The 40874-nt window shown below is 35.2% G+C and carries 47 protein-coding genes, 4 pseudogenes and 1 riboswitch (1 of these 52 running past the window's edge); of the genes and pseudogenes, 41 read left to right on the top strand and 10 right to left on the bottom strand.

Annotated features, from left to right (window positions below; translation table 11 throughout):
- A partial coding sequence (locus K5Q12_RS02620) for a hypothetical protein (RefSeq protein ID WP_373306130.1) occupies positions 1-508 on the top strand: 508 nt, incomplete at its 5' end.
- Positions 509-819: 311 nt separating this feature from the next.
- A complete protein-coding gene (locus K5Q12_RS02615; protein WP_220742164.1) occupies positions 820-1623 on the top strand; it encodes a class A sortase in 804 nt (267 codons plus the stop codon).
- Positions 1624-1651: 28 nt separating this feature from the next.
- Here K5Q12_RS02615 and mvk read toward each other — a convergent pair whose 3' ends face one another.
- A complete protein-coding gene (mvk, locus tag K5Q12_RS02610) occupies positions 1652-2584 on the bottom strand; it encodes a mevalonate kinase (protein WP_220742163.1) in 933 nt (310 codons plus the stop codon).
- 148 nt (positions 2585-2732) lie between these two features.
- Between mvk and K5Q12_RS02605 the strand changes: the two genes are divergently transcribed.
- From K5Q12_RS02605 to K5Q12_RS02580, 6 genes are all read left to right on the top strand, one after another.
- Positions 2733-5135, top strand: a complete 2403-nt coding sequence (locus tag K5Q12_RS02605; protein ID WP_220742162.1) for an exonuclease domain-containing protein — start codon at positions 2733-2735, stop codon at positions 5133-5135.
- A gap of 36 nt (positions 5136-5171) precedes the next feature.
- Positions 5172-5705, top strand: coding sequence for a PepSY domain-containing protein (locus K5Q12_RS02600; RefSeq protein ID WP_220742161.1), 534 nt, complete (start codon positions 5172-5174; stop codon positions 5703-5705).
- A gap of 10 nt (positions 5706-5715) precedes the next feature.
- Positions 5716-6897 carry a pyridoxal phosphate-dependent aminotransferase gene (locus K5Q12_RS02595; RefSeq protein ID WP_220742160.1) on the top strand — a complete coding sequence of 394 codons (1182 nt, stop codon included), beginning with the start codon at positions 5716-5718 and terminating at the stop codon, positions 6895-6897.
- A gap of 56 nt (positions 6898-6953) precedes the next feature.
- Positions 6954-8261, top strand: a complete 1308-nt coding sequence (gene asnS, locus K5Q12_RS02590) for an asparagine--tRNA ligase (RefSeq protein ID WP_220742159.1) — start codon at positions 6954-6956, stop codon at positions 8259-8261.
- A 129-nt stretch (positions 8262-8390) separates the two neighbouring features.
- Complete coding sequence (locus K5Q12_RS02585) at positions 8391-9029, top strand: DnaD domain-containing protein (protein ID WP_220742158.1); 639 nt, start codon at positions 8391-8393, stop codon at positions 9027-9029.
- Between the two features lie 341 nt (positions 9030-9370).
- The gene (locus K5Q12_RS02580) at positions 9371-10504 is read left to right on the top strand and encodes a THUMP domain-containing class I SAM-dependent RNA methyltransferase (RefSeq protein ID WP_220742157.1); all 1134 of its coding nucleotides are present in this window, start codon (positions 9371-9373) and stop codon (positions 10502-10504) included.
- A 25-nt stretch (positions 10505-10529) separates the two neighbouring features.
- Here K5Q12_RS02580 and K5Q12_RS07190 read toward each other — a convergent pair whose 3' ends face one another.
- Positions 10530-10664 carry a hypothetical protein gene (locus tag K5Q12_RS07190; protein WP_281418935.1) on the bottom strand — a complete coding sequence of 45 codons (135 nt, stop codon included), beginning with the start codon at positions 10662-10664 and terminating at the stop codon, positions 10530-10532.
- Between the two features lie 72 nt (positions 10665-10736).
- A pseudogene (locus tag K5Q12_RS02575) lies at positions 10737-11126 on the bottom strand (substrate-binding domain-containing protein); the annotation flags it as partial.
- 80 nt (positions 11127-11206) lie between these two features.
- On the opposite strand from K5Q12_RS02575, the gene K5Q12_RS02570 reads away from it, so the two are divergent.
- From K5Q12_RS02570 to K5Q12_RS02545, 6 genes and pseudogenes are all read left to right on the top strand, one after another.
- A complete protein-coding gene (locus K5Q12_RS02570; protein ID WP_220742155.1) occupies positions 11207-11449 on the top strand; it encodes a transposase in 243 nt (80 codons plus the stop codon).
- A gap of 38 nt (positions 11450-11487) precedes the next feature.
- Positions 11488-11748, top strand: a complete 261-nt coding sequence (locus K5Q12_RS02565; RefSeq protein WP_220742154.1) for a DDE-type integrase/transposase/recombinase — start codon at positions 11488-11490, stop codon at positions 11746-11748.
- Positions 11749-11760: 12 nt separating this feature from the next.
- Positions 11761-11880: pseudogene (locus tag K5Q12_RS07245) on the top strand (IS3 family transposase); the annotation flags it as partial.
- A 530-nt stretch (positions 11881-12410) separates the two neighbouring features.
- On the top strand, positions 12411-13709 hold the full coding sequence (gene hisS, locus K5Q12_RS02555; protein WP_220742152.1) for a histidine--tRNA ligase: 1299 nt from the start codon (positions 12411-12413) through the stop codon (positions 13707-13709).
- Between the two features lie 2 nt (positions 13710-13711).
- Positions 13712-15481 (top strand): aspartate--tRNA ligase, encoded by a 1770-nt coding sequence (gene aspS / locus K5Q12_RS02550; RefSeq protein WP_220742151.1) that lies wholly within the window; start codon positions 13712-13714, stop codon positions 15479-15481.
- A 78-nt stretch (positions 15482-15559) separates the two neighbouring features.
- Entirely contained in the window at positions 15560-16426 is an 867-nt protein-coding gene (locus tag K5Q12_RS02545; protein WP_220742150.1) for a YitT family protein, read from the top strand.
- 37 nt (positions 16427-16463) lie between these two features.
- Here the strand turns inward: K5Q12_RS02545 and K5Q12_RS02540 are convergent.
- A pseudogene (locus K5Q12_RS02540) lies at positions 16464-17711 on the bottom strand (amino acid permease); the annotation flags it as partial.
- A 178-nt stretch (positions 17712-17889) separates the two neighbouring features.
- Between K5Q12_RS02540 and K5Q12_RS02535 the strand changes: the two are divergent.
- The 15 genes from K5Q12_RS02535 to hbs all read left to right on the top strand — a co-directional run bounded on the left by K5Q12_RS02535 (position 17890) and on the right by hbs (position 29645).
- Complete coding sequence (locus K5Q12_RS02535; protein ID WP_220742173.1) at positions 17890-19164, top strand: MFS transporter; 1275 nt, start codon at positions 17890-17892, stop codon at positions 19162-19164.
- A 100-nt stretch (positions 19165-19264) separates the two neighbouring features.
- Positions 19265-19450, top strand: coding sequence for a 30S ribosomal protein S21 (rpsU, locus tag K5Q12_RS02530; RefSeq protein ID WP_004899901.1), 186 nt, complete (start codon positions 19265-19267; stop codon positions 19448-19450).
- 89 nt (positions 19451-19539) lie between these two features.
- Positions 19540-19983: a GatB/YqeY domain-containing protein gene (locus K5Q12_RS02525; protein ID WP_220742149.1), complete on the top strand. Its 444-nt coding sequence runs from the start codon at positions 19540-19542 to the stop codon at positions 19981-19983.
- Positions 19984-20074: 91 nt separating this feature from the next.
- The gene (locus tag K5Q12_RS02520) at positions 20075-20956 is read left to right on the top strand and encodes a CvfB family protein (RefSeq protein ID WP_220742148.1); all 882 of its coding nucleotides are present in this window, start codon (positions 20075-20077) and stop codon (positions 20954-20956) included.
- Positions 20940-21836, top strand: coding sequence for a site-specific tyrosine recombinase XerD (gene xerD, locus K5Q12_RS02515; RefSeq protein ID WP_220742147.1), 897 nt, complete (start codon positions 20940-20942; stop codon positions 21834-21836). The genes K5Q12_RS02520 and xerD overlap by 17 nt, the downstream gene beginning before the upstream one ends.
- Before the next feature lie 32 nt (positions 21837-21868).
- Positions 21869-22222: a riboflavin biosynthesis protein RibT gene (locus K5Q12_RS02510; protein ID WP_220742146.1), complete on the top strand. Its 354-nt coding sequence runs from the start codon at positions 21869-21871 to the stop codon at positions 22220-22222.
- Positions 22204-22980: a segregation and condensation protein A gene (locus K5Q12_RS02505; protein WP_220742145.1), complete on the top strand. Its 777-nt coding sequence runs from the start codon at positions 22204-22206 to the stop codon at positions 22978-22980. The genes K5Q12_RS02510 and K5Q12_RS02505 overlap by 19 nt, the downstream gene beginning before the upstream one ends.
- Entirely contained in the window at positions 22973-23572 is a 600-nt protein-coding gene (gene scpB, locus K5Q12_RS02500) for an SMC-Scp complex subunit ScpB (RefSeq protein ID WP_220742144.1), read from the top strand. The genes K5Q12_RS02505 and scpB overlap by 8 nt, the downstream gene beginning before the upstream one ends.
- Positions 23565-24314: a pseudouridine synthase gene (locus K5Q12_RS02495; protein WP_220742143.1), complete on the top strand. Its 750-nt coding sequence runs from the start codon at positions 23565-23567 to the stop codon at positions 24312-24314. The genes scpB and K5Q12_RS02495 overlap by 8 nt, the downstream gene beginning before the upstream one ends.
- 49 nt (positions 24315-24363) lie before the next feature.
- A riboswitch (FMN riboswitch) is annotated at positions 24364-24500 on the top strand.
- A gap of 67 nt (positions 24501-24567) precedes the next feature.
- On the top strand, positions 24568-25152 hold the full coding sequence (locus tag K5Q12_RS02490) for an ECF transporter S component (protein WP_220742142.1): 585 nt from the start codon (positions 24568-24570) through the stop codon (positions 25150-25152).
- A 76-nt stretch (positions 25153-25228) separates the two neighbouring features.
- Positions 25229-25813: a peptidoglycan-binding protein LysM gene (locus K5Q12_RS02485; RefSeq protein ID WP_220742141.1), complete on the top strand. Its 585-nt coding sequence runs from the start codon at positions 25229-25231 to the stop codon at positions 25811-25813.
- Positions 25814-25829: 16 nt separating this feature from the next.
- Positions 25830-26501: a (d)CMP kinase gene (gene cmk, locus K5Q12_RS02480; RefSeq protein ID WP_220742140.1), complete on the top strand. Its 672-nt coding sequence runs from the start codon at positions 25830-25832 to the stop codon at positions 26499-26501.
- Between the two features lie 102 nt (positions 26502-26603).
- The gene (gene rpsA, locus K5Q12_RS02475; RefSeq protein WP_220742139.1) at positions 26604-27794 is read left to right on the top strand and encodes a 30S ribosomal protein S1; all 1191 of its coding nucleotides are present in this window, start codon (positions 26604-26606) and stop codon (positions 27792-27794) included.
- A gap of 100 nt (positions 27795-27894) precedes the next feature.
- Positions 27895-29208, top strand: coding sequence for a ribosome biogenesis GTPase Der (der, locus tag K5Q12_RS02470; RefSeq protein WP_220742138.1), 1314 nt, complete (start codon positions 27895-27897; stop codon positions 29206-29208).
- A 161-nt stretch (positions 29209-29369) separates the two neighbouring features.
- Positions 29370-29645, top strand: coding sequence for a non-specific DNA-binding protein Hbs (gene hbs / locus K5Q12_RS02465; protein WP_004899865.1), 276 nt, complete (start codon positions 29370-29372; stop codon positions 29643-29645).
- A gap of 62 nt (positions 29646-29707) precedes the next feature.
- Here hbs and K5Q12_RS02460 read toward each other — a convergent pair whose 3' ends face one another.
- A complete protein-coding gene (locus K5Q12_RS02460) occupies positions 29708-30151 on the bottom strand; it encodes a tyrosine-type recombinase/integrase (protein ID WP_220742137.1) in 444 nt (147 codons plus the stop codon).
- 116 nt (positions 30152-30267) lie between these two features.
- Positions 30268-31047, bottom strand: coding sequence for a hypothetical protein (locus tag K5Q12_RS02455; protein ID WP_220742136.1), 780 nt, complete (start codon positions 31045-31047; stop codon positions 30268-30270).
- Positions 31048-31071: 24 nt separating this feature from the next.
- Between K5Q12_RS02455 and K5Q12_RS02450 the strand changes: the two genes are divergently transcribed.
- Positions 31072-31305 carry a hypothetical protein gene (locus K5Q12_RS02450; RefSeq protein WP_220742135.1) on the top strand — a complete coding sequence of 78 codons (234 nt, stop codon included), beginning with the start codon at positions 31072-31074 and terminating at the stop codon, positions 31303-31305.
- A gap of 67 nt (positions 31306-31372) precedes the next feature.
- Here K5Q12_RS02450 and K5Q12_RS02445 read toward each other — a convergent pair whose 3' ends face one another.
- From K5Q12_RS02445 to K5Q12_RS02430, 4 genes are all read right to left on the bottom strand, one after another.
- Positions 31373-31855 (bottom strand): hypothetical protein, encoded by a 483-nt coding sequence (locus K5Q12_RS02445; protein WP_220742134.1) that lies wholly within the window; start codon positions 31853-31855, stop codon positions 31373-31375.
- Positions 31856-32104: 249 nt separating this feature from the next.
- Positions 32105-32704 carry a hypothetical protein gene (locus tag K5Q12_RS02440; RefSeq protein WP_246570463.1) on the bottom strand — a complete coding sequence of 200 codons (600 nt, stop codon included), beginning with the start codon at positions 32702-32704 and terminating at the stop codon, positions 32105-32107.
- A 96-nt stretch (positions 32705-32800) separates the two neighbouring features.
- Complete coding sequence (locus tag K5Q12_RS02435) at positions 32801-33487, bottom strand: XRE family transcriptional regulator (protein ID WP_246570460.1); 687 nt, start codon at positions 33485-33487, stop codon at positions 32801-32803.
- 376 nt (positions 33488-33863) lie between these two features.
- Positions 33864-34364: a hypothetical protein gene (locus tag K5Q12_RS02430; RefSeq protein WP_220742133.1), complete on the bottom strand. Its 501-nt coding sequence runs from the start codon at positions 34362-34364 to the stop codon at positions 33864-33866.
- 172 nt (positions 34365-34536) lie between these two features.
- Between K5Q12_RS02430 and K5Q12_RS02425 the strand changes: the two genes are divergently transcribed.
- From K5Q12_RS02425 to K5Q12_RS02375, 11 genes and pseudogenes are all read left to right on the top strand, one after another.
- A complete protein-coding gene (locus tag K5Q12_RS02425) occupies positions 34537-35136 on the top strand; it encodes a phage antirepressor (RefSeq protein ID WP_246570458.1) in 600 nt (199 codons plus the stop codon).
- A 260-nt stretch (positions 35137-35396) separates the two neighbouring features.
- On the top strand, positions 35397-35594 hold the full coding sequence (locus K5Q12_RS02420) for a hypothetical protein (RefSeq protein ID WP_220742132.1): 198 nt from the start codon (positions 35397-35399) through the stop codon (positions 35592-35594).
- 4 nt (positions 35595-35598) lie between these two features.
- Entirely contained in the window at positions 35599-35757 is a 159-nt protein-coding gene (locus K5Q12_RS02415) for a hypothetical protein (RefSeq protein WP_220742131.1), read from the top strand.
- A gap of 54 nt (positions 35758-35811) precedes the next feature.
- Positions 35812-36450, top strand: a complete 639-nt coding sequence (locus K5Q12_RS02410) for a chloride channel protein (RefSeq protein ID WP_220742130.1) — start codon at positions 35812-35814, stop codon at positions 36448-36450.
- Between the two features lie 43 nt (positions 36451-36493).
- Positions 36494-36820: a hypothetical protein gene (locus K5Q12_RS02405; RefSeq protein ID WP_220742129.1), complete on the top strand. Its 327-nt coding sequence runs from the start codon at positions 36494-36496 to the stop codon at positions 36818-36820.
- Positions 36798-37277: pseudogene (locus tag K5Q12_RS02400) on the top strand (HNH endonuclease); the annotation flags it as partial. The gene K5Q12_RS02405 and the pseudogene K5Q12_RS02400, both read left to right, overlap by 23 nt.
- Entirely contained in the window at positions 37257-37925 is a 669-nt protein-coding gene (locus tag K5Q12_RS02395) for a DUF1643 domain-containing protein (RefSeq protein ID WP_220742170.1), read from the top strand. The pseudogene K5Q12_RS02400 and the gene K5Q12_RS02395, both read left to right, overlap by 21 nt.
- Before the next feature lie 65 nt (positions 37926-37990).
- Entirely contained in the window at positions 37991-38491 is a 501-nt protein-coding gene (locus K5Q12_RS02390; RefSeq protein WP_220742128.1) for a terminase small subunit, read from the top strand.
- Positions 38478-39146 (top strand): PBSX family phage terminase large subunit, encoded by a 669-nt coding sequence (locus K5Q12_RS02385; RefSeq protein WP_246570456.1) that lies wholly within the window; start codon positions 38478-38480, stop codon positions 39144-39146. Before K5Q12_RS02390 ends, K5Q12_RS02385 begins: the two co-directional genes overlap by 14 nt.
- A gap of 187 nt (positions 39147-39333) precedes the next feature.
- Positions 39334-40602: a tetratricopeptide repeat protein gene (locus tag K5Q12_RS02380; RefSeq protein ID WP_220742127.1), complete on the top strand. Its 1269-nt coding sequence runs from the start codon at positions 39334-39336 to the stop codon at positions 40600-40602.
- A 63-nt stretch (positions 40603-40665) separates the two neighbouring features.
- A protein-coding gene (locus K5Q12_RS02375; RefSeq protein WP_220742126.1) for a CCA tRNA nucleotidyltransferase crosses the window boundary here: on the top strand, positions 40666-40874 show its 5' end (the start). 1003 nt of this gene lie beyond the right edge of the window; only the first 209 of its 1212 coding nucleotides appear in the window; its start codon is at positions 40666-40668; its stop codon lies off the right edge, out of view.

The raw sequence follows: 40874 nt of genomic DNA, 5'->3' as shown, positions 1-40874 counted from the left end.
AAGCACAAGCAATTCAGCAAGTACTGCAAGTGACAGTGCTTCAATCAGTGCAAGTACAAGTACTTCAACAAGTACTGTAAGTGCAAGCACCTCAGCAAGTACTGCAAGTGCAAGCAATTCAGCAAGTACAAGCACCTCAGCAAGTACTGCAAGTGACAGTGCTTCAATCAGTGCAAGTACAAGTACTTCAACAAGTACTGCAAGTGACAGTGCTTCAACAAGTACAAGCACCTCAGCAAGTACTGTAAGTGCAAGCAATTCAGCAAGTACTGCAAGTGACAGTGCTTCAGCAAGCGCCTCAACAAGTACAAGTACGAATCAGAGTTCTTCAATGAACACGAACACAAGTGCGGCAGCAACATTAGGTAAAAACGATGACAAGCAGTCAGGAAAGTTACCGAATACAGAAGCTACATCAACTGATGTTGAGAATACAGGCGCAATGATAGCCACAATGGTAACATTGTTGGTAGCAATAATTGCTAAGAAACGAAAAAATAAGCAGTAAAAAAACTTACTCATTGAGTAAGTTTGAAAAAAAGACAGTTTAAGTGAGAACTTAGGCTGTCTTTTAAAATAGATGAATGATGGTCAGTAGATGAGAGTGCGCAATACTGTAAATAATAGTGATAATGTTGTGTATTATTTGTTATTAGTTTATGCTTAATGAGTAACTATACAATAAAGAATCCTGTTGTTATGAGAGAGAAAAATTATGAACAGTTCAGTTATTTTAACTATATTATTCGCAATTTCAATTTTTTTATTAGTAATTTGGAAAGTGAATTCAAAAAAAATTGATAACTTGATTATGTTTTTATGTTGTATTGTTTTTATATTTTTTTAGCTCAATACATTTTAGATCAAAATATATTAAATTTAGGTGATAAATCTAATAAGATTATTAATAATATAAAAAAAGACGACGCTAGAAAACAAACAAGTACGTTATCAGTTAATAGTATTAAACAGATGGTTATGAGACAGGCACAACAAGGTTTGGAAAAACAAGGTTTTGTTGCCATACCCAGTCGATACATTTTGTTGCCAATTTACAATGATGCTTATCATGATAAGGGATTGAATGCTGGTGCAAATTATGCTAATCAATCTGCAGATGATCCAGAAGGAAAGAATATTCCTATAATGGGACAAGGGAATTATGGGTTAGCCGCTCATAATTTTAATGACGGAAAAACAGGTTTCAGTGCATTGCAGGAATCAACTAATCATGATACACCATACTTAGATAATGGTAAATTAAAAGGATCTTCTTGGTTAAATGGCAATGAAGTTATATTGGCTAATGATAAGGGAATTTATCGATATGTGATAAACAATCAGAAAACAGTGCAAGAATCAGAAGTTTCTGTTCTAGACAAAACTAATCAGCCACAGTTAACAATAATTAGCTGTTTGTTCCCTTCAACTAATTATCGTATTATTACCACAGCCAAATTAACAGATCAATATACTTGGGAGAAAGCACCTAAAAAATTAGTAGCACTATTTAATTTAAAAATACAAGATACAAATGCGCATGCTAGTTGGTGGAATCCAGGTACAGAAGAAGGAGCCAATGGTGATGCTGGTGGAACAAAAGATAATTCAAAAAATAAGTAAAAAGCCAGGCATTTTGTCTGGCTTTTTTTTATAGTGGTTGGATCCAAGTATTTTGCGCCCCTGCTTTGGTTAGAGCATTAGCAATTGTGATGGCATTATCATTATTTTTTGCAAGAGCAAACATGACACCCCCGATTCCCGCACCAGTTAGTTTAGCGCCTAAAGCTCCAGCATGTAGTGCTGCATTTACTAAATTGTCGAGTTTGGGATGAGAAATTCCCAATGACTGAAGTTCGTGGTGTGCTGCCGTAAAGAGTAAGCCAGCATGTGTTGCCGCATTCTTTGTGAGGTCAACTCGTAATTTTTCTGCAATGTGACCAAGGTGTTCAATTTTTTGCCAAGTTAGATCATAATGTTCTTCCAAATTATTTTTGACAATATTCACTGCATGCATTGTTTGACCATGAATACCTGTATCAGCTACAACTAAAGTTCCCGTTAATGACATTTTAAATGGTGTCATCTCAATATTTTTAATGAACCAAATGGGATCATCAGAATTAACCGTTGCAGCATCTAATCCTGAGGCTGATCCGTGAGAAATACTTTCTTCAATGTCTGTAAAGTATTTTAACTTTTCTTCTGTTAGGGGTTTGTTTGCAAAACTATAAAATGCTTTAGTAATCGACGTAGCAAAAGCAGCAGAAGCACCAAATCCGCGTTCTTGTGGTATGTTTGTATCAATTTCTAAGCTAAATGGGGTGTTTTGCATGTTAAATTCAATTAGTAATTGCAAAATGAGTTGCCTTAACCCTTCAACGTTTGCACCGAGTTCATTGAGGTCACCATGAAAAGAATTACTTTCTATGATTTGCCCTTGAAATGAGGGACGTATTGTTGTAGTAACTGTTAAGTTAGTCAGCGGAATCGCAATAGCTGGCTGTTTATAGACGACAGCATGTTCGCCAATTAAAATTATTTTAGCATGAGCAATACCCACGCCAATTATTTGATCAATCATTTGTTTTCTCCAAATATCCTATACTATTGTACCGCAACTTATCAAATAGTGTAAAATGGTAAGAGAATTGCGTTGTTAAGTTGCATATAATGCGCATTATATGCAACTTAACAACGCAATTATCAAAAATGACAGAAAGGTGTTGTATATGAACGCCAACAAAACATTTGTTGTTGTTGATCTGGAAACAACCGGACAAAGCGTATCCAAGGGTGGTAGAATTATTCAAATTGGTATGACTTTTATAAAAAATCGACGTGTGTTCGATCATTTTGATACTTTTGTTAATCCGGGACAAAGTATTGATCGTAATATTCAACAATTAACTCATATCTCGCAAAAAGATGTTAGAGATGCACCATATTTTGAAGAAGTAGTACCTGTTATTCAAAGTATTTTACAAGATACTATTATCGTAGCCCACAACATTAATTTTGATTTTCCATACCTAAATGATGAATTAAGGAGAACAGGGTTTAGCGAGCTACCAAATGCGGCTATTGATACAGTACAATTAGCTCAAATTTTATTACCTACAGCACCAGGTTATCGACTTCTAGATTTAACCAACTACTTGAATATTACTCTTAATCATGCCCATAGAGCCAATGCTGATGCGCATGCCACAGCATTGCTCTTTTTGAAATTATGGGATACTGCTGAACAATTACCCATTAAAATATTAAAACAATTGCAATTTGGACCATTTCCTCTGTTACGACAAACACAAGATTTTTTAAAATTAATTAAAATAAAAAAATCAGATGAGCTATTTGAAAATAATGATTTGGTTGTCATAAAAAAGTTAGAATCCAGCCGAGTTGGCACTAAAAAGGTATTAGCATACCCATCAAGTGTTCAGGACAAGCACAAGCAGTTTGGACAATGGCTGACACTCAGTGATGCGCAAAATCATTTGATGAATCGGATTCATCTATTTATTTCCAAACGTAGTAATGGGGTATTAACCTTGCTAACGACACCCAAAATTGGTAAGACTTTGGGATATATAATGCCTCTAATATATCAAAATAATTCAAGACCTATTATTTTACTAACAAATGATGATAGTTTACAAAAACAGCAAGAGTTATTAATTAAAAAATTATCGAAATTTCTTGATGTCAAAATGAATACGGCTATTTTATATAATCCTCAATCCTATATTGATATTTCTAAATTTAATGAAGAGTTGTCTAAAATTGATTCTTCTTCTGAAATTCAGCTGTTAAAAGCAAGAATTCTTGTTTGGTTAGCTCAGACGGAAACTGGATTAATACAAGAAATTCAAGTTGGCGCGCAAAACACAGATTTCTTAGAAAAAGTTCATGGAGAGGAACATAGTTTGTTTGTCGAGCGAGCACACAAAATTGCGATGCGAGCTGACATTTTGATTATGAATTTTGAAAGTTTCTTTGATCAATCAACAACTTTGTTACATAACAAAGGAATCACTACATGGCCGGTTGTTGTTATGGAAACACCCAGTCAATTTCAACAAGATTTACAGGATTATTATCATGTAGATGTTAACATTACTGAAGCACAAAATAGCTTAAAAGGGCTATTGCACCAAGAAATTTCGGGACTATCTCATAAACAACGTCTATTTATAAGACAAAGTATTAATGATGCATTAAAACTAATTAAGCAAATTCAGCAATCTGACAGTGAACATAATGTTTTGAAAAAAATAGAACGATTATGTATGATTTTTGCTTGTTTGTCAGATGTTTTAATTATCGCAAATGCTAATCTGATACCGATTAATTGGAAATATTTGAATTTTAAACGAGATAAGTTAGAAAGATTAATGAAGCAAGATATTGTTTGCGAACACATAGAAAATAAAAGTGTTAATGGACAAGATCAAAAAGTATATCATTTTTCGACGCCAGCTGAACATGTCTATCAAGTTTCATTTATTAAAAAAGTGGCTAAATTATTAGTGGTCAGTGAATATCTTGATAGTAATGTGAGTCAGTTTATAAGAGATGTACCGACTGGAATCACGGTTGAAAAGGAGTTTATACGAGATGATCGTGCTCCAGTAGAATTAATTCAGTTAAATAAAATATCTCCGATTGTTCATATACAGGCAATAACGCAAACTTATCAAGATGAAATATTAATTATTGTGCCAACAAATGATCGAGTGAATCACTGGTATCAAAAAATGAAACATGCAATCACAACTGACTATCAGATTGTAGCCGAAGGAATAACGGGTTCTTTAGAAAAAATTCAGAGACAAAGTTTCATTGAGCAACAGAATATTATTATTGCGACGCCAAAAATATTTTCAACAATATGGTTACGTGAGAGAGGATTGCCTCGAATTGTTATCGTACCCGAAAAACAACTTTGGCAGCCTGTTTCACGACTGGCAATGATACTTGTTGAATTACAACGTCATACTTCTTCTATGTTAATTACCCAACTCAATGCTATGCAACGCAATCGTTTCAAATCTCAATTACATGTTGTTAAAAACTTTGACAAAAAAAATAATTTGATTGAATCGTATAATCAAATTTTAAAGAAAATTTGATATAATAAACCTAGTTGTGCGTTGGAGGAAAAGTGAATGATGCAATTTAGAGACGATATAAGAATTCGCCAACGTAGAAGGAGTTCTAGGATTCACTGGAGTCGCATCTGGTTCATCGTAATTGGTATTTTAATTCTGGTATCTTGCTGTACCTTATCTTATTTTTACATTTCGTTAACACCAATGCGAAAAGACGAAGATCGTATTCAAAAATTAGTTCAAAACCAAACAGATATTAAAACTGTTGAACAAGTTAATGTTGATTATAGAACTAGCACAACATATTCAGCAGTTGGAAAAACAGCATCTGGAATAGAGAAAGTTGCGATTATTAAAGGTAAATCTTCTAAGGTTGCAACATATGATCGTAGTGATGGTTTATCAAACGAACAATTGAGAACTATTGTTCTAAAAAAATACAATCCCAGTAAGATATATTCAGCTAACATTAGTGAATATAAAGGCGCATTGGTTTGGGAAGTCAGTTATAAAGATCAGAAAGGCACACTTAGTTTTGCCACACTAGATTTTAAAACAGGAAATCCATATCGTACAATTAATGGTTTGTGAGGAAATAGTAATGCTTTCAAAACGTGTACAACAAGTTCAACCTGCAGCAACACTAGCCATGAGTAAGATGGCAAAAGACATGCAATCGCAAGGAATTGATGTCATTAACTTAGGTGTTGGAGAATCTGATTTTGAAACACCAGAAAACATCAAGAATGCAGCAATTGCAGCAATTAATCAGAACAAGACCAGTTTTTACACACCATCAAGTGGGCTGGTAGCTTTAAAAACTGCAATTGTTGATAATGTATTTAACCGGTATGGTGCTAAAATCAATGAAAAAAATGTCTCTGTCACAACTGGAGCAAAATTATCATTGTATGCGCTGATGCAAACCCTATTAAATGAAGGCGACTGTGTTGTTTCCTCTGCACCTTTATGGGTAAGTTATGTTGAACAAATTAATTTAGCTGGTGGTATTTTACAGACTGTGTTACCCCAAAACGATCAACTGAAATTGACAGTTGAGGATTTAAATGCAATTAATGAACCAGTCAAGTTAATTATTGTGAATTCACCTAATAATCCTACCGGGCAAATATATGATCAAGAAGAAATTAAAGCCATTTTGAATTGGGCTGATGAACATGGTGCTTACGTTATTCTTGATGAGATTTACGGTCAGTTAATTTATAACGATGCTCATTTTACGTCTGGGTTAACATTAAAGCCATTAGAACACAATCGAATGATTATTGTTGATGGGGTATCAAAAGCATATGCCATGACTGGCTGGCGTATTGGCTGGACGATTGCTTCTTCTGAAATCATTATCGCAATGAATAAGTTATTGGATCATATGACTTCAAATCCAACGGTAGTTGCGCAATATGCAGCTATTGAGGCTCTCAATGGGCCTCAAGATACAGTTGAGACTATGCGATTAGCTTTTGAACAACGATTAAATACCACCTTCGAACTTTTAAAAAAAGTACCGGGTGTTACGCTAACTTCAAAACCGCAGGGCGCTTTTTATTTGTTTCTTAGGATAAATGATGATATGCTCAGAGCAGTTGGCGTTGAAAATACAAATGAGTTATCTATGAAATTGTTACAAGAAGCTCATGTCGCATTGCCAGCGGGAGAAGCATTTGGTATGCCTGGTTATTTACGGATGGGCTATGCAAAAGACCAAAAAACATTGAATGAAGCTGTTAGGAGATTGACAGAATTCTTTCAACAATACAACTAATTTATAAATAGGAGTAGTGAATCAACTGAAAGGCATAGTTGATTTACATTATTAAAATGTCACAGGAAATACCAACGATTCAAATTATTGATGCAAAAAATTATGTCGGTCAAACCGTTAAAATTGGTGCGTGGTTAAGACAAAAGAGAGGGTCTGGTAAGATCGCTTTTCTTCAACTCAGAGATGGTACAGCCTTTTTCCAAGCAGTTGTTGTTAAAGCCGATGTTTCAGAAGAAGTGTTTGAAACAGCTAAAGGTTTAAAACAAGAAACTAGCATGTACGTTACAGGAGAAATTCATGAAGATACAAGGTCTTCGTTTGGTTACGAAATGGCCGTATCTGGGATTGAGATAATTGGTGAGAGTCATGATTATCCGATTACACCTAAAGAACATGGAACAGAATTTCTATTTGATGAAAGACACCTTTATCTACGTCATTTGAAACCATTTGCAACCTTAAAAATACGTAACACATTAATTGCAGCAACTTACGAATTTTTTAATAATGAAGGATTTACAAAGCTCGATTCACCTCTATTGACTGGATCAGCTCCAGAAGGCACTACTGAGTTGTTTGAGACAGAATATTTTGGTGAACCTGCATTTTTGTCACAAACAGGTCAATTATATGCCGAAGCTGGTGCCATGGCACTTGGTAAAGTGTTTACATTTGGCCCCACTTTCCGTGCCGAAAAATCTAAGACACGTCGTCATTTGACAGAGTTTTGGATGGTAGAACCTGAAATGGCGTTTATGCATCAAGAAGAAAGTCTTGAAATTCAAGAGAAATATATCTCATTTTTGATTTCAAAAGTACTGGAAAAAAATGATCAAGAACTAGATATCTTGGGACGTGATAAAACATTGCTTGAATCATATACTAAGTTACCTTATCCAAGAGTCAGTTATGATGAGGCAATTAAGTTACTTCAAAATAATGGATTTGATGTTGAATGGGGTGTTGATTTTGGTTCACCGGAAGAAACATTTTTAGCAAATCATTTTGCGAAACCTGTATTTATTATTAATTTTCCAAAAGCAATCAAGGCATTTTATATGAAGCGTCACTCAACAAGAGATGATGTTGTGGTTTCAGCTGATTTATTAGCACCTGAGGGTTACGGTGAAATTATTGGTGGCTCTGAACGTGACACAGATTATGACTACCTTAAAGCACGTATTGAAGAAGAAGGACTAAATCTAGAAGAGTACCAGTGGTATTTAGATTTGCGTAAATATGGTTCTGTTCCACATTCTGGATTCGGTTTGGGTCTAGAGCGTATGGTAACTTTTGTGACGGGAGAAGAACATATTCGTGAAGCAATTCCGTTTCCAAGAATGACGAACCGTCTGCGTCCATAAAGAGTAGGTAAGTTTTTCAGAAACATTACGTTAAAAATGTTAAACTATACTTAACAATATAAAAACGTCCAAGTTAGGCTTGGACGTTTTTATAACGTTTGCAAATGCAAAGTTAACGGGTAGTGAAATATGACATTAGACATTAAATTACAACAGTATCTTAAAGCTGGAAACAGTAGCATTAGTAATTATTTATTGGTTCATTATCAAGAAATTGGGTTAGACAATGATGATTTAGTTTTGTATTTACAAGTAACGCGTATTCAAGATCAAGGAAATCAAGCGACACCACAACTTTTATCACAAGTTTTACATGTTACTGAATCCGTGGTTATCTCTCGGTTAAAGAGTTTGATTGCACGAAATTTAATGGTGATTTCAACGGCAACGAAGCAATTAGAAACCTATGATTTCACACCATTGATAGAAAAGTTGTTAGCAGGCAAAACAGTTAGTAATCAGCCAGTAATGTCAGATGGTAAATCGACACGTCGAGAAATTTTTCAAACTGTAGAATCAGAATTTGGACGTCCGCTAACACCAATGGAAATGCAAACGATAGGTCAATGGTTTGATCAAGATCATTTTGAACCTGATTTAATACTATTAGCTATTCAAGAGGCTGTCGCAAATAATGCACGTAGTTTACGCTATATTGAAGCAATCTTGGTTAATTGGCAAAAAAATAATGTTAGAAACCCGGCTCAGGCGCAGATAGCAAAACAAAAAAGGCGTGGCATTACTTATACGTACGATAATCTATTTTAAAATAATATAAGGAATTGTATGCTCTAAGTTTAAATGAAACCCATAAATTGGCTTTAGGTCATGAGTAAATAGCTCTGTTGCTGTACTTAGATGAAGAATTCTTGTTTCTAATTGCGATAAAGAGAGCGGCTTACTACCGACTATAAGTTTAATATTAGGAGAGTTATCAATATAGTCAACATCTGAAATAGGTATCATTGTGGCATTATGATTTACAAATATAAGACTTTTGGTAGACATGAATTGTGTTAAATTTTTAAAATCGTCCAATCGCATTATACAGACCTCAATAATTATTAATGTACAAGAATCGTATTCGTATCTAGTATAAAGGAAAAACAATGGAAAAAGAATATCAAATAATGGTCACAGCTGCAGCTGGACTAGAAGCCTTGGTGGGTAAAGAATTAGAAAGATTAGGTTATAATCATCAGGTAGAAAATTATCGTGTTAGATTTCAAGGAACAGCTGAAGACATTCTGAAAGCTAATGTTTGGCTTAGAACAGCGGATCGTGTAAAAATCATTGTCGGTGAATTTGATGCTAGAACTTTTGATGAGTTATTCGAAGGTGTTAAAGCATTACCTTGGGAAGACTATTTGAATTATGATTCGGAATTTCCAGTTGCTGGACGATCAAAAAAATCTGAATTATTCAGTGTACCAGATGTTCAAGCTATCACTAAAAAAGCAATAGTTAATAGATTACAAGAAGCCTATCATATTCGCACAAGATTACCTGAAAATGGTTATTTTGCACAATTAGAAGTGATGATAGACAAAAATCATGTAATGGTAACTTTAGATACAACTGGGCCTTCATTATTTAAGCGAGGGTACCGAGTTAATAAAGGTGGTGCACCATTAAAAGAAAACTTTGCTGCTGCGCTAGTACTATTAACTAATTGGCATCCGGATCGTCCATTTGTAGATCCAACTACAGGATCAGGAACATTGGCTATCGAAGCAGCATTAATTGGTCGAAATATTGCTCCCGGTCTGATTAGAGATTTTGACATTGAACAAATGGATTGGTTTGATAAATCATTATCTGAATCCGTTCGTGATCAGGCAGAATCTCAAGCAGATTATGATAGAACCTTAGATATAGAAGCATTTGATATTGATCAGAATATGGTCGATATTGCTATTGAGAATGCTAAGCATGCAGGGTTGGGCCAAGATATTAAATTTAAGCAATTAGCTGCCAAAGATTGGCAAACAGAGAAAATAAACGGTGTGATTGTTGCAAATCCTCCTTATGGGGAGCGACTTGGTGAATTAGAAGCAGCACGTGAATTATATGAACAAATGGGAAGTATCTACCGTCATTTACCGAGTTGGAGTAAATATATTTTAACAAGTGATTTAGAGTTTGAAACGTCATATGGTGAAAAAGCAACCAAAAAACGAAAACTATATAATGGTGCTATGCGAGTTGATTATTTCCAATATTGGGGGAAACGAGCCAAATAAAAAAAACAGGTAACCTATTGTGAGGTTACTTGTTTTTATTTTGTAAAAAAGTAGCTTTAATCATTTTTAATTTTTCTGATTTTGTTGATTGAGTTTGTTGATTAGATTTGTATTTGGCGTCAGCTTGTTTTTGTTTGAAATCGATTTGATATCTTCCCATGTAATCTATACCTCCTTACTGATATATAACCTAGTATACGATATTTTTGTAGTTGAATGGTTTATCTTTTTTTCAAAAGGATAACTTTCGCACAGTATCGCCTGCTATTAATTCGATTTTGGTATGGAAAATACCACCAGAAGTTAATTTTTGAGCGTCTAATAATTCTAAAGACAATTGACCCATTTTTTGAAAATCTTGTTTAATAGCTGTAATTTGTGGTCTTGTAAATTTAATTAATTCCGTACCATCAATCGATACAATTGAAAGGTCTTTTGGTATTTTAAGATTAGCATCACTTAAACCGTTAAGTATGCCTACACTAATAATATCAGCAGAACTTATTGCCGCAGTAAACGGAAGCGGATAACCAAAATGTTTAATAACATTTAACCCGGTTTGGTATTCATTAGTCATTCCCCAAACAAATTCAGGTTGATAAAGCAAACCTCTTTTTTCAAGTGCCTCCTTAAAATGCTCTTATACTAAAAAAATGGACTATTTCTATTCAGTCCGTAAAATGAAAGTATAGGAGTATTTTTATGTCAATTCGTTATTCACAAGATTTTAAAGATTCACTGGTTAAACTTCACCAAGAAGGACGTTCACTTAAGTCATTAGCAGAAGAATTTGGACCATCAAAAGATTCTATTGCTATTTGGGTCAAACAAGCTACCCCAGTCATGATTCATGGTCAGTCAAAGACGTTAAAAGATGTCAAGCAACTAGAGAAGCGCCTCGCTATTTTGGAGGAAGAAAACGAAATTTTATCACGCATAGCCTGACAGGCATTGAGCAGCCATCTTACTAGCCAAAAACTGTGGTGACTGTTGATCAAAAACCCAATCTGATTAGACACTTGCATGATTTGAGCGGTGTTTGGCAAACAGATATCACTTATATTCAGTTGACTAACCACAGATGGGTCTATTTAGCGACCGTTTTGGATCCTGAGAAGAGCAAGGTATTGGGCTATAAAATTGGCGATACAATGACAGCCGAGCTAGCCACAAGTGTCTTACAGATGGCGTTAGATAAGCATCGAAAGCCATTAATTATTCATTCAGATATGGGGTCACAATAGGAAGCGTTTCATGCAATATTGAAGCGTGAAGAGGTGTATTTGAAGGCATACCAAACATTAACTGAAGTCCAAGCAGCCATTGGTTGGTATATCAATTTTTATAATTGCAATCGTATCTCAAATGTCGCCTAATTAACTGAATAAAAATAGTCCAATTTATTGACTTCTGAGCATTTACAGATAAACACTTAAAAAGAGACTATCATATCCCTAAATCAGCAAAAATAATAATTAGCAATTATGAAAATGATCAACAAGAAGAATTAAGACCTTATGAGTCAAAAGTTTATTGGTTTGAAAATGACGATAATGTGTAACGAATGGTTGACTTTAATCATATAGCAAGCTATGATTAAGTATATATATAAACCGATGAATTGGAAAAGTCATGGTCTGGTTTTAAGAAATTTTGCGTTTGATGAAAGCAAAACGACGACATGAGTTTGCGACACCTTGGAGGCTACTATTGACAAAGATAGTACGTGATTACGCGTTAAGTAATTTGAGCGATGTGTAATAACATCAGTTAATAAGGTGGTACCGCGCTGAGAAGCGCCCTTAGTGACAATTAATTTTGTTGCTAAGGGCGCTTTTTTCGGTTAATGAACAAATAAAGGAGAACTATTGCACAATTAAAGCACTAAGCAATAGTAAAGTTTAAAATGGCAAAAGCAACATTTCAAAAACCAAAAGGCACAGCTGATTTATTACCAGAACAAACAGCACAATGGCAACATATAGAAAATATTGCTCGGTTATTATTCCGAGATTATAATTTTAAAGAAATTAGAACCCCTATGTTTGAGAATTTTGAAGTGTTTTCAAGATCTGCTGGTGATACTTCAGATGTTGTGACTAAAGAAATGTATGATTTTCATGATAAGGGAGATCGTCACATTGCATTACGTCCGGAAGGTACAGCTGGGGTTGTTCGTGCTTTTGTAGAAAATAAATTATATGGACCAGAATTTGATAAACCATATAAGGCATTTTACATAGGACCAATGTTTCGTTATGAAAGACCACAAGCTGGGCGTTTTCGACAATTTCACCAAATTGGGGTTGAAGCCTTTGGTTCTGAATCTCCAGCGCTAGATGTTGAAGTTATTGCAATGGCAATCGATTTCTTTAAAACATTAGGATTAGAAAATTTGAGAGTAGCAATTAACACGTTAGGCGATCAATTATCAAGAGATCAGTACCGACAAGCACTTATTGATTATTTAAGACCACATGCTACAGAATTATCACAAGATTCTCAAGAAAGATTAGATAAAAATCCTTTACGTGTTTTGGATTCAAAAGATCCTAAAGATCAGAAATTTGTTGCTAATGCACCGTCTATCTTAGATTACTTATCAGATGAGGCCACGCAACATTGGCAAACGGTTAAAGAAATGCTAACCGCTTTGAATATTGATTTTGTGATCGACGCAACAATGGTTCGTGGACTAGACTATTACAATGATACGATTTTTGAGATTATGACAGTTGATGACAGCTTAAAAGGCGCTGCTACAATTGCAGGTGGTGGTCGATATTCTGGGTTAGTCAAAGAATTTGGTGGGCCAGAAACACCTGGTGTTGGCTTTGGAATTGGCATGGAGCGATTAATTAGTTTATTAATTGCTCAAAATGTTGCACCAACTATCGACAATACTTTAGATTTTTACGTGGTTAATATTGGTAAGCAAACTGATGTTGTGGCCACCCAAATTGTTCAGGCTGTTCGATCATTTGGGTATGCGGCTGAGCGTGATTATCTTTCGAGATCTGCCAAAGCACAATTTAAAACTGCTGATCGCCATAAAAGTCAGTATGTTATCACAATAGGTGAGACAGAATTATATAATCATGTAGCCAATATTAAAAATATGTCTACTGGTCAGCAACAAACAATTAAATTGGCTGATTTATATACTGATTTGCCAACAATCATTGATTCAGAAGGAGATAACTAATTATGAAACGAACAAATTATGCGGGATTAATTGATGAACAATATCTTGGGCAGTCAGTTACACTAACTGGTTGGGTACAAAAACGACGTGATTTTGGTGATTTAATATTTGTTGATTTGCGAGATCGTGAAGGACTCGTACAATTAACTTTTAATGCAACACATCAAGAAGCCCTTAATGTGGCTGAAAAAATGCGTAATGAGTATGTTATTGCGATTAAAGGAACTGTTATTAATCGTGATAAAAGTCAAATAAATAATAAAATACGTTCTGGAAAAATAGAGATTGATGTTATTGATGCTGAAATTTTAGCTACGTCTAAAACACCACCTTTTTATATTGAAAATGGTGTTAATGCTAATGAAGAATTAAAATTGCAGTATCGTTACCTAGATCTTCGACGTCCAGAAATGCAAAAAAACTTGCGTATTCGTTCTAAAATTATGTCAAGTGCAATGCAATTTATGGATGAACATGATTTTATTAATATTGAAACACCAATTCTTGCAAAATCTACGCCAGAAGGTGCACGCGATTATCTTGTGCCATCACGTATTTTTCCTGGATCGTTCTATGCATTGCCACAATCGCCTCAGTTGTTTAAACAATTATTAATGGGCGCTGGTTTTGACCGCTACTTCCAGATTGCACGAGCTTTCCGTGATGAAGATTTACGTGGTGATCGTCAGCCTGAGTTTACTCAAATGGATGTCGAAACATCATTTATGTCAGCAGATGAAATTCGTGATCTTGTTAACCAATGGGTTAAATGCATGATGCATGATGTTGTTGGGTTTGATCTTGATATATCAAATATTCCGACATTAACTTGGCAAGAGTCGATGGACAAGTTTGGGACCGATAAACCAGATTTGCGTATTCAATATGAATTAAAAGATCTATCAAAAATAGTTGATAAATCTGAATTTGGTGTGTTTACAGGTGCTATAAAAAATGGTGGTGTCGTTAAGGCAATTGCTGTTCCCGGTGGAGCAGAACATTATTCGCGTAAAGACATTGACAAAATGGCACAGTATATTGAACGTTTTGGTGCTAAAGGTTTGGCATGGTTAAAAGTAACAGATGATGGGATTTCAGGACCAATTGCTAAGTTCTTTGATGATTCGAGTGAGTTACTATCAGCTGTAGAAGCGCATTCTGGTGATTTGATTTTGTTTGCTGCAGGAAGAACAGATATTGTGGCAGCTACTTTGGATTACTTGCGACGCCAAACTGCCAAGGATTTGGAATTAATTGATACTAATAACCCTTGGGCATTTGCTTGGATTGTTGATTGGCCACTATTTGAATATTCTGAAGATTTTGATCGATGGATTGCAGCCCATCATCCCTTTACAATGCCTAATGAAGACGATCTACATTATCTAAATGATGGTGAGGATCCACATAAAGCACACGCACAAAGCTATGATCTAGTATTAAACGGTTATGAATTGGGATCTGGATCCATACGTATTCATCGAATGGATGTGCAAGAAAAAATGTTGAAGGCATTAGGATTTACCAAAGAAGCAGCACATGAAGCATTTGGTTTCTTGCTAGAGGGAATGGAGTACGGTTTCCCACCAATGGGTGGAATTGCCTTAGGATTAGACAGACTAGCTATGTTACTAGCTGGTCAAGAAAATATTCGTGAAGTTATTGCCTTTCCAAAAAATTCTAGAGCCACAGAACCAATGACAGAAGCACCTACACGCATTCATGATAATCAGTTGAATGATTTAGGTTTGATTGTACCAGAGAGTCATTGAGATTTTTAAATTTTTATCACACTGTGTTATATTGAAGGTACTTTATTAAAAAGGAACGTACAAAAACGTACAATAATTATGCAAAAATTTTTTCACAACTTTATGAAAAATCGTTATACAAGTCGAGTTGGTGGTGCAGTATTTTATGCCGTCATTGTTGCTGTAGCGATGAACTATTTTTGGCGTCCAGGCCACATTTATTCATCAGGGTTTACAGGTTTTGCACAACTAGTATCAACATTAACTGGTGGTAAAATATCAGTTGCGCTTGCTTTAGCTTTAGTTAATTTACCGATGTTAGCTATTGCTTGGATAAAGCTATCTTGGCGCTTTGCGACATTTACGACATTGGCAGTTTTACTAAGCGCAGCCTTGATGCCGGTCTTTGATACTTCACGTATTTTAACTACCGATCCGCTAATTAATGCTATGTTTGGTGGTGCTTTAAATGGTATGGCTGTTGGAACTGCGTTAAGATATGGTGTCGGAACTGGTGGCTTAGATGTCATTGGGATGTTATTAAAGAAAAAATTTGGTTTCAAAATGGGACCAGTAAATTTAGCAGTTAACGCATTGATTATGGTTGGTGCTGGATTAACATATGGCTGGAAATTTGCACTGTACTCAATTGTTGGTGTGATTATTAGTTCAAGAATGATAGATGCCTTTTATACACGTCAACAGCAAATGCAGGTCATGATTATCACAACTAAACCAGATGAGATGGTCCAGGGCATTTACGAAAAGATGCGAAGAGGTGTTACAATTATCAATGATGCGCGTGGTGGTTACACAGGGGAAGGCCGTTCAGTTTTGCTTACTGTTATCACGCAACAAGAACGTTATGAACTACGAGAAGCAATTAAATTGGTTGATGAAAAAGCTTTTTCATCAACATGGAAAATTGAGCATACTGTTGGTAAATTTTACGAGCCAGAGTTATAAATAAAAAGACGTATTTCTTCAGAAATACGTCTTTTTATTATACTTTTTGTGTTTTAAACTTGCGATGAGCTAAAGTTCCAAAAATTAAAGTAAATATAATTGTGCCAATAGCTGGTATTCTTGAATCTGCCTGGAAGAATAAACTAATGTAAATAGCTGCAAAGAATAAGAGAGTGATTGGACTTGTAAACTTATAGCCGGGCATTGTAAATCCGTCTGGAAGATAGTCATTTGATTCACGGAACTTACGGCGAGCATACATAGTCATAGCATAAACCAAGATATACATATTGGATGAAATAGCTGTTATGAAGCTAAATGCCGAAGTAATTTGTGGAATAGAATTAATAATTGGAGACAATAGAACTAAAGCTGCAGTGAATAAAATAGCATTAGCTGGGACACCATTTTTTGAAATCTTTTTAAAAGGACTCATAGCTGATCCATTAGATTCATGAGCTAGTTGATAAAAGTGACGACCAGATGAATAAATGGCTGAGTTAAGCGCTGAAGCTGCCGATGTCAAAACAACGAAGTTAATGATTGTAGCAGTAACTTTAAATCCAGCAAGTTCAAATACCATAACAAATGGACTTTGAGTAGGTGTTTTAGCAATAACATGCCAGCTAATAATTGACATAATAATTGTCATGGCACCTAAGTAAAAAATCAAGATACGAATAATGATTGTGTTAATGGCACGTGGTAAAACAGCTCTAGGGTTTTCAGTTTCGGCTGTCGTAATACCAACGAATTCCATACCTTGAAAGGCGAAAAATACCATTGGAAAAGCAGCGATAAACATACCAGCACCATTTGGGAAAAGCTCAAAATGATGTGTAATGTTAGAAAATGAAGCTACTGTGTTACCACCAGAAGCTGATGCTTTAAATCCAGTGAAAATCAAGAATAATCCTGTGGCAATCATGGCAACTATGGCAATAATTTTAATCATTGCAAACCAATATTCAGTTTCACCAAATACCTTAACGGCAACTAGATTGACCAATGTTAAAATTCCTAAGAAAAATATTTGAATAATCCATGTTTGCCAATGTGGAAACCAAAACTTGACATAGGTAGAAACAGCTGTTAACTCAGCCATTGCTACGAATGTTAATCCGATCCAGTAAGACCATCCAGCAAAATATCCTGCTCCAGGGCTAACATATTTTGTAATAAACGAAACAAATGTATGCTGAGAAGGATCGGCGTAAAGCATTTCACCGATACCTCTCATCATTAAGAAGAAAAAGGCGCCTAGAACCGCATAAACAATCAGAATTATATTTCTCTTAGTTGCATTTTAAACTCCAATGATTTAGGATATTGTATTTTTATTTTATGCTAATTTGTTAAAACTGCACAAGTTAAATTCATATATTGTGCATGCTGACGAGATATTATTATAGATAATAATGATACATTACAGATACATACTTATTGAAAGGAAGTTGATGATGATGAGATCAGAGAAGAGAATTATTAGTAATGTGCTTAAGGGGTCTCTTGATAATTTAGTTGAGTGGTTTGATTGGTATGTGTATGCTTCTTTTTCAGTTTATTTTGCACAGTCATTTTTTCCGTCACATGACAAGACAGCTGAATTATTGAGTACGGCGAGTGTTTTTGCCATTGGTTTTTTGATGAGGCCACTTGGAAGTTTAATACTTGGCAAGTATGCTGACCAATACGGTAGAAAATCCGCTTTAACTCTATCGGTACTAATCATGGCAACTGGTTCATTTATTATTTCACTAACACCAAATTACAGCAGTATTGGTATTTTTTCGCCCATAATTCTGGTAATTGCGCGTTTATTTCAAGGGCTTTCATTAGGTAGGGAATATGGCACGTCTGCGACGTATTTATCAGAGATGGCAAGTGCCAAACATAGGGGGGGTTATGCTTCCTTTCAATACGTTACATTGATTAGTGGACAACTTATTGCGCTAGGTATTCAAATTATACTGCAAGCGGCTCTTTCTGAAAAAGATCTTGTGTCTTGGGGTTGGCGAATACCATTTGCGATAGGGGCTTTAGGTGCTGTCGTTGTCCTATTATTAAGGTTAAGCATGGAAGAATCAGATCAATTTTCAGAACAACAACGCAATAGTAATAAAACCAGAGGACAACTAGGCATACTTTTACAATACCCTAAAGCTGTTTTGACTGTTGTTGGGTTAACTTTGGGTGGGACAATTGCTTTTTATACATATACAACATATTTGCAAAAATTCATGATTAATTCGGTTGGATTACCAAAACAACAAGTGACTTTGATTAATTTTGCTGCTTTATTTATTTTTATGATTATTCAGCCATTGGCTGGTGCTTTATCTGATAAAATAGGTCGCAAACCATTACTTTTTTGGTTTGGTGGACTAGGTACAATATTTACGATTCCTATTTTTATGATGCTGTCGACAACTAAATCAGGGTGGGCAGCATTCGGCTTAATGCTTGCTGGTTTAGTCATTGTTACAGGATATACATCAATTAATGCTATTGTTAAAGCTGAAATGTTTCCAACAGAAATTAGAGCACTTGGTGTAGGATTACCTTATGGATTGACTGTAGCTATTTTTGGTGGAACAGTTGAGTATTTGGCACTTTTTTTGAAAAAAACGCATCACGAATCATTATTTTTTATCTATGTCATTTTAGTCATAGCGATAAGCTTGATAGTATACTGGCGTATGACTGATACTAAAATCACTTCTACGTTGGATAATTAATATTTATTTATTGACACTAAATTAAAATAATGGTAAAGTTAATAAGTATTTGCAGCATGTCGTTAAAACGAAATAAAATGCGAGAAAGGAGGGTTATCACATGGCAAAGGTCATCGTACGTAAGAACGAATCTTTGGATGATGCATTGCGTCGCTTTAAGCGTGGTGTTTCAAAAGACGGTACTCTCCAAGAATACCGTAAGCGCGAATTCTATGTTAAGCCTTCAGTTGCTCGTAAGTTGAAGTCTGAAGCAGCACAAAAGCGTAACAAAAAGAAGGGCCGTTAATTGGTTCTTAAAACGCCACTTCGGTGGCGTTTTTCTTTTTGCATTTTATGCTAAAATGAAGATACTACTATTTAGAAAGAAGAAGATAAATGACGTTATTAGAAGATTTAAATCATGATATGAAAGAAGCCATGAAAAGGAAGGATAAGCAGGCTTTGTCTGTTATTCGTATGGTTAAATCTACTGTTATGAATGAACAAATCAATCTCGGTCATGATCTCACTAGTGAAGAAGAGTTAACCGTTTTGTCTCGTGAAGTGAAACAGCGTCATGATTCTCTAAATGAGTTTGAAAAAGGAAATCGAGAGGACTTAGCTGAAGGTATTCGATCAGAATTAACAATATTATCAAAATATATGCCTGAGCAATTATCCAAAGAAGAAATTAAGTCGATTGTCGAAGAAGCAATCAGTCAAACAGGCGCTAACTCACCAAAAGATATGGGAAAAGTCATGGGAATCGTGACGCCACAGGTTAAGGGAAAAGCAGATGGAAAGCAGGTCGCAGCACTAGTTAAAGCAGCGCTTGCTTGATTGTCATAATGCTTTTAAATAATGATTTTAAGAACTTGAACTAAAAAAATTAAAAAGAAAACACGTGAAGTTGCGTGTCAGAGGAAAATTAATGACGAATCCAATAGTTGGAGAAATAGTAAAAGCAAGTGTGACAGATGAAAATGAACACTACTTTTTTGCTCAAATAGATGGTCATACATATGAAATCAGTAAGGCAGAGTTGCAAAAGCCTTTAAAGTTGGGTGGTTTAGTAACAGGATTTGCTTACGAAAATGAAAATCATAAATTAGAAATCACCAAAACAATACCCACAGTTCAAAAAGATAGTTACGGATGGGGAACAGTAGTAGCTACACGTCATGATTTGGGGGTGTTCGTTGCCATTGGTTTGCCAAATAAAGACTTAGTTGTTTCATTGGATGATTTACCAACAATAACAACTTTGTGGCCACAAAAGGGTGATCGATTAATGTTATCCATGAAAGAAGATAACAAAGGACGTCTATGGGGTGAAATTGCACAACAATCTATTTTTTCTGCTGTTGCAAGACGTGCGCCCCAAGAAATGAAATCTAAAAAAGTTAAAGCAACGGTTTATCGTAATAAAATTGCGGGAACACTTGTTATTACGGATGACTATTTCTTGGGATTTATACATCCTTCACAGAGATATGATGAACCACGTTTAGGGGAAGTTGTTAATGCAAGAGTTATTGGCGTCAGGGATGATGGCACGCTGAATCTTTCTGTAAAACCTTTAGCTTATAAAACGATGGATGAAGACGCTAAGTTTTTGTTAATGCAATTACAAAGGCGAAAAGACCAGTTTTTACCGTTCAATGATAAAAGTGATCCAGAAGCTATAAAGCGACAGTTTGGGTTTAGTAAAAGTCAATTTAAACGTGCTCTTGGACATCTGTATAAAGCACGTTTAATTGAACAAATTGATCAAGGTATTCATTTAGTTGAAAACAATGAAACAAGAAATTGAAAATGCTGTTATTGATTATTTGCACTATATTCGCATTGAACGTGGTCTTTCAGAAAATACGATATTAAGCTATCGTCAGGATCTGATGCAATTTGCTCATTTTATTAGTCAAAAAAACTTGAATTTATCTGATGTTGATCATATTGTTGTTTTAAGTTGGTTACAGAAATTACGACAAGCAGATAAATCGAATAATTCAATTATTAGAATGGTAACGTCACTTAGAAAGTTCTTTGGTTACTTGTCACAAGAAAAACACATTGGACATAATCCAATGCTTGATATTAAGCCACCCAAAAAGGCAACACACCTACCCGCGGTATTAAGTGTTCAAGAAATCGATCAATTGCTTGCAATTCCTATTCCAAATAAACCTTTAGGCATGCGAAACCGAGCGCTACTGGAAGTAATGTATGCTACAGGTCTGCGTGTTAGCGAGTTAATTAATTTAAAAATGAGTGATTTGCATATTGAACTAGGTCTTATCCAAACTGTTGGAAAAGGAGATAAAGAGCGTATTATCCCCATTGGCGAAGTTGCTACAGACTGGCTAACACGCTATTTTTCAACGGGGCGTGAGCAACTAATTAAAGGGAAAGAATCGCCTTATGTTTTCGTAAATGATCGGGGTAAACAATTATCTCGTCAAGGAGTTTGGAAAATTATTAAAAAGCTTGTTGTTGAGGCGGGTATCACAAAAGATGTATCCCCGCATACTCTAAGACATTCTTTTGCCACACATATTTTAGAAAATGGTGCTGATTTGCGTATAGTTCAAGAATTATTGGGACACGCTGACATTTCGACAACGCAAATCTATACACATATTTCTAAAAAAAGATTGTCCGAAGTCTATGATCAATATCATCCACGTGCTTAATCATGTTAAAAAGGTTACATTTGGGAGAAAATATGCTAATACAGGCTAGAAATGATAATGAAAAAACAGTTATGGGTATTCTGTCATTGATACCCGGATTACGTGAATTACAGCATTTGAACGCTGAGATCGCTTGGTACAATGACCGAGATACTAGGCAACTTTACATTTGGAGAGATGACAATCAATCACAAGGTGTCTTAGGAGTGGAATTTTTAAGTCAAAACATTGCCCTTATTAGGCACATTGCTTTTACACCGGAAGCACGTAACGTACGCAATTATTTTAAGGTATTATCAGAGTTTCAAAAGCAAAATAGCAATGAGTTCTTAATGGGAACACTTGATAATCAAAAATTAATCAATAAGTGGAGAAAGTCATTGTGACCAATCATCTAACCATCAAGTTGAGTGATTTTGAAGGACCACTTGATTTATTACTGCATCTTATTAAGAAATCAGAACTAGATATTTTTGATTTGCCAATAAAAGATATTACTGATCAATATCTATCATTTATTCATCAACAACAAGATATGCAACTAGATATTTCGAGTGACTATCTTGTAATGGCTGCAACTTTGTTACAAATTAAATCTTCAGAATTGTTACCCCAAGAAGCTTTAGAGGAAGTAACATTCGAAGAAGATTTTTTAGACACAAAAGAAGAGCTAATGTTACAGTTATTGACTTATAAGCAATTTCAGCAGGCAAGTGATTTGTTTAAGTCACGTGAAATAATGAATAAACAATCTTTTTCCCGACTACCAATGGTGCCATCTGAAGAAATTGGAAATGATATGAAATTGTTGGTACAAGAAATTGATATTAGTGATTTACAAAGTGCCTTTAAAAAACTAGTTCAAAGAAAGAAAAGAAAACAACCACTTAGTAAGCGCGTAATTACTGAGAAATATACCATAGCAATGGCTATAACCCAAATTAATCACATTTTTGCTAAACATCAGAAAGGTGATCTTATAAAGTTTGATGATGTGTTTGATGGTATGTCCGATCGAGAACCAATGGTCACAATATTTTTAGCATTGTTGGAGATGGCAAAAGAGAGTTATTTAAGTTTTCACCAAACTGATATTCAATCAGAAATATTTATAGAAATAAGGAATCAAAAACCTAATGAATAATCTAGCACAATTGGAAGCCCTATTATTTGTAGCTGGAACTGAAGGTATCACAATACAACAAATTTGTATAGCAACCAGTTTTGAAAAAACTGCAGTTAAACAATTAGTCGAACAATTATCAGCTAAGTATCATAATGATAAGACCAGTGCATTAGAAATTAAAGAAACCCAAGATGGATATAGGTTAGTAACAAAATCGCATTTAGGACAGACTTTAAAGGGTTATTTTGAATCGGCTGAAAATACAAAACTAACGCAAGCACAACTTGAAACTTTAGTCATTATTGCGTATAAGCAACCTATTACTCGGATAGAAATTGATCAGATTCGTGGGGTGCAATCCACTGGCCCGTTAAAAAAATTAATGATTCAACAGCTTATTACCGAAGTGGGGCGAAAAGATGAGCCAGGTCGTCCGATTTTGTTTGGCACTTCTGATTTGTTTTTAGACTATTTTGGTTTACATTCTTTGCTAGAGTTACCACCTTTACCTGATATCGATTCACTTGATATTGAGAATAATGGCGATTTATTTGATAATACTGTGTTTGAAACTGAATTAACGATGAAAGAAGAGAAGAACAATGCCTGAAGAAGCACAACGTTTACAAAAAATTATTGCTCAAGCTGGTATTACATCACGTCGAAATGCAGAGACTTTAATTACCTCTGGACGTGTTCAAGTCAATGGGAAGACTGTCACTGAATTGGGTATAAAAGTAACTGACAATGATAAAATTCAAGTTGATGGTGCGCCTATTGAAGGTCGTGAAAAGAAAGTCTATCTTTTGATGAACAAACCACGGGGTGTTGTAACAACAAACAGCGATGAAAAAGGACGCAAGACAGTTCTAGATATTTTAGAGGGCATCGATCAACGTGTTTATCCGGTTGGAAGATTAGATTATGACACAACTGGTGTTTTATTGATGACCAACGATGGCGAAATTGCAAATCAATTAATGCATCCAAAATCGCGTGTCGATAAAGTTTATTTGGCTAAAGTTTCTGGGATTGCAACTCCAGAAAAATTAGCGCCATTACAGCATGGTGTGGTTATTAAGGGACGTAAAACGGCACCAGCACGAGTTACAATTGAGCGAGTCGACAAAGACAAAAAGACGAGTATGGTTCGTATTATTATTCATGAGGGACGCAATCACCAGGTTAAAGATATGCTTCAAAAAGTGGGATTGCCCGTTGATAAGTTAACCCGTGAACAGTATGCTTTTTTTGATTTAACAGGATTGCAGTCTGGAGAATATCGTAAATTAACTAATGCAGAAGTTAAGCGTTTAAAAGTTCAAGATTATAAAAACTATCGCAAAAAATAGTGAGTTGAATTTTAAATAGAAGTCTGTTACTATAAAAACTGTAAATTGAATATTACTTCAGGGTCGGGTGTAAATCCCAACCGGCGGTGAGACATGGTTAGCCATGGTAAGCCCGCGACCTGCGTAAGCAGTTGATCTGGTCAAAATCCAGAGCCGACCGTAAAGTCGGGTATAAAGAAGTTTAAAAAAGAAAGTTAAAACTGCCTTTTTGTGCTACCCTGACAAATTGTGCAGTTTTTTTGAGGGAAAAAATATGTCAATTACATCAACAAAAACACAGAGATTAACTATGATTGCCATTTTTAGTGCAATATCATTTGGTCTCATGTTGTTTCCACAGCTACCATTAATACCAGGCGCTGATTTTTTGAAGCTTGATTTTTCAATTGTACCCATATTAATGGCCGGCTATTGGATTAATATGTCAGCTGCGATATGGACAATTGTATTAAGAACATTGTTAAAGTTAATTTTGGCCAATGAAGGTATTAATACTTATCTTGGTATGCCGGTTAATTTTCTGGTAGTTATCACTTTTACGATTGTAATATTTTTAGTTATGCCAAATTTTGAACCACAAAATTGGCTAAAAAATATTTTTGCTATTATCGTTGCTACAATATCGATGACTATTGTTGCTGTTTTAGTTAATTGGTTTGTAGCTGTGCCATTGTATGCAAACTTTGCACATTTTGATATTGCCAAGTTTATTGGATTAGGGAAATATTTTGTTTCTATGGTTATCCCATTTAATTTAGTTGAAGGTATTATATGGGGAGCAGTTACTTTTGTTATTCTATCTATTTTGAAACCATTACAGCAAAAAATATCATTTTAATAAAACGTTATAAACATATACGATCTCATTATGGTAAACTTTTAAATGAACTTACTAGAATGGAGGTCGTTTTATTATGAACGATTTTGACCCTAACAACATGAGCCGTCTTTCGCGGTCAAATAAACAAAAAATTGAACCAAATTTTGAACGCCAATCTGATAAAAAAGGTAATAAACATAAAGGTCTAAAAATTGCTTTAATTATTTTAGGATTTTTAATTTTATCTAGTGTTCCTGTTTTGGGAATGATAACGCATCAGAAATCATCTAATGGGGTAAAAACGGCTGCCACAAGCTCGGAAGAAACTTCTTCAAAATCTGATGCAAACTCTTCAAGTTCTAAAGTCGAATCATCATCTTCATCAAGTTCTGCTGAAAGTGAAAGTTTACCACAATCGAGCTCTAGCAGCACAAATGCTACTAGTCAAGATACAAACCAAGTACCAAGCCAAGTACCAAGCCAATCATCTAGTGCAGTAGAGTCAGTACCAAGTACACCCAGTGTTGCTAATACAACAGCTGTCCTAGGAGCTAGTCAGACGCTTTACAATTTTGCAACGACACATGGTATGACAACTGATCAAGTGATTGCCTTAAATCCTGGGCTGTCAGTCGCTAACTATAGTCAATTTGCAGGCCGCTCATTGAATGTTAAGTAACGATTTAGAGGAAAATATGAAGCAAAATTTTCAAATAGCTATTGATGGGCCAGCTTCAGCTGGCAAATCAACAATTGCAAAAATAATTGCAGCTAAGTTAAAATATGTCTATGTTGATACAGGTGCAATGTATCGTGCTATCACTTTGGCTGCTAAACGAGCAGGCATACCATATCAAGAAGAAAAAGAAATTACAAACCTACTGCCTGAAACAGCCATTAGGTTTGAACCAGGAACACCAGTACAGCACGTTTTTTTGAATAACGAAGAAGTAACAGATGAAATACGATCTACAGAAATAACTAAAAATGTTTCATTGGTTGCATCATATGCCTCAGTCCGTCAAAATCTTGTGAATAGACAAAGAATGATTGCAGATAGTCAAAATATCATCATGGACGGTAGAGATATTGGGACAACTGTTTTACCAAATGCTCAAGTCAAAATCTTTCTTGTGGCCAGTGTACTTGAACGTGCTCAAAGACGTTTAAAAGAAAATATTGCCAAAGGCATGACTTCAGATTTAAAAACTTTGCAAGCAGATATTGAGGCACGCGATTATAAAGATTCTCACCGAAAAATTAGTCCATTAGTACAGGCCAAAGATGCGATTTTAGTTGATACAACTGGAAAATCTATTGAAGTAGTAGTTGATGAAATTACAGATATTATAAGAAAAAAACAATGATGTAAACTTACAGCGTGAAAAACGCTGTTTTTTACTATACAAGTGTTCATTATTCTGGTAGACTATACACATAGTGTAAATTGTAGGAGGACGTTAGACGTCATGAGTGAAACAAACAACGAGTTCTTAGCAGCTCTCGAAAGCGCAGCAGATCAAATTAAGGTGGGAGATGTTGTTACTGGTGAACTTTTAGCCATTGATAATGATAACCAAGCAGTAGTTGGTTTGCCAACCGGTGAAGAAGGAGTTGTGCCAGCACGTGAGTACTCAGACGATCGTAACATCAACCTGGCAGACGAATTAAAAATTGGAGACAGTATTGAAGCTGTTATTATCTCAAATGTTACTAGCGATAAGGAAGGTGTTTCTTATCTTTTGTCAAAGAAGCGTTTAGATGCCCGCAAAGCTTGGGAAAACTTAGACTTCGCTGAAGGTGATACAGTTGATGCCAAGGTTATTAATGCTGTTCGTGGCGGTTTAATTGTTTTGGTAAATGGTGTTCGTGGTTTTGTCCCAGCATCAATGGTTGCAGAACGTTTTGTTTCTGATTTAAACCAATTTAAAAACAAAGATATTAAGGCTCAAGTGATTGAAATTGATGCTGCTAATGCACGATTAATTTTGTCACGTAAAGCTGTTGCCGCACAAGAACGTGCAGCACAACTAGCTGAAGTATTTAGCAAGTTAACAGTTGGCGAAGTTGTTGAAGGAACAGTTGCACGTTTAACTGATTTTGGTGCATTTGTCGATTTGGGCGGTGTAGATGGATTAGTTCACGTATCAGAAATTTCTCATGATCGTGTGAAAAACCCTGCAGATGTTTTGTCAAAGGGTGATAAAGTTAGCGTTAAGATTTTAGCTTTGGATACTGAAAAAGGTCGTATTTCATTGTCTATTAAGGCAACTCAACGTGGACCTTGGGATGAGGCTGCTGATAAAATTGCTGCAGGTTCAATTCTTGAAGGAACAGTTAAGCGCGTTAAAGACTTTGGTGCATTCGTGGAAATATTGCCAGGTATTGAAGGCCTTGTACACGTATCACAAATTTCTAATAAGCGTATCGAAAACCCTTCAGAAGTTTTGAAGTCAGGGGATAAAGTTCAAGTTAAGGTTTTGGACATTAAACCAGCTGAAGAACGTATTTCATTGTCAATGAAGGCTTTAGAAGAAAAGCCAGAACGTGAAGATCGTCGTAATAATGATGGTTCTGCTTCACGTGCAGACATTGCTGCCTATAACCAACAAGATGATTCTGCTGCAACATTGGGCGACATTTTTGGAGATAAGTTGTAAAATAAGTCAATAAAAGAGCTGGTTCGCCAGTTCTTTTATTTTGTATAAAGTTGAGCGGACGTTTGAGGTTGTTCGCGGTATTAAAAAGGAGACATCATTTATGGCAGCACCATTAGTAGCAATTGTTGGTCGACCAAATGTTGGTAAATCAACTATTTTTAACCGTATGGCTGGGGAAAGAATAGCAATTGTTGAAGACAAACCTGGCGTAACAAGAGATCGTTTATATGCACCAGCTGAATGGTTAAACTATGAGTTTAGAATTATAGATACTGGCGGTATTGAATTAGGCGATGAGCCATTTTTAGCTGAGATTCGTGCGCAAGTAGAGTTGGCGATTGACGAGGCCGATGTTATTGTCATGGTTACTTCGGGTAGAGAAGGCGTGACTAATGCAGATGAAGTTGTTGCGAAGATGTTATATAAAACAAAAAAGCCCGTTGTCTTAGCTGTAAATAAAGTCGATAATCCTGAAATGAGACAAGATATTTATGATTTTTACTCGCTAGGATTAGGTGATTTGTTCCCTGTTTCAGGGTCGCATGGACTTGGACTAGGCGATTTGCTTGATGAAGTTGTCAAACATTTTCCAGATGAAGCAGCTGAACAAGAAGATGATAGTGCTATCAAGTTTAGTATTATTGGTCGACCAAATGTTGGAAAATCATCAATTGTTAATGCAATGCTGGGTGAGCAACGCGTTATTGTATCTGACATTGAGGGGACAACTCGCGATGCCATTGATTCACGTTTTATAACTGCTGAAGGCGATGAATTTATCATGGTTGATACAGCTGGTATGAGAAAACGCGGAAAAGTTTATGAAAATACCGAAAAATATTCTGTTATGCGTGCACTTAAAGCAATTGATAACAGTAATGTTATCTTGATGGTAATTGATGCAGAATCAGGCATTAGAGAGCAAGATAAACACGTTGCTGGCTTTGCACATGATGCTGGTAGAGCAATGGTCATTGTTGTCAATAAATGGGATGCTATTGAAAAAGATGGGCATACCATGAAAGGTTTTGAAAACTTGATTCGTTCAGAATTCAAGTTTTTGGATTATGCACCAATAATTTTTGTTTCTGCAAAAACAGGGCAACGATTGGATAGAATTCCACAAATTGTAAAAGATGTTGATAATAATCATCGTAAGCGTATTTCTTCTTCTACACTTAACGATGTTATTATGGATGCAATAGCTGTTAACCCTACGCCAACAGATAATGGCAGACGTTTACGTGTTTATTATGCTACACAGGTAGCCGTACAACCACCAACATTTGTTATTTTTGTTAATGATGTTGAATTGATGCATTTTTCTTATGAACGTTTTTTGGAAAATAAAATTCGCGAAGCCTTTGACTTTACTGGAACACCAATCAAATTAATTGTACGTGCTAGAAAGTAATTTGTTATAAAAAAATGTAACAAATTGATTACGAATAGCCGAAAAACCGCGTAATTACTACACATTCGGTGTTTCGTATGTTATTCTAATTATATGAAATAATGTTTCGACAGATTTCAAAACCGTTTAACGGTTAATAAAATACTCTCAGGAGAACAAAAATGGCTAATAAGCAAGAATTAGTAGATTCAGTTGCAAAGGCAACAGGTTTGACAAAGAAAGATGCTACTGCATCAGTTGACGCAGTATTTGCTTCAATTGAAGAAGCCTTGAAGAACGGTGAAAAAGTTCAATTGATTGGTTTTGGTAACTTCGAAGTTCGTGATCGTGCTGCTCGTAAGGGCCGTAACCCACAAACTGGTGCAGAAATTGAAATTCCTGCATCAAAGGTTCCAGCATTTAAGCCTGGTAAAGCTTTGAAAGAAGCTGTTAAGTAATTAATAGCCATTTATACCGCTGTTTTACAGCGTTTCTGGGGAAAATTGGGGAAAGTAACTTATTATTCCCTAATATTATCCAGTATATTAAGAGCAAGCTCACGTTGAGTTTGTTCTTTTTCTTTTAGCATGTGGCTATACACACTGAGCGTTATTCCGATGTTAGAGTGTCCGACTCTTTTGGAAATGTAGTCGATGTCCACACCATTGTGTAAGAGGTAGGATACGTGTGAATGGCGTAAACCGTGAAATCTTATCTGAATAGATGATATTCTGACGGTCGGCTCTTTGTATGTTTTCAACCATTCAAGATAATAATTGCTAAAGGTCATTTTTGATTTTTCTGGATCATATCCGTTTTTTACCTTAACCTCTTCCTTAGCAGCCCACAACGTAGCTTCACGTTGTGTATCAAATGTAGATGTAACTTTTTTGAAAACTCCGTGACCGTTAACATAAGAGACGACTGCTCGCCATTTCTTACCACGTTTTTCAAAACTTGCCATATAAAAAAGCCTCCTTTAAAAAGGGGCTTACATCTGTTACAATATAACAGAACGCCCAGTGCGTTTATGTATAATCATTAGCACACCTCAGTCTTTGGTCGGATAGGGTGTGTTTTTTATTTACTGTTAGAAACTTTAATCGAAAACATTAGCTTATTTAGATTACTTTTCATGTTATATGAAAAGTCTGGATTATAGTCAATATCAATTTGTAATTGCCTTGGTAGTGATACCAAAACTTCGTGAACAATTTTTCTCATTAATGCTAAATTAAGATCTTTCGTTTGTATAAATCCATTCTTATCAGGATCCATTTTTGAATATATTTCGTTGGGGAAAAATTCGGATAAATTTACACTATATCCTGTATTACCCCTTGATATATTCAGATAAGCAGAATCAACTGAATCGTCTACATGAGCACCTCCATCCTGATTAGCCATTACTGTTATAAGCTTATGTCGTGTGATTTCTGTACCCTCATTCATGAAAAATATTTTACCTGACCACCAGTCTTTGAAAGATATTTTTTTGCCTGTAGACATTATCGTCAAATCATCCGGTATGAAAGTAGTGTAGATTTTATTCTTGTCTAATACCGTTCCTATTTTTTGAACTAGATATACATCACCAAAATAGCAACTGTCATTTTTTTCTATAAGGAACGTGTTAAGTATTTTTAATTTGCTTGTATCTACTAATTGGTCTAAAATACTATGTGAATTAATCGAGTTATAGAATAGCATGCGAAGAGTTACTGACGATCTCCTAATAGACTCAAAATTACCCTTGTCATAATTTTCGGAATCTTTTACTAAGTTGTTAAAACAGTTAATTAACTGTACCTTGTATTCTTCGTTTGATCTATTAATTTTTAATGATTTTTTTCTTTTCATGTTTTTATGCGGAGAGCTTTCTAAATGGATGATTTGATTTTAAAAATAGATTCTATAGATGAAGTAGAAGAAATTAATAACATTGGTTGTTATCGTGATTTCAATAGCGAGCCGACTATCAATAAAGATATGTTAATTCATTTGTTGTCTGGGAAGCCTCTATTAGATATGACCGATGGAGAGAATGTACACTGGCTACAATTAGATTCTGAATCCATAGATTTTGTTAATAGTATTTTAAGTCTAAAAATCACTTGAGTGTGCTTTTTTGTTTGCTTATTTTAGAGACTTCATTGTCTATTATGTACGCCCAAGTGGGCATTAATTAGTTTGTCTTTTGAATAGAAGTGATCCACAATGTAGGATATTTATCACTATCATTTTTGAAAGTGACCATCGATTTTTTCATACCTTGTAGCGTTGCCTTGATATCAACAACGTCACCTTCTTTAAAGTTATATGAAGGTAAGTTTATTGCTTGAACAAATGTATTATTAATACTTGTAGTATCATTTATTGTTTGAATCCAAATACCACCATCTTGTTGATCAACTCTTCCAATCTTTGCTTTAGTTAAATGAACGCTTTTGCCGATATTGTTACTGTCTTTGTATGAGTCATCATCAAAATCTGTCGCGTTCGATAAAGCATCTTTGTCATCATATTGCTTAGTTTTAACACCGTTATTCGTTTCCTTTTTCTCAGTTGAAGAAGACGATTCGACACTATCAGAGCTACTATTAGTTGAAGTTGAAGTTGAAGTAATGGTCTTTTTAGTTGCATCATCTGATCCGTTACTAGTTGTCAAGATGATTCCTACAATACAAACAAAAAAAGTTATAGTAGATGAAATAAAAACCTTCTTTATATTTGAAGATAAACTTTTATTTCGTAATTTCAATATTATTGAATATATAGATAGTCCAATACAAATAAATAATGAAACAACAAACAAGACTCCAAAAAAAGCACTCATTTAATAAAAATCTCCCAAAACCTTTTAATGTGGTTGCTCGGCACATATATGTACGCCCAAATGGGCATTAGTTATTCACCGTTATTTAACGAAATCTATATCGCCTTTACCATCGCTATTAGCTATCAATTCTCCATTGGGCAAAATAACATTTATTTCTGGATTATGCATTCCGTATACAACAGCCTGTCTATTTGCAATGGTTTCTAGAATGTCCATTGCATGTTGAAGATGTTCATCTGGTATATCTGACCATGTTTCAAATCCAACATAGGTTAATGTATTTGTATCTTTGTCATATGTAGCTTTTTGAGCAGTTCCTTTTAGCAATGAATTAACTTTTTCTTCATAACTCATTGCATCAGAAGACGATGAAGATTCTGATGAAGAGCTACTAGTTGATTCAGAAGAAGATGAACTACTTGAAGAACTAGAATCATCTGTATCTGTATCTGTATCTGTATTATCTGAAGATTGTTTTGAAGAAACTGTTTCAGAAGTTGACGTTTCCTTGCGTGTAGCTATAGATAAAATAGTAAAAGCTAGAAACACGACAGCTAATCCCAAAAATATTTTTGGTTTCTTTTGCAAAGGCAAATTTTTTGAATCATCATTTTCACGATATTTTGCAAACAAAATCAGTGATATCACAAACAGAATTAAAAAAATAAAAATAAACACTCTATCTCTCCTCTAACCTTTTAATGTGGTTGCTCGGCACATAATGTCAATCGTTTGCCAAATGATATTAAAAAAATATGTACACCGCATAGCGGTTTATAATACAACGACACCAAATATAGACATCTCATGTTCTTCGTTAATTGGTAAGTCGCTGTATTTTTTGTTTAGTGAAACTAATCGGCAACCATTTTCGTCACGCATGAACTTTTTAACATAAGCTTGATGATCGTAGTTTGCAATGACTATTTGACCAGAGCGCACGTCTTTTGTTTTGTTTACAAATATGATTTGTTTATCTTCGAATAACGGTAACATTGAATCACCATTGACTACAACAGCGAAATCATGAGTAGGAACATCGCCATCATATTCAACAAGTTCTGGCTTACCGTCTAATAGATATTCACCAGTTCCGGCAGAAACAGCTCCGTATATTTCAACTTCGTTATTAGTAGGTAACTCAACAACGTTGTTTTGTTCATTATATTGCTGTTCAGCAGTTTCATAAACTACACGTTGACGATTAGGTTGTAAATTGTCGTAAATGCGCAGTAATGAATCTCTAGATTCGGTTTCCGTACTTAAATCTTTGTTCATCAAATCAGTAATAGAGACATCAAATATTTCAGCAATATCATTCAGAACAGCGATTTTTGGAGTGTATTTTCCTTTTTCCCATTCGCTAACGGAAGAAGAATTCTTTCTGCCGAGTTTTATAGCTAAATCTAGCTGGTCCATATTATGTTTTTCTCGTAAATATTTTAAATTATTTGCGAACATGTTTTATTCCTCGTTATTTTCTATACCTTATATTATACATAACTTCGGAAAAACCGAAACAGCCAGCATAAAGGAGAGAGGCATGACACCATAAAAGAAAGAAAGTGTAATTAAAGCATTAAGCGGACTTAGTTCAACCGAGTTGCAAGATGTTTACTCAAAGGTTAGCAACGCATATCACGTTGCACCAAAAAAGAGCTTAACTCAAGACGAAGTTGAGCAAGCTCTCAAACACACCGTTTAATCAATTAAAAAGAAAAAGGTATAAAAATGTACGAAACAACAATAGTTGAAGGGGTTTCGAAAATAGATTCTTATCTGATGGTTTTATCGCCAGTATTGCAAATTGGGCTGATTTTAGGTCTAGCATTATTCGTCATTTGCAATGACTTTTGGTGGTGGAATTGGTGGAAAACAACTCTAGTGGAGTTTGGTCTAGCTTTAATGATTCTGCTAATTTGCTGGATTCTATGGTTGATAAATTAACTAGTTCATCGAACAAGTCATTTAGTTCGAGAACATCTGCTTCATATCTGAAGTCACCTGAACCGAATGACAAGGCTTTTAGATGAAGTTGATAGAAATGAGATAGTTTTGAACAAGTTTTCTTATCTAAATATCCGATGTTATCAAAAAGCATTGTCAATAATTCAGAAGATTTTCCAGAACTAGAAATGATTTGGTAGTAATTTGAACTTCCATAATTATGGCGAATCAAGTAAGTGAAAAAAGGCATATAAAATTTAAAGTATCGTTGTTCTTTTAAACGTTTCTTCATATCAGCAGTAGCTGATAATCTTCCGAACCAAAAAGACAAAGCGATTCCGATTAAAGATACTCCTGTTGTTACTAATTGCAACAGTATTGTAGTAGGCATAAAACACTTCCCGATTAAATGAATTGTAAAAATAATTAAAGAAAAGCCTAACTAGCACAAGTAGTTAGGCTATGGAACAATAACAGTTCCATTTTAACACAAGAAAGGAACAGTAACATGAACGAAGTAGAAGTATTTAATTTTGAAGCGAACGAGGTTCGCACAATAGTGATTGACGAAGAGGTATGGTTTAGTTGCAAAAGATATAGCCAAGACACTGGGTTATTCTCGGACAGCCGATGCAATTAAAGCTCATGTCGATGAAGAAGACAAAGGGGTCGGTAAAATACAGACCCCTGGTGGAATGCAACAAATGACGGTTATTAACCAGTCGGGAGTTATTTCATTATCTCTATCAAGTAAATTACCATCAGCACGAAAATTCAAGCGTTGGGTGACATCAGAAGTTATTCCAAGTGTATTGAAACACGGTGCATATATGACTGAAGCAAAGATTGAACAGGTATTAACTGATCCAGATACTATTATCCGTCTAGCAACTGAATTGAAAACAGAACGTCAAGAAAAATTAGCGTTGCAACAAGAAAACTCTGTCTTACTACAACAAAATAACGAGATGAAACCAAAAGCAGATTATACAGACTTAGTCTTATCAAACAAGTCATTGGTAAACATCACATTCATTGCTAAAGATTATGGGCTTAGCGGACTGGCAATGAATAAATTATTGCATCAACTCGGCGTTCAATACAATCAATCAGGTGTATGGCTGTTATATGCGAAGCACCAGAAAAAAGCAAACACAACTTAATGAGTGGCATTTGCCTGTTACTCGTACATAGTAAATGAAAAAGTACATTGTATTAAATGTGTGTTAAAATATACACATGACGACTTCTGAGAAAGTTTATCTTTGCACTCGCCCATAAATTAGTAAACTAAACTTTTTGCTTGTACTTTCTGAGGAGTCGTCGTACATATTAACTTAATAACTAAACAGGTCAATTTCGACCTGTTTTACATATATGACATACACGCACCTTAACGGGTGCTTTTTTATTGGAGTTAAACATGAGTGAAGCAGAGAAGAAACTACGCAAGAGACGTAGACATATCAAACAGGCGACTGATGTTAATCGCAAGCACGCTGACATGATGAAAACAGAGAGTATCGCACGTCATGATCGCTCACGTATTCAGGTTAGGTCAGAAGTGTTGGATAACAGGCAGATTGACTATAGAAGCCACATGAAGTGGTTGAGGGAATGATGGTATGAAATACATTGTATTAACAACTAAAGGCACATTTGATTTAGAAAAAGTTGTCAATTTACATATTGAATCAGGGTGGATACCGAAAGGAGGTAGCACTGTTCAAGGGCAATATCATTATCTTTATTACCAAGCGATGATTAAACAAACTGACAAATAATTTGGTTACACGTTCAGTCCTCTATAGTATAATTACTGCTATTGGAGGTTGGAGATGAATAAAAAATGGTTTTGGTTCTTAATTGTTTTGGGAGTGATTGTTTTTGTAGTTGGTCCATTGTTTGTTCAATATAATCATTGGTCGTTGGGATATAGAGGTAGTGGAGACTGGCTAGGTTTCTGGGGTAGTTATTTAGGTGTTGTTCCCTCAGGACTAATTGCCTACTTAGTGGCGAAATATCAAATAGACAACAATAAAACATTGGAAGAAAAACAGAAGTTAGAAAATAGTCTACCATACGCTCAGGTACATTATCATCAAGAATCTTACTTTGATGTGTTTACGTATGTAATCGAATATAGAATAGCATCTTATGATGGCAGGCCTCTTATTTTTAAGGTTTTTTTGCATACTATAATGGGTGATGGCACAATAAGTAGGCATGAAATAAGTGACAACAAAGAGGAGGAGTCACTAACGCTGAACTTTTCAGCGTTAGTTAGATCTTATGCTTTAGAAATAATTATGTTTAACGGTGTTAAAGTATTTGTAACTGATAACAATAATGCGCAAGAGGTTATTCATATGTATAAAAAAGAAGATGATGATAATTGGAAAGTTTACGGAGTAAGACCATCTCAAAATGTTCTAAGTGAAAGTATCGAAAATATAAATAAAATGATAACTAATTAAGCGCATAAGCGCTTTTTATTTTGCAGTGAACGGCGAGAGTACAATGCAACAAGGACACACAAGATATAAACAGTTAAGTAGAGCAAGACATGAAATGGCATTGCACAACAGGTGCAAAGAAGAAGGCGTTTGGTCTGCGATTGGGAATGTGATGACAGGCATTGGCAATGCAATCAGTGTAGTTATTACCGGACACTTAGTATTAAGTGCTATGGCCGTTGGCAAGCAGATGGGTAGTGCGTTAGGAATTGATAAACAAATGTCTGCGCCTAATGTTGATTACGATAAGTTTGAGATTAAAGACATAGCAACGGATATGTTTAGAAACAATGCAGGAATAGTTGGTTATGGCAAGAGTCAGACGTTGTAAAGCAAATGGTTGTTTCAACATGGTTGAGTTGCCCAAGCATTACTGTGCTAAACATGCAGACCAAGAACGTGTGTATGCTCCAAGAGATAAACAAGCAACACACAGATACAACACAGTGACACGTAACCGTGACGACAACAAGCGTGGTCAGTATAACTTCTACCGCACAAAGTAGTGGGTGAACTTAAGGCAACGAGTGTTAGATGAACAGCATTACTTGTGCCAATACTGTAAGTGTGATAGCGTCGTCAAGCAAGGCAGAATTGCAGATCATATCGTACCGATTGAAGCGTCCCAAAATGATAAGGCGAACATAGCTAATCTCGCAGTGGCGTGCAGTAGGTGTCACACATTAAAAACCAAGTGGGAACAATCATATTATGGAACAGGCAAAGACAATCAGTTGAAGAATGTCAGTCCTGTTAGAAGTATTGCGATGATTAATAAGTTGATGAATAATTCAGTTGCACATTTAGTCCTCTATAGTATAATCATTCTATTGGAGGTTGGAGATATGGAATATGAAGTGTATTTTCCGTGTAATTGGCGTGTTTTAGATTCAGAATTTGATTTAAATTATAGGTATTATCTTGAAATTGAGGATGAGTTATCGGATTCAAAAGAAACTTTAATCGCTCTACTTATGAACCCAAGCAAAGCAGGCTTACCGTCCAAAAATGTAAATGGAGATATTAAGATAAGCGATACTACAGTAAATTTATTAATTCAAGCATACGGTAAGAAGTACAAAAAAATTATAATTTTTAATGTATTTCCCGTTTTGAATTCGTCCTCTACTAAAGCAAAAAAATACTTTTCAGACAAGATAAAAGAGAACCTTGATATGATTGCTTCTAAAGTTAAAAATATATCAAACTATGATCTTGTGGTAGCTACAGGTCGTTTCCCAAAAAAGTACTTTCAAAATTACAGTAGTATTATGGATGTTTTAACAAATAACAATAAAATAGTATTTGCCGTAGGATTAACAGTTCAAGGGTACGGCAAACATGTGAATCAACGTGCTGGCACAGGCAACAATTTAACAGCTTTAACTAATGTTAAAAAATACCATTGGAAATCAAACAAATTAATTCGCATTTAGTATTTAAGCGCTATAAGCGCTTTTTATTTTGCAGTGAAACATTGAAAGGAGGTGCCTTAAATGACATGAAATTAACACCGAAACAAAAGAAGTTTGCTGATGAGTATATAAAGACCGGCAATGCCACCGAATCCGCACGACTATCAGGATACAAACAGCCACATGTTCAAGGTTCACAAAACTTAGAAAAACTTAGTGTTAAAACATACATAGATGAACGTATGGCAGAAATAGCGTCAAACCGTGTTATGAGCCACACAGAAGCTGTTGAAATACTAACTAGCATTGCTAGAGGTGAGTTAAAAGAGAATGTTGTTGTGGGCACCCCTGTTGGTGCTGAAACAGTTGAAAAAGAAGCAGACCTTAAAACAAGAATTAGCGCTTTGAAAGAAATCATGAAACGCTATCCTGGTAATGATAAGTTAGTTGAACAACAAATACGTAAGCTTAGCGCTGAAACTGATATTGCTGAAGCTAATGCAAGAGAAGTTACCGATAATGGCACTGCCAATGAGATACGTGTGATTGGTTTCGATAGGAGGGCAGAAGAAGATGAACGTAGCTAAATTAGTTAATCCAGCTTTTGACCATTTGTGGGCAACAAACGCATCTAATATTATCGAAGAGGGTAGACGTGCCAGTACGAAATCTAGTGCAATTAGTATGTATCTAGCAATGGGCATGATGGCTGATGAAAATGCTAATGTGGTTTGTTATCGTAAGGTAGCTGGTAATCTCAAACGTAGCGTTTATGAGCAGATTAATTGGGCATTAGATGAATTACATGTATCGTGGCTATTCCGCTTTAAAACGTCTCCTATAGAGATTATAGATAGGCGCAATGGTAGTGGTTTTTACTTCTCTGGTGTTGATGATCCCAGCAAACAAAAGTCTTTCAAGATAGCTAAGGGATATGTTCGTTGGTTGTGGTTTGAAGAAGCTACTGAGTTCAGCAACTTTACTGAGATACACACAGTCCAATTATCATATACACGTCAAAAGCTACCTAAAGGCATGCAAGTTGTTACGATATTCTCGTATAACCCACCACGTAATCCTTATGACTGGATTAATGAATGGGTGGAAACAGTTCGTGAAGACCCTGATTTTTTGGTCGTGCATACAACATATCTAGATGATAAATTGCACTTCTTGTCCGAGCAGTATTTGCACGATATTTGCCGTTTGCACCTTAACAGGTGCTTTTTTATTGCAAAATAGTTCAAAAGAGAATAAGAACACTAAAGTTGCCCTAATAAAAATCAGTAATAGTAACTACTATATGTATCAAAAATGATCAACAACATCACAAAAATAAGCAAACATCTCATAGACTTATATCAGTGTGATAAAATGAAATGTTAAATCAATTTTTATCTATTAAATAGAATATTTTTAGGAGAAAAATATGCCAAGTAATTATGCTGAACAAATGTTAACCGCACTATCAAAGGGTCAGATTGAAACGGCACAACAATACTTTACAAAATCACTTAGAGAAGACAGTGATGAGTTAATTTATAGCTTAGCTGAAGACTTATATGCGTTAGGGTTTTTAAATCAATCCAGGCGAGCATATAAAACGTTACTTAAAAAATATCCTGATGAAGATGAGTTAAGGACTGCGCTAGCTGATATCGCTATTGAAGATGGCGAGATAGATGAAGCACAAAATTATCTCGCTCAAATTATGCCTGAATCTGATTCATATATTCAATCTTTATTGGTCAAAGCTGACATCTATCAAACTGAAGGACTAAATGAATCCGCAGAATACAGTCTACAACAGGCTGAGTCTTTAGCGCCTGATGAGCCTGTCATTGAATTTGCATTGGCTGAATTTTATAATGCTAATGGTAACTTTGAAAAGGCGATAACTCGTTATCGTAATTTACTTTTAAAAGGTGAACGAGAAATGAGTAAGGTAGATATTGTGGCTCGTTTAGGTGTTGCCTATGCGCAAATTGGTAGATATGAGCATGCCATTGGTTATTTAGAGCAAATTAAATATGAGCAACTTACACTTGATACAAAATTTCAGTTAGCTATTATATATCAAGAAACAAATAGAGATGATGAGGCAATTAAATTATTGAACGAAATTTTAGATGTAGATCCAAAATATACTTCGATTTATCCAATATTAGGGCATTTATATGAAAAATTAGGACAAAGTAATGAAGCTCTCCGTGTCTATCAAACTGGTATTTCTTTAGATGAAACAAACACAAAATTATATCAGTTGGCTGGAAAAATGGCGGTAGAAAATAAAGATTTAGTTGTTGCTGAAAATTATTATAGAAATGCTATAGCCATTAATGAAGATGATACCGAGTCGCTATTTATGTTGGCTGATTTGATGTTTAAGCAACAACGTGAATCAGAAATCATTGAGTTATTAAAAGATAGCATGTCCAATGAAGTAGAAGACGAGCGTTTTTATTGGTATTTAGCTCTGAGTTATCAGAAATTAGGAGAATTAGCTTTGGCTAAAAATTACTGGGAAGAAGCACTACCGTTGTTGGAAGATAATCAAGCGTTTTTACAGGACATAATCGATTGGTATCATGAAATTGGAGAAGTTGCGAAAGAAATTAGTACGACTGAAAAATATTTATATTTAAATCCAGATGACGTAGATATGCAAATGCGTCTTGAAAATTTATATGAGGATTAATCATAAAAGAAGTTTTTTCATTTTTTGATTTTTGCTATAATTAACTTAAGGATATACAAAAGTATGGAATTTAAAAGTCTACCAAAAGAGTTTCTTGAAGCTAAACCAATTTTAGAAAAAATAGATCATGCCGGATTTGAAGCTTTTTTTGTTGGTGGCTCTGTCCGCGATATGTTGTTAGGTAATCCAATTCATGATGTAGATATTGCTACATCTGCTTTCCCAGAAGAAGTAAAAACAATATTTGATCGTACAGTCGATACTGGGATACA

The sequence above is a fragment of the Leuconostoc palmae genome, assembly GCF_019656075.1.
In the GTDB taxonomy this organism is placed as follows: domain Bacteria; phylum Bacillota; class Bacilli; order Lactobacillales; family Lactobacillaceae; genus Leuconostoc; species Leuconostoc palmae.
Note: the sequence above shows the minus strand (reverse complement) of the source record. Positions and strands in the feature narration are given on the sequence as shown.

Excerpts from the sequence above, each read along its gene's own strand:
- K5Q12_RS02395 (WP_220742170.1), top strand. The coding sequence starts at position 37,257 with ATGATTAATAAGTTGATGAATAATTCAGTTGCACATTTAGTCCTCTAT.
- K5Q12_RS02580 (WP_220742157.1), top strand. The coding sequence starts at position 9,371 with ATGGAAAAAGAATATCAAATAATGGTCACAGCTGCAGCTGGACTAGAA.
- K5Q12_RS02585 (WP_220742158.1), top strand. The coding sequence starts at position 8,391 with ATGACATTAGACATTAAATTACAACAGTATCTTAAAGCTGGAAACAGT.
- K5Q12_RS02615 (WP_220742164.1), top strand. The coding sequence starts at position 820 with ATGTTGTATTGTTTTTATATTTTTTTAGCTCAATACATTTTAGATCAA.
- K5Q12_RS02595 (WP_220742160.1), top strand. The coding sequence starts at position 5,716 with ATGCTTTCAAAACGTGTACAACAAGTTCAACCTGCAGCAACACTAGCC.
- K5Q12_RS07190 (WP_281418935.1), bottom strand. The coding sequence starts at position 10,664 with ATGGGAAGATATCAAATCGATTTCAAACAAAAACAAGCTGACGCCAAA.
- K5Q12_RS02485 (WP_220742141.1), top strand. The coding sequence starts at position 25,229 with ATGAACGATTTTGACCCTAACAACATGAGCCGTCTTTCGCGGTCAAAT.
- aspS (WP_220742151.1), top strand. The coding sequence starts at position 13,712 with ATGAAACGAACAAATTATGCGGGATTAATTGATGAACAATATCTTGGG.
- K5Q12_RS02600 (WP_220742161.1), top strand. The coding sequence starts at position 5,172 with ATGATGCAATTTAGAGACGATATAAGAATTCGCCAACGTAGAAGGAGT.
- K5Q12_RS02490 (WP_220742142.1), top strand. The coding sequence starts at position 24,568 with ATGTCAATTACATCAACAAAAACACAGAGATTAACTATGATTGCCATT.
- der (WP_220742138.1), top strand. The coding sequence starts at position 27,895 with ATGGCAGCACCATTAGTAGCAATTGTTGGTCGACCAAATGTTGGTAAA.
- K5Q12_RS02435 (WP_246570460.1), bottom strand. The coding sequence starts at position 33,487 with ATGTTCGCAAATAATTTAAAATATTTACGAGAAAAACATAATATGGAC.
- rpsA (WP_220742139.1), top strand. The coding sequence starts at position 26,604 with ATGAGTGAAACAAACAACGAGTTCTTAGCAGCTCTCGAAAGCGCAGCA.
- K5Q12_RS02390 (WP_220742128.1), top strand. The coding sequence starts at position 37,991 with ATGAAATTAACACCGAAACAAAAGAAGTTTGCTGATGAGTATATAAAG.
- K5Q12_RS02430 (WP_220742133.1), bottom strand. The coding sequence starts at position 34,364 with ATGCCTACTACAATACTGTTGCAATTAGTAACAACAGGAGTATCTTTA.
- K5Q12_RS02525 (WP_220742149.1), top strand. The coding sequence starts at position 19,540 with ATGACGTTATTAGAAGATTTAAATCATGATATGAAAGAAGCCATGAAA.
- K5Q12_RS02460 (WP_220742137.1), bottom strand. The coding sequence starts at position 30,151 with ATGGCAAGTTTTGAAAAACGTGGTAAGAAATGGCGAGCAGTCGTCTCT.
- K5Q12_RS02535 (WP_220742173.1), top strand. The coding sequence starts at position 17,890 with ATGAGATCAGAGAAGAGAATTATTAGTAATGTGCTTAAGGGGTCTCTT.
- K5Q12_RS02420 (WP_220742132.1), top strand. The coding sequence starts at position 35,397 with ATGAGTGAAGCAGAGAAGAAACTACGCAAGAGACGTAGACATATCAAA.
- hbs (WP_004899865.1), top strand. The coding sequence starts at position 29,370 with ATGGCTAATAAGCAAGAATTAGTAGATTCAGTTGCAAAGGCAACAGGT.
- K5Q12_RS02570 (WP_220742155.1), top strand. The coding sequence starts at position 11,207 with ATGTCAATTCGTTATTCACAAGATTTTAAAGATTCACTGGTTAAACTT.
- xerD (WP_220742147.1), top strand. The coding sequence starts at position 20,940 with ATGAAACAAGAAATTGAAAATGCTGTTATTGATTATTTGCACTATATT.
- K5Q12_RS02605 (WP_220742162.1), top strand. The coding sequence starts at position 2,733 with ATGAACGCCAACAAAACATTTGTTGTTGTTGATCTGGAAACAACCGGA.
- scpB (WP_220742144.1), top strand. The coding sequence starts at position 22,973 with ATGAATAATCTAGCACAATTGGAAGCCCTATTATTTGTAGCTGGAACT.
- K5Q12_RS02545 (WP_220742150.1), top strand. The coding sequence starts at position 15,560 with ATGCAAAAATTTTTTCACAACTTTATGAAAAATCGTTATACAAGTCGA.
- K5Q12_RS02455 (WP_220742136.1), bottom strand. The coding sequence starts at position 31,047 with ATGAAAAGAAAAAAATCATTAAAAATTAATAGATCAAACGAAGAATAC.
- K5Q12_RS02510 (WP_220742146.1), top strand. The coding sequence starts at position 21,869 with ATGCTAATACAGGCTAGAAATGATAATGAAAAAACAGTTATGGGTATT.
- K5Q12_RS02410 (WP_220742130.1), top strand. The coding sequence starts at position 35,812 with ATGAATAAAAAATGGTTTTGGTTCTTAATTGTTTTGGGAGTGATTGTT.
- K5Q12_RS02495 (WP_220742143.1), top strand. The coding sequence starts at position 23,565 with ATGCCTGAAGAAGCACAACGTTTACAAAAAATTATTGCTCAAGCTGGT.
- cmk (WP_220742140.1), top strand. The coding sequence starts at position 25,830 with ATGAAGCAAAATTTTCAAATAGCTATTGATGGGCCAGCTTCAGCTGGC.
- mvk (WP_220742163.1), bottom strand. The coding sequence starts at position 2,584 with ATGATTGATCAAATAATTGGCGTGGGTATTGCTCATGCTAAAATAATT.
- rpsU (WP_004899901.1), top strand. The coding sequence starts at position 19,265 with ATGGCAAAGGTCATCGTACGTAAGAACGAATCTTTGGATGATGCATTG.
- asnS (WP_220742159.1), top strand. The coding sequence starts at position 6,954 with ATGTCACAGGAAATACCAACGATTCAAATTATTGATGCAAAAAATTAT.
- hisS (WP_220742152.1), top strand. The coding sequence starts at position 12,411 with ATGGCAAAAGCAACATTTCAAAAACCAAAAGGCACAGCTGATTTATTA.
- K5Q12_RS02450 (WP_220742135.1), top strand. The coding sequence starts at position 31,072 with ATGGATGATTTGATTTTAAAAATAGATTCTATAGATGAAGTAGAAGAA.
- K5Q12_RS02520 (WP_220742148.1), top strand. The coding sequence starts at position 20,075 with ATGACGAATCCAATAGTTGGAGAAATAGTAAAAGCAAGTGTGACAGAT.
- K5Q12_RS02415 (WP_220742131.1), top strand. The coding sequence starts at position 35,599 with ATGAAATACATTGTATTAACAACTAAAGGCACATTTGATTTAGAAAAA.
- K5Q12_RS02385 (WP_246570456.1), top strand. The coding sequence starts at position 38,478 with ATGAACGTAGCTAAATTAGTTAATCCAGCTTTTGACCATTTGTGGGCA.
- K5Q12_RS02405 (WP_220742129.1), top strand. The coding sequence starts at position 36,494 with ATGCAACAAGGACACACAAGATATAAACAGTTAAGTAGAGCAAGACAT.
- K5Q12_RS02380 (WP_220742127.1), top strand. The coding sequence starts at position 39,334 with ATGCCAAGTAATTATGCTGAACAAATGTTAACCGCACTATCAAAGGGT.